This window comes from Streptomyces sp. 8N616, from assembly GCF_052246385.1.
Classification (GTDB): Bacteria; Actinomycetota; Actinomycetes; order Streptomycetales; family Streptomycetaceae; genus Streptomyces.
This window is the reverse complement of record NZ_JBQQBY010000012.1, coordinates 113,974-170,593: the sequence shown is the minus strand read 5'-3', so window position 1 is coordinate 170,593 and position 56,620 is coordinate 113,974. Positions and strand designations below refer to the sequence as shown.

At 71.6% G+C, this 56,620-nt stretch carries 48 protein-coding genes and 1 pseudogene (2 of these 49 running past the window's edge); 23 read left to right on the top strand and 26 right to left on the bottom strand.

Features of this window, described 5'->3' with window-relative positions; all coding sequences use genetic code 11:
• A protein-coding gene (locus ACTWQC_RS13635) for a hypothetical protein (RefSeq protein ID WP_443315907.1) crosses the window boundary here: on the bottom strand, positions 1-1,147 show its 5' portion. The gene continues 395 nt to the left of window position 1, outside the view; only the first 1,147 of its 1,542 coding nucleotides appear in the window; its start codon is at positions 1,145-1,147; the stop codon falls past the left edge of the window.
• Between the two features lie 114 nt (positions 1,148-1,261).
• On the opposite strand from ACTWQC_RS13635, the gene ACTWQC_RS13630 reads away from it, so the two are divergent.
• Positions 1,262-2,407, top strand: a complete 1,146-nt coding sequence (locus tag ACTWQC_RS13630; protein WP_443315906.1) for a glycosyltransferase — start codon at positions 1,262-1,264, stop codon at positions 2,405-2,407.
• 131 nt (positions 2,408-2,538) lie between these two features.
• On the opposite strand, the gene ACTWQC_RS13625 is transcribed toward ACTWQC_RS13630, so the two are convergent.
• Positions 2,539-4,545: a BTAD domain-containing putative transcriptional regulator gene (locus tag ACTWQC_RS13625; RefSeq protein ID WP_443315905.1), complete on the bottom strand. Its 2,007-nt coding sequence runs from the start codon at positions 4,543-4,545 to the stop codon at positions 2,539-2,541.
• 151 nt (positions 4,546-4,696) lie between these two features.
• On the opposite strand from ACTWQC_RS13625, the gene ACTWQC_RS13620 reads away from it, so the two are divergent.
• A complete protein-coding gene (locus ACTWQC_RS13620) occupies positions 4,697-5,575 on the top strand; it encodes an alpha/beta fold hydrolase (RefSeq protein ID WP_443315904.1) in 879 nt (292 codons plus the stop codon).
• 182 nt (positions 5,576-5,757) lie between these two features.
• On the opposite strand, the gene ACTWQC_RS13615 is transcribed toward ACTWQC_RS13620, so the two are convergent.
• The 5 genes from ACTWQC_RS13615 to gmd all read right to left on the bottom strand — a co-directional run bounded on the left by ACTWQC_RS13615 (position 5,758) and on the right by gmd (position 11,288).
• On the bottom strand, positions 5,758-6,351 hold the full coding sequence (locus ACTWQC_RS13615; protein ID WP_443315903.1) for a YceI family protein: 594 nt from the start codon (positions 6,349-6,351) through the stop codon (positions 5,758-5,760).
• Between the two features lie 171 nt (positions 6,352-6,522).
• The gene (locus ACTWQC_RS13610) at positions 6,523-7,368 is read right to left on the bottom strand and encodes a glycosyltransferase family 2 protein (RefSeq protein WP_443315902.1); all 846 of its coding nucleotides are present in this window, start codon (positions 7,366-7,368) and stop codon (positions 6,523-6,525) included.
• A complete protein-coding gene (locus tag ACTWQC_RS13605) occupies positions 7,365-7,874 on the bottom strand; it encodes a hypothetical protein (RefSeq protein WP_443315901.1) in 510 nt (169 codons plus the stop codon). Before ACTWQC_RS13605 ends, ACTWQC_RS13610 begins: the two co-directional genes overlap by 4 nt.
• Positions 7,871-10,105: a LamG-like jellyroll fold domain-containing protein gene (locus tag ACTWQC_RS13600; protein ID WP_443315900.1), complete on the bottom strand. Its 2,235-nt coding sequence runs from the start codon at positions 10,103-10,105 to the stop codon at positions 7,871-7,873. The genes ACTWQC_RS13605 and ACTWQC_RS13600 overlap by 4 nt, the downstream gene beginning before the upstream one ends.
• A gap of 169 nt (positions 10,106-10,274) precedes the next feature.
• Positions 10,275-11,288, bottom strand: coding sequence for a GDP-mannose 4,6-dehydratase (gene gmd, locus ACTWQC_RS13595; RefSeq protein WP_443315899.1), 1,014 nt, complete (start codon positions 11,286-11,288; stop codon positions 10,275-10,277).
• A 74-nt stretch (positions 11,289-11,362) separates the two neighbouring features.
• On the opposite strand from gmd, the gene ACTWQC_RS13590 reads away from it, so the two are divergent.
• The gene (locus ACTWQC_RS13590; protein ID WP_443315898.1) at positions 11,363-12,307 is read left to right on the top strand and encodes a GDP-L-fucose synthase family protein; all 945 of its coding nucleotides are present in this window, start codon (positions 11,363-11,365) and stop codon (positions 12,305-12,307) included.
• A gap of 25 nt (positions 12,308-12,332) precedes the next feature.
• Here ACTWQC_RS13590 and ACTWQC_RS13585 read toward each other — a convergent pair whose 3' ends face one another.
• Positions 12,333-13,823: a sugar transferase gene (locus tag ACTWQC_RS13585; RefSeq protein WP_443315897.1), complete on the bottom strand. Its 1,491-nt coding sequence runs from the start codon at positions 13,821-13,823 to the stop codon at positions 12,333-12,335.
• Positions 13,824-14,279: 456 nt separating this feature from the next.
• On the opposite strand from ACTWQC_RS13585, the gene ACTWQC_RS13580 reads away from it, so the two are divergent.
• The 3 genes from ACTWQC_RS13580 to ACTWQC_RS13570 all read left to right on the top strand — a co-directional run bounded on the left by ACTWQC_RS13580 (position 14,280) and on the right by ACTWQC_RS13570 (position 16,305).
• Complete coding sequence (locus tag ACTWQC_RS13580; RefSeq protein WP_443315896.1) at positions 14,280-14,414, top strand: hypothetical protein; 135 nt, start codon at positions 14,280-14,282, stop codon at positions 14,412-14,414.
• A gap of 120 nt (positions 14,415-14,534) precedes the next feature.
• A complete protein-coding gene (gene erm, locus ACTWQC_RS13575) occupies positions 14,535-15,362 on the top strand; it encodes an ErmE/ErmH/ErmO/ErmR family 23S rRNA (adenine(2058)-N(6))-methyltransferase (RefSeq protein ID WP_443315928.1) in 828 nt (275 codons plus the stop codon).
• Between the two features lie 10 nt (positions 15,363-15,372).
• Positions 15,373-16,305: a hypothetical protein gene (locus ACTWQC_RS13570; protein WP_443315895.1), complete on the top strand. Its 933-nt coding sequence runs from the start codon at positions 15,373-15,375 to the stop codon at positions 16,303-16,305.
• Here ACTWQC_RS13570 and ACTWQC_RS13565 read toward each other — a convergent pair.
• On the bottom strand, positions 16,295-16,954 hold the full coding sequence (locus tag ACTWQC_RS13565) for a biliverdin-producing heme oxygenase (protein ID WP_443315894.1): 660 nt from the start codon (positions 16,952-16,954) through the stop codon (positions 16,295-16,297). The two genes, ACTWQC_RS13570 and ACTWQC_RS13565, sit on opposite strands and share 11 nt — an antisense overlap.
• Positions 16,955-17,083: 129 nt before the next feature.
• A complete protein-coding gene (gene map, locus ACTWQC_RS13560; protein ID WP_443315893.1) occupies positions 17,084-17,941 on the bottom strand; it encodes a type I methionyl aminopeptidase in 858 nt (285 codons plus the stop codon).
• 77 nt (positions 17,942-18,018) lie between these two features.
• Here map and ACTWQC_RS13555 point away from each other — a divergent pair, with 77 nt between their 5' ends.
• Positions 18,019-18,252, top strand: a complete 234-nt coding sequence (locus ACTWQC_RS13555) for a hypothetical protein (RefSeq protein ID WP_443315892.1) — start codon at positions 18,019-18,021, stop codon at positions 18,250-18,252.
• Positions 18,253-18,334: 82 nt separating this feature from the next.
• Here ACTWQC_RS13555 and ACTWQC_RS13550 read toward each other — a convergent pair whose 3' ends face one another.
• Complete coding sequence (locus tag ACTWQC_RS13550; RefSeq protein WP_443315891.1) at positions 18,335-19,171, bottom strand: hypothetical protein; 837 nt, start codon at positions 19,169-19,171, stop codon at positions 18,335-18,337.
• Positions 19,172-19,397: 226 nt separating this feature from the next.
• Here ACTWQC_RS13550 and ACTWQC_RS13545 point away from each other — a divergent pair, with 226 nt between their 5' ends.
• From ACTWQC_RS13545 to ACTWQC_RS13520, 6 genes are all read left to right on the top strand, one after another.
• A complete protein-coding gene (locus ACTWQC_RS13545) occupies positions 19,398-20,501 on the top strand; it encodes a sialidase family protein (RefSeq protein ID WP_443315890.1) in 1,104 nt (367 codons plus the stop codon).
• Positions 20,498-21,826 (top strand): ABC transporter substrate-binding protein, encoded by a 1,329-nt coding sequence (locus ACTWQC_RS13540; RefSeq protein ID WP_443315889.1) that lies wholly within the window; start codon positions 20,498-20,500, stop codon positions 21,824-21,826. Before ACTWQC_RS13545 ends, ACTWQC_RS13540 begins: the two co-directional genes overlap by 4 nt.
• A complete protein-coding gene (locus ACTWQC_RS13535; protein WP_443315888.1) occupies positions 21,823-22,737 on the top strand; it encodes a carbohydrate ABC transporter permease in 915 nt (304 codons plus the stop codon). The genes ACTWQC_RS13540 and ACTWQC_RS13535 overlap by 4 nt, the downstream gene beginning before the upstream one ends.
• The gene (locus ACTWQC_RS13530; RefSeq protein ID WP_443315887.1) at positions 22,734-23,672 is read left to right on the top strand and encodes a carbohydrate ABC transporter permease; all 939 of its coding nucleotides are present in this window, start codon (positions 22,734-22,736) and stop codon (positions 23,670-23,672) included. Before ACTWQC_RS13535 ends, ACTWQC_RS13530 begins: the two co-directional genes overlap by 4 nt.
• A 60-nt stretch (positions 23,673-23,732) precedes the next feature.
• The gene (gene npdG / locus ACTWQC_RS13525) at positions 23,733-24,449 is read left to right on the top strand and encodes an NADPH-dependent F420 reductase (RefSeq protein WP_443315886.1); all 717 of its coding nucleotides are present in this window, start codon (positions 23,733-23,735) and stop codon (positions 24,447-24,449) included.
• Between the two features lie 83 nt (positions 24,450-24,532).
• Positions 24,533-24,727 carry a hypothetical protein gene (locus ACTWQC_RS13520; protein ID WP_443315885.1) on the top strand — a complete coding sequence of 65 codons (195 nt, stop codon included), beginning with the start codon at positions 24,533-24,535 and terminating at the stop codon, positions 24,725-24,727.
• A gap of 71 nt (positions 24,728-24,798) precedes the next feature.
• On the opposite strand, the gene ACTWQC_RS13515 is transcribed toward ACTWQC_RS13520, so the two are convergent.
• Positions 24,799-25,593: a site-2 protease family protein gene (locus tag ACTWQC_RS13515; RefSeq protein WP_443315884.1), complete on the bottom strand. Its 795-nt coding sequence runs from the start codon at positions 25,591-25,593 to the stop codon at positions 24,799-24,801.
• Between the two features lie 184 nt (positions 25,594-25,777).
• Here ACTWQC_RS13515 and ACTWQC_RS13510 point away from each other — a divergent pair, with 184 nt between their 5' ends.
• Positions 25,778-29,164: an AfsR/SARP family transcriptional regulator gene (locus ACTWQC_RS13510; RefSeq protein WP_443315927.1), complete on the top strand. Its 3,387-nt coding sequence runs from the start codon at positions 25,778-25,780 to the stop codon at positions 29,162-29,164.
• A 66-nt stretch (positions 29,165-29,230) separates the two neighbouring features.
• On the opposite strand, the gene ACTWQC_RS13505 is transcribed toward ACTWQC_RS13510, so the two are convergent.
• From ACTWQC_RS13505 to panB, 3 genes are all read right to left on the bottom strand, one after another.
• Positions 29,231-30,064, bottom strand: a complete 834-nt coding sequence (locus ACTWQC_RS13505) for an ABC transporter permease (RefSeq protein WP_443315883.1) — start codon at positions 30,062-30,064, stop codon at positions 29,231-29,233.
• Positions 30,061-31,074 carry an ATP-binding cassette domain-containing protein gene (locus ACTWQC_RS13500; RefSeq protein WP_443315882.1) on the bottom strand — a complete coding sequence of 338 codons (1,014 nt, stop codon included), beginning with the start codon at positions 31,072-31,074 and terminating at the stop codon, positions 30,061-30,063. Before ACTWQC_RS13500 ends, ACTWQC_RS13505 begins: the two co-directional genes overlap by 4 nt.
• 213 nt (positions 31,075-31,287) lie before the next feature.
• Entirely contained in the window at positions 31,288-32,172 is an 885-nt protein-coding gene (gene panB, locus ACTWQC_RS13495) for a 3-methyl-2-oxobutanoate hydroxymethyltransferase (protein ID WP_443315881.1), read from the bottom strand.
• A gap of 180 nt (positions 32,173-32,352) precedes the next feature.
• Here panB and ACTWQC_RS13490 point away from each other — a divergent pair, with 180 nt between their 5' ends.
• The 3 genes from ACTWQC_RS13490 to ACTWQC_RS13480 all read left to right on the top strand — a co-directional run bounded on the left by ACTWQC_RS13490 (position 32,353) and on the right by ACTWQC_RS13480 (position 35,869).
• Positions 32,353-33,978, top strand: coding sequence for an MFS transporter (locus ACTWQC_RS13490; protein WP_443315880.1), 1,626 nt, complete (start codon positions 32,353-32,355; stop codon positions 33,976-33,978).
• Complete coding sequence (locus ACTWQC_RS13485) at positions 33,975-34,574, top strand: TetR/AcrR family transcriptional regulator (protein ID WP_443315879.1); 600 nt, start codon at positions 33,975-33,977, stop codon at positions 34,572-34,574. Before ACTWQC_RS13490 ends, ACTWQC_RS13485 begins: the two co-directional genes overlap by 4 nt.
• 269 nt (positions 34,575-34,843) lie before the next feature.
• The gene (locus ACTWQC_RS13480) at positions 34,844-35,869 is read left to right on the top strand and encodes an endonuclease/exonuclease/phosphatase family protein (RefSeq protein ID WP_443315878.1); all 1,026 of its coding nucleotides are present in this window, start codon (positions 34,844-34,846) and stop codon (positions 35,867-35,869) included.
• A gap of 205 nt (positions 35,870-36,074) precedes the next feature.
• Here ACTWQC_RS13480 and ACTWQC_RS13475 read toward each other — a convergent pair whose 3' ends face one another.
• Positions 36,075-37,832, bottom strand: coding sequence for an NAD+ synthase (locus ACTWQC_RS13475; protein ID WP_443315877.1), 1,758 nt, complete (start codon positions 37,830-37,832; stop codon positions 36,075-36,077).
• 434 nt (positions 37,833-38,266) lie between these two features.
• On the opposite strand from ACTWQC_RS13475, the gene ACTWQC_RS13470 reads away from it, so the two are divergent.
• On the top strand, positions 38,267-39,166 hold the full coding sequence (locus ACTWQC_RS13470; protein ID WP_443315876.1) for an alpha/beta fold hydrolase: 900 nt from the start codon (positions 38,267-38,269) through the stop codon (positions 39,164-39,166).
• A 117-nt stretch (positions 39,167-39,283) separates the two neighbouring features.
• Positions 39,284-40,645: a type I glutamate--ammonia ligase gene (gene glnA, locus ACTWQC_RS13465; protein ID WP_443315875.1), complete on the top strand. Its 1,362-nt coding sequence runs from the start codon at positions 39,284-39,286 to the stop codon at positions 40,643-40,645.
• Between the two features lie 93 nt (positions 40,646-40,738).
• On the opposite strand, the gene ACTWQC_RS13460 is transcribed toward glnA, so the two are convergent.
• Positions 40,739-41,629: an NAD(P)H-binding protein gene (locus ACTWQC_RS13460; RefSeq protein WP_443315874.1), complete on the bottom strand. Its 891-nt coding sequence runs from the start codon at positions 41,627-41,629 to the stop codon at positions 40,739-40,741.
• A gap of 124 nt (positions 41,630-41,753) precedes the next feature.
• Between ACTWQC_RS13460 and ACTWQC_RS13455 the strand changes: the two genes are divergently transcribed.
• A complete protein-coding gene (locus tag ACTWQC_RS13455; RefSeq protein ID WP_443315873.1) occupies positions 41,754-42,599 on the top strand; it encodes a LysR family transcriptional regulator in 846 nt (281 codons plus the stop codon).
• Between the two features lie 4 nt (positions 42,600-42,603).
• Here ACTWQC_RS13455 and ACTWQC_RS13450 read toward each other — a convergent pair whose 3' ends face one another.
• The 3 genes and pseudogenes from ACTWQC_RS13450 to ACTWQC_RS13440 form a co-directional block, all read right to left on the bottom strand.
• A complete protein-coding gene (locus ACTWQC_RS13450) occupies positions 42,604-42,852 on the bottom strand; it encodes an SCO4226 family nickel-binding protein (protein ID WP_443315872.1) in 249 nt (82 codons plus the stop codon).
• A gap of 184 nt (positions 42,853-43,036) precedes the next feature.
• Positions 43,037-43,153 (bottom strand): annotated as a pseudogene (locus tag ACTWQC_RS13445) (IS5/IS1182 family transposase); the annotation flags it as partial.
• Positions 43,154-43,472: 319 nt separating this feature from the next.
• Positions 43,473-44,024, bottom strand: coding sequence for a hypothetical protein (locus ACTWQC_RS13440; RefSeq protein ID WP_443315871.1), 552 nt, complete (start codon positions 44,022-44,024; stop codon positions 43,473-43,475).
• A 453-nt stretch (positions 44,025-44,477) separates the two neighbouring features.
• On the opposite strand from ACTWQC_RS13440, the gene ACTWQC_RS13435 reads away from it, so the two are divergent.
• From ACTWQC_RS13435 to ACTWQC_RS13425, 3 genes are all read left to right on the top strand, one after another.
• A complete protein-coding gene (locus ACTWQC_RS13435) occupies positions 44,478-46,040 on the top strand; it encodes a glycosyl hydrolase (protein ID WP_443315870.1) in 1,563 nt (520 codons plus the stop codon).
• Between the two features lie 203 nt (positions 46,041-46,243).
• On the top strand, positions 46,244-47,512 hold the full coding sequence (locus tag ACTWQC_RS13430; protein ID WP_443315869.1) for a PP2C family protein-serine/threonine phosphatase: 1,269 nt from the start codon (positions 46,244-46,246) through the stop codon (positions 47,510-47,512).
• Positions 47,513-47,643: 131 nt separating this feature from the next.
• A complete protein-coding gene (locus ACTWQC_RS13425) occupies positions 47,644-50,685 on the top strand; it encodes a bifunctional [glutamine synthetase] adenylyltransferase/[glutamine synthetase]-adenylyl-L-tyrosine phosphorylase (RefSeq protein ID WP_443315926.1) in 3,042 nt (1,013 codons plus the stop codon).
• A gap of 23 nt (positions 50,686-50,708) precedes the next feature.
• Here ACTWQC_RS13425 and ACTWQC_RS13420 read toward each other — a convergent pair whose 3' ends face one another.
• The 6 genes from ACTWQC_RS13420 to ACTWQC_RS13395 all read right to left on the bottom strand — a co-directional run.
• Positions 50,709-51,626 (bottom strand): phosphatase PAP2 family protein, encoded by a 918-nt coding sequence (locus tag ACTWQC_RS13420; RefSeq protein ID WP_443315868.1) that lies wholly within the window; start codon positions 51,624-51,626, stop codon positions 50,709-50,711.
• 36 nt (positions 51,627-51,662) lie between these two features.
• Positions 51,663-52,733, bottom strand: coding sequence for a LacI family DNA-binding transcriptional regulator (locus ACTWQC_RS13415; RefSeq protein WP_443315867.1), 1,071 nt, complete (start codon positions 52,731-52,733; stop codon positions 51,663-51,665).
• Between the two features lie 25 nt (positions 52,734-52,758).
• On the bottom strand, positions 52,759-54,387 hold the full coding sequence (locus ACTWQC_RS13410; RefSeq protein WP_443315866.1) for a glycoside hydrolase family 13 protein: 1,629 nt from the start codon (positions 54,385-54,387) through the stop codon (positions 52,759-52,761).
• A 109-nt stretch (positions 54,388-54,496) separates the two neighbouring features.
• Positions 54,497-55,351 carry a sugar ABC transporter permease gene (locus ACTWQC_RS13405; protein WP_443315865.1) on the bottom strand — a complete coding sequence of 285 codons (855 nt, stop codon included), beginning with the start codon at positions 55,349-55,351 and terminating at the stop codon, positions 54,497-54,499.
• Entirely contained in the window at positions 55,348-56,367 is a 1,020-nt protein-coding gene (locus tag ACTWQC_RS13400; RefSeq protein ID WP_443315864.1) for a carbohydrate ABC transporter permease, read from the bottom strand. The genes ACTWQC_RS13405 and ACTWQC_RS13400 overlap by 4 nt, the downstream gene beginning before the upstream one ends.
• A 169-nt stretch (positions 56,368-56,536) precedes the next feature.
• A protein-coding gene (locus tag ACTWQC_RS13395; protein ID WP_443315863.1) for an extracellular solute-binding protein crosses the window boundary here: on the bottom strand, positions 56,537-56,620 show its final stretch. It continues 1,221 nt past the right edge of the window; 84 of the gene's 1,305 nt are visible here — the last part of the coding sequence; its start codon lies beyond the right edge, outside the window; its stop codon occupies positions 56,537-56,539.

Here is a 56,620-nt window from a genome sequence, read left to right as displayed (position 1 = left end):
CGGTGAGCTGTCGGCCGTACGCGTGGCCCGCGCCCGAGCCGACGAAGGTGATGGTGTTGGCGAGCATGCCGATCTGGTCGTAGTCCTTCCGCACCAGCGGGTCGAAGACGGAGGTGGACTCGACGGGCCGGTGCCCGCTCTCGTCGTAGCGGAACCGGTCCATGAAAGGGAAGAGGAGCAGCGCGCCCACCACCCCGAGGGCCAGCGCTGCCCGGTACATCACCGGGCTCCTCGGGAAGGCCGTGAAGAGGATCGAGAACAGCACGGTCAGGAACCAGTAACGCGGGTTCGAGACCGGGTTGTTGACCAGGGCGTTCACCCCGAGCAGGCCCGCCCACGCCAGGAGGACCGAGGGGCGGCGGCGCGCGTGCCGGGACGTCACCAGCCAGCGGGTGAGGAAGAGGAAGGCCAGCAGCGCGGGCACGGTCCCGAAGCCGCGCAGGAACGCCGACCCGACCTGGGACTCACCGCCTCCGCCGCCCCCGCCGACCCCGCTGCTCTGGATTCCCTCGCTGATCTCCTGGCGGCTGCTGAAGAAGACCGCGGGGCCGCCCAGCTTCACGACGAACAGCGCGCTCGCCACGTACGCCAGCGCGACCAGGAGCCAGAGCCGCCTGCGGCTGACCGATGCCGTACGCCGGTGCCTGCGGGTGCGGAGGACGGGGCGGTGACGGGCCAGCAGCACGCCCACGTCGAAGGCCACGCAGCCGCAGAGCGCCAGCGAGACCGCCAGGACCAGGTCGGAGCGGGTGCCGACCACGGGTGTCGGCGTCTGGCCCAGGACGGCCTGCGCGAGCGGGGCCACGCCCATGGCGACGTAGACGAAGAGCCAGAAGGAGCCCTGGATCAGCCTGCGCCGGGCCGTGAGCGTCATCGCCGCGAGCCGGGCACCGGCGTACGCGGTGAGCACGAGCTGCAGCCAGTACGCCTCGTCGCGCACCCCGGGACCCGGCTGTACGGCCACCAGCACCGGCAGGAAGAAGACCAGGCCCAGGACCAGCGGTACGGCGAGGGCGCGGGAGAGCACGGCGCGCGGGGAGACCGGCGGTACGTCCAGCGGGGCGGGACCGGCGGCGGCTTCGGTGGGATCGGCTGCGGCATCGGTGGGACTGCCCGCGGCCCCGGCGGTCCGTACGTCAACTGCCATATTCCCCCGCTTCGTTCCCCGACTTCCCCAAGTTCCCCAATGCCCCCGGGCAGTCTAATGATGCGGCTAATCTGGCCGGGCGATGCTGGGGAGCATCGGGGGGAGGAATTTTCGGTGAAGGTTCTGCATGTCGTCACGCTGCACACGCCCACCAACGACTTCGGCGGGCCGACGCGCGTGGCCCTGAACCTCTCCAAGGGCCTCAGGGCCCGTGGGGTGGACGCGCGCATCGCGACGCTGGGCGACGGATTCGACGGGCCGCTGCCCGACTCCGTGGAAAACGTCCCGGTCTTCATGTTCCAGGCGCGGCACGTACTGCCGCAGTTCGAGGTCAGCGGCATCACCTCGCCCGCGCTGCTCGCCCGCGCCCGGCGCCTGGTGAAGGCGGCCGACGTCGTGCACGTGCACCTCATGCGCGACCTGATCACCCTGCCGTTCGCCCTCGCCGCGCTGCAGTGCGGACGGCCGCTCGTCCTCCAGACGCACGGCATGATCGACCCGACCGAGAAGCGCGTCGCGAAGGTCGTGGACGCGCTCGGGCTGCGCCGCGTGCTGCGCGGGGCCGACGCGATCCTGCACCTCACGGAGATGGAGCGGGAGGGAGTCGAGGCCGTCGTGACCCCGGCGCGGCTCCGCCGCACGGACCGGCTCGTCAACGGCGTCCAGCTCCAGGACCGGCGGCCCGCGAACGACGGCAGCCGCCCGCCCACGGTGCTGTACTGCGCCCGCGTACAGGCCCGTAAGCGGCCCGAGGACTTCATCTCGGCGATCCCGACCGTCCTCGCCAAGTACCCGGACGCCCGCTTCGTCCTCGCGGGCCCCGACACCGGCGCGCTCGCCGGGCCGATGCTGGATCTCGCGCGCGGTCTGGGGGTCGGCCACGCCGTCGAGTACGTGGGCGCGCTCGACCACGCCGCGGTGCTCGAGCAACTGCGCCGCTCGGACGTGTACGTACTGCCGTCCGTCGTCGAGCCGTTCGCCGTGTCCGTGCTGGAGGCCATGTCCGTCGGGCTGCCGGTCGTCGTCACGAAGACCGGCGGCCTGTCCCCGGACGTCGAGGCGGCGGGCGCGGGCCGCGTCGTGGACAGCCGCCCGGACCGCGACAACGGCCCGCTCGTCGGCCAGGCCATCCTCGAACTCCTCGACCCGGCCGCCAACGAGGAGGCCTCGGAGGCCGCTTGGCGGCTGATCCGGGACCAGTTCTCGATCGAGAGGGTCGTGGACCACCTCCAGGGCATCTACGAGGAAATTGCCCGCTGAGCCCGGATCCACGGTCTCGTTGCGGTGACGGGTCGCCACCACCCGCGCTGCCCGTGCCGCACTGCCCGCGGGGCGGGCTCGGCATCATGAGAGCTCTGATGAGCGCCCTGTGGACGGAAGCATGGGGCTGTTCATCGAGGGCGTCGAAGAGCGGTGGCGAGGTCGCTCAGGTGCTTGGAGACCGGACCGAGGGTGAGGAGGCCGCTGCCTGCCCCGGCCAGTTCCGCCGCTGCGGGGGTGAGCTGGATGTAGGCGCGCTCCATGGTCTGCCGGTCCCCGACGGCGATGGCCGCTTGGGCGGTGAGGCACCACAGGGCCTCGAACAGCAGGTCGTGGGGCGGGTCCGGGACCTTGCGCAGCGCCGCTGCGGCTTCACTGCGGCGGTCTTGGGCCAGCAGCGCCAGGGGGCGGGCCCACGGCTCGTAGGGTCCCCAGTCGGTGTGCTCCTCGGCCTGGGCGGGCTGTGCGTGCTGCACGCGCAGGCACAGCAGCGCGAGCGGCAGCAGGCCGTGCTCCAGTCCGGGCATGCCGGCGCCGTCCAGCCGAGCGGCGGCGTTCCTGTACGCCGCCTCCGCCTCGGCCGCTGCTGCCGGGCCGGTCGCGGCGGTCCGCAGCGCGGCGTACCACTGGGTGAACACGCCCACCAGCGGCAGCTCGTGACGCTCGGCCAGGCGGTCTGCGGCGGTGGCGTGATGGTCGGCTCCGGGGAAGTCCGCGAGGGCGCTGCGGGCCTGGAGGCGGATGAGGTGGCCGAGGACCTCGGAGGTGGCCAGGCCGTGCCGGGCGGACAGGGCTACCAGCTCAACGCCGATCTCATCCCGGCGCGGCGCCAGACCGGCGCGGTGGAAGGTCTGCATGAACACGGCGTTGAGGGCGAACGCCAACAGCGCTGCATCGTCCAGGCGGCGGGCGATCTCCTCCGCTTGCCGGGCGGCCTGGGGCCCGCGTGCGCTGGGGGTACGCCCTGCTCGACGGGCTTGGGGGAGGGGGCCGCGCGACTCCAGGGCGATCGTGGCCAGCAGCCGGGCGCGGGCTGCCTCGTGCCCGCCGGGCGGGAGGGCGGTCAGGGTGCGCTCGGCCGCCGCGACCACCTGTGCGGCCTGTTCCGGGTCATCGACACGCGTCCAGATCGCCGGGACGTCGTAGACGCCGATCACGCGGGCGGTCAGTTCCGCATCCCCGAGCTCTTCGGCCGCCGCGACGGCCGCCACGCGGTGCCGGCGGGCTGCCTGAAGGCCGCTGCCCCCGGTCACCGCGAGGTTGCGCAGCAGCCCCACTGTCGACTCCAGTCGTACCCGGGCCCCGGATGGCACGGTGCGGTCGTAGGCGGCTGCCGTCTGCGCCCACACCCGCCCCGCCGCCCCGCCCGGCCCGGGCGCGGGGGCGAGGTGGGCGGCGTGGCCGAGGATGTCCGCCTCCAGGCCGCGCAGTCCCGGGCCTGGATCCACCCCCAGCTGCTCGACCAGGAGCGTGCGCGCCCGGCGCAGCACCGCCAGCGCGTCGCCCTGGCGGCCGGTGCGGTACAGCGCGAGGGCCAGCAGACGCCAGGCGTCCTCGCGCCAGGGGTGCTCTGCCACGTGCGCGTCCAGATCCGGCACCGCCTCGGCGGCCAGTCCCAGGCCCAGGCGGGCCTCGGCCTGCCGCTCGACTGCGTGCAGGCGCAGTTCCGCAAGGCGGGAGCGCTCCGCGCGGACCCAGGGCTGGTCGGCGAACTCGGCGTAGGCGGGCCCGCGCCACCACCCCAGCGCCTCTTCCAGCCGCGCGAACACCTCCTTGGGCGGCAGCGTCGCGGTCGCGGCCACCGCCTGCTCGAAGCGCCAGGCGTCCACCGCACCCGGCTCGGCGCGCAGCGCGTACCCCGGTCCCTCGGTGAGCAGCAGCCGGGCCGGAGCGCGGGGTGGGCGCTCCGGTTCCAGGGCGCGGCGCAGCGCGGCCACGAAGGTGCGTACCGCGCCCACCGCATCAGCGGGTGGATCCGTCCACAGGTCCTCGACCAGGCGGAAGACCGGTACGACGCGCCGGCGGGCGATGATCAGCCGGGCCAGCACCGCGCGGTGCCGAGGCCCTTTCAACGCGATCGCGTCCCCGGCGCCGTCCCAGGCCACCACCGGCCCCAGCACGCCGAATTGGACCTGCACCCTGACCACCCTCTCCGGGCCCTCGCCCCCCGGTCACGGTAGCGCGCTCATCCGATGCTCATCCGGGCCCGGGACGCTGAAGACAGCTGAAGACATCTGATCACCGCTGGTCACTTGATCACCGCTGGTCACTACGGAAAGGGGCGAAACCATGGCGCCCGCCATCGCAGGCTTCGATCATCAGCACGTCCCCGTCGCCGACGGCGTGTCCCTGAACGCGGCCGTCGGCGGTACGGGCACTCCGATCGTGCTGCTGCACGGCTTTCCCCAGACCCACCTGATGTGGCGGCACGTCGCCGCCGACCTCGCAGCCGACCACACCGTGATCTGCCCCGACCTGCGCGGCTACGGCGCCAGCGACAAACCCGCCGAGACCGACCGCACCGTCTACGCCAAGCGCACCATGGCCGCCGACATCGTCGCCCTGGCCCGCGTGCTGGGGCACGAGCGCTTCGCGCTGGCCGGGCACGACCGCGGCGCCCTGGTCGCCTTCCGTGCCGCCCTGGACCACCCCGAGACGATCACCCACCTCGCCTGCCTCGACGTGCTCCCGACCCTGGACATGTGGGCGGTGATGCACGGCGCCACCGCCGCCGTCGGCTTCCACCTCTACCTGATGGCCCAGCCCCCGGACTTGCCCGAGCAGATGATCGCCGCCGGCCCGGACGCCTTCTTCGGCCACTTCCTCGACGTCTGGTCAAGCGACCCGCAGGCCATCCCCGCCGACGTCCGCACCGCCTACCTGGACGCCTGCCGCAACGCGGTGCCCTCGATCGTGGCCGACTACCGCGCCTCCGCAGGGATCGACGTCGACCACGACCAGGCCGACCGGGACGCCGGCAATCAGCTGCGGATGCCGGTCACCGTGCTCCAGCAGGACTGGGGCGCCGCCCTCGGTTTCGACGCCGCCGTGCTGTGGAGCACCTGGGCACCAGACCTGCGGCACACCACCGTCGCTTGCGGCCACTTCATGGCCGAAGAAGCCCCTGGCGACATCACCAAGGCCCTGCGAGACCTCCTCGCCCGCTGAACAACCGAGCAGCCAGGATGGCAGGCGTCCGCCCGCGGAGCGCGGCCCGTTGTTCACCTGCCGGAAGTCCCGCGGCCCGGCACCCCCTTGGCGAGGACCAGGACCCGCGCGTCCCATGCGGCAATCGCGGCCCGGGCTGCGGCGGGGTCGAAGGCGGACACCGGCCCAGGAGTCTCTCGTGCTCAGGGGGCCGTTTCACCGGCATCGAGCACGGCCTCGACGTCGACCATGACATCGACCATGGCGCTGACGACCACTCCGCCCCGGTCGACCACGTCGTTCCAACTCACTCCGAAGTCATGGCGATTGATCCGCGTCGTGGCGGCGAAACCGGCGCGTCGCCGGGTGCCCAGGTCCCGGCCATCCTCCCACCAGGGGGTATCCCACTGTCCCAAGTACGTGACGTCGAACGTCACGGGACGCGTTACTCCACGTACGGTGAGATCTCCGGTGATCTCGAATTCGGTTGCGCTCACCTGATGAATGCGCGAGCCGACGAACGTCCACGTCGGGTGGTGCTCGACGTCGAAGAAATCGGCACTGCGCAGGTGGGCGTCGCGCTCGGGCTGACCGGTGTAGACCTGGGTCGCGTCGATCGTCGCCTCGATGCGGGCCTTCTCCGGCTCGTCGGGATCGACCTCCAGCACGCCGTGCACGTTCTTGAGCTGCCCGCGCACGTAGGCGACCATCATGTGCCGGGCGCGGAACTCGGCGCCCGTATGACCGGGCTCGAAGAACCATTTAGTCGTGACCATGGCAGCTCCCCTGGGCACCATGCCCCTCCGGCCAGGATAGGACGATCGAGGGCCACGGGCCTGCGGTGGCCGACGCGGCTGCGTTCCGAGGCGCGCGCGTACGCGATGTGCGCGGGGCCGCTGAGCAACGACAACGCCGGACCAGCGCCGCCTTCCCCCCGGCGGTGGCCGGGGGAAGGGCGGGATGGGGAATCACCGGTCGGACACCGCCTGGCCGCGGCCGCGTGCCGCCTCGCGCGACTTCAGTCCGATCTGCCAGCGGTAGAAGGACATCGCCAACGCGTAGTCGAACCCGGCCCGCCCGTCCAGGAACCCCCGCTTGAAGACATAGGCGTACGCGAAGGACACCAGCGGCTTGAACGGCGCCTTGTGGAAGAGCTGCCCCTGGCGGGTTTTCGCCTGCCGGATCTCCTCCCTCACCTCCGGGTGCTGCTCCAGCCACGCCTCCCAGTCCGAGTAGCGGTTGTGCCGCTCGAACCAGGTCCGTACGGGATCCAGGTCCTCGTGCTCGATCGGGGACTTCAGCCGCCACACCGACGGGGCCACCGGCTGGTAGTGGCCCTCCTGCTCGCCCATTCCCGGGGCGTCCAGGTCCCCGAGGACCGGGAAGTGGCAGCGCGTACGGTCCAGCAGCGCCCGCTTGACGATGGTGTAGCCGTGCCGCAGCCGCCTGCCCGCGAACCAGTAGCCCAGCGGAATGTCGAACGCGGCGACCTTCACCGGCCGGGAGAAGACATACCGCAGCTCCGCCAGAAGCTCAGAGCTCGGAGTCTCGTCACCGTCGAGGAAGAGCAGCCAGGGCGTCTCGGGCCGGATGTGGTCCAGGCACCACTGCTTCTTCTTCGGGTACCCGCCGTCCCACTCGTACGGGACGACCTCGGCGCCCAGTTCGGCCGCGATCTTGCAGGTGTCGTCCGTGCTGGCCGAGTCGACCACGACGACCGCCTCGAAGTGGTCGATGACCGAGGAGACCGTACGGGCGATGTTCTCGGCCTCGTTCTTGGTCGGTATCGCGACCACGATGGGGAGTTTCCTCACCCCTGACCTCCCTTCTTCGCGGCCTCCAGCAGCGGCTGCTGCTCCGGGCACAGGTGGGTGACGGCGGGCTCGGCGTTCGCGATCTCGCCCGTGCGGATCGCGCTGACCGCTGCTTTGCGGTCGTGCTCGGCGGTGCGGGCGATCCGCTGGCAGGTCTCCTGGCCGATCTGCAGGACGGCCGCCGGGTCCGTCCCCTCGGGCACCCGGCCGGTCAGGTACTCCCTCTCCTTCTTGGTGAAGGAGCCGGTGGCCGGGGTCAGTTCGGACTTCGGAACCTTGGGCCCTCGAGGCGTCTGTCCGGCCGTGGCCCCGGACGGGCCGCCGTCCGCCGCGTCCGCGTCTCCGCCCGCCGCGGGCGTACGCGGGCCGGCCACCCCCGGCTCCCGGTCCTTCGCGCCGGAGTCGCCGGAGCCGCCGGAGCCGCCCGACCCCCCGCACCCCACCAGCAGCGTCGCCGCCGCCGCGAGCGCGGCGGCGACGACGGCAGCCCGGGGACGCCGGCTCACGAGCCCGTCCCGAGGCTGCGGTGCGCGGAGACCTGCGAGCCCGAGAGCACGCTCGGGTAGATCGCCGTCTCGTCGATCTGCCCGGCGAAGTAGTCGCTCGTCGGGGTGCTCGGCCAGGAGGAGTTGATGCTGTCGCCGCCGACGTGCCAGTACCCCTGGTAGTTCTGGTTGCCGGTCACCAGCAGGTTGCTGGCCCTGAGCGACCCGTCCACGTACAGCCGCATCCCGCTGGACCCCTGGGTCGCCACGACGTGGTGCCACCGGCCGTCGTTGAGCCCGGAGCCGCTGCTGATGGTGCGGGCGCCGCTGCTGTAGACACCGAAGATCAGCCGGCCGTCGTTGGTCATGTAGAGGTGCTTGTCGTAGCTGGAGCTGGGCTCCTGGGTGCGGTTGCCGAAGCCGACGATCTTGCCGCCCTGGGTCGTCGTGGTCTTGAACCAGGTCTCGATGGAGTACGAGGCCGGGCGGCTGTGCTTGCGGTCGCTGTAGGTGTACTCGTCGGTGCCGTTGTAGCCCACGGCCGTGCTCGGCCCCGGCACGGCCGCCGGGGTCGCCCGGTAGGACGGCGCGTTGCGGTGCACGCCGCTGTTGTCCGTGCCCGAGGCGTCTGCCGCGAACTGGCCGCTCGCCTCGTCGTACCGCCAGTACAGGCTGGCGCCGTCGGCCTTGATCCGCTCCGGGTACGCCTCGGCCGCCGACGGCACGGTGACCGATTGGGTGGCGGACTTGGCGCTGGTGTTGGTGCCGTCGCTCGCCGTGATCCGGTACGTGTACGTGGAGCCGGGCGTGACGTCGGTGTCCCTGAAGGTGATCTGCGGGCGCACCCAGGGCAGCGAGGCTCCCGAGACGGTGTGGATCGGCGTCGTGGCGCCGTTCTTGTAGACCCGGTACGTCAGGTGGCTGTCGTCGAGGTCCAGGCTGGACTGCCAGCGCACGTTCACCTCGTCCGGCTTGGTGCTGGAGGCGTTCACCAGCGGGACGGACGGGGCGCCCGTGTCGGGGCCGCTCGCGAAGCGGGTCAGGCCCTGCTGCCCCGCGCCGTTGACGGTGGTGAACTCGCCACCCACCCACAGGTAGTCCGTGCCGCCCTTGGCGGAGGTGGCCATCACCCGCGGCCCGATCTGCTCGCCCAGACCGTCATTGGTGTCCGGGAACCAGCCCAGCAGCGCGGGGTTGCCGACCGGCTCGGCGAGCAGGTGCTTGCGGCGCTGGTTCGGGAACGCGCCCATGCTGCTGCAGTCGTGGGCGTGCGAGCCCGAGTAGAGCACACCGCCGTGGACCGTGACCGCTTGGGTGGCGCCGAGGCAGGTGTCCCGCCAGCGCTGGTTGAAGTCGCTGAGGTTCAGGGCGATACGGCCGTCGAAGACCCCGCCGCCCGTGCCCTCGTTGCCGGTGTAGAAGCCGGTCGCGTCGGTGGTGATGTCCTTGACCACCGATGCGGTCGGGATGAAGCCGCTGCCGTACGCCTTGGCCAGGGCGCCGGTGGTGGCGTCGACCACGGCGAGGGCGTGCGAGCCGGTGCCGTTGACGGTGAAGAAGTCGCCGCCCAGCAGGACCTTGCCGCCGTCCGGGGTGACCTCCACGGCGCGGCCCGGCTCGTCGGCGTCGGCCGTCCACGGCAGGAGTTCACCGCCCGTCGTCACCGCACCGAAGTACCGGCGGCTCCGCCCCTCCAGCGAGGTGAAGTCCCCGCCGAGGTAGACCGTCTCGCCGGTCACGGCCAGGGCCCGTACGGTCGCGCTCGCCGCGACCTTGAAAGACGACTTGGGCGTGCAGGTGGCGATGTCGATCGCCGCGACGTTGCTCACCCCGACGCCGTTGACCGCCCCGAACTGGCCGCCCGCGTAAAGGGTCTGGCCGTCAGGGGAGACCGCGAGCGCCCGTACGGTGGCCGTGCCGGAGCCGATCGTGAACGACAGCTCGCAGGACGTCGGCGCGCCGGTCGCCGCGTCGAGCGCCACGAAGTTGAGCGCCTGCTGCTCGCTGTTGCCGGACGATGCGTCCGGCGGTCTGACGGTCGAGAACGTGCCACCGGCGAAGACGACTCCGTTCGCCTCCGCCATGGCCCAGACGATGCCGTTGGTCTGCCAGGTCGGCAGATCGTCGGCCGTGATCCCCACGGGCGGAGTGAGTGCCGACGCCCGCGGCGCCGATGCCACCACCCCCGCCCCGACGAGAGATGCGGCTGCCATCGTCAGGACAGCCGTGTATACCCCCACTGCGCTGCGCATGTGCCCCCCTGGCCCCTGCTGTTGCTGTGTTGCTCGCTCGCGATGTTCCGAGCCCGCTCGCGAGTCCGGCGGCCCAACCGGCCGCCTTGTGCACGGCAGGTTAGGGCGCTGCTCACCTTGCCGTAACCAGATTGGCCAAAATGGTGCCGCTACTTTGCGTGTTGGCGTGTCATCTGTCGATACGGACGGTGGTACCGGCCAACTCCCCCTCAAGTTTGGACACATCCGCATCCACCATGATGCGCGCCAGCTCCGGCCACTTGACCTCCGGCTTCCAGCCGAGCAGCGACTCGGCCTTGGAGGCGTCCCCGATGAGGGCGTCGACCTCGCTGGGGCGCTCGTACTTGGGGTCGAACCGCACGTATTCGGCCCAGTCGAGCCCGGCCGCCGAGAAGGCCACCTCCAGGAACTGCCGTACGGTCCCGGCCTCGCCCGTCGCCACCACGTAGTCGTCCGGCTCGTCGCGCTGCAGCATCCGCCACATCGCCTCGACGTACTCCGGGGCGTAGCCCCAGTCGCGTAGGGCGTCGAGGTTGCCGAGGTAGAGCCGGTCCTGGAGGCCGGCCTTGATACGGGCGACCGCGCGGGTGATCTTGCGGGTCACGAAGGTCTCGCCGCGGCGGGGCGACTCGTGGTTGAAGAGGATGCCGTTGACGGCGAAGAGGCCGTACGCCTCGCGGTAGTTGACCGTCGTCCAGTAGCCGAAGACCTTGGCGCAGCCGTACGGGCTGCGCGGATGGAAGGGCGTCCCCTCGTTCTGCGGGGGCGGGGTGGCGCCGAACATCTCCGAGGACGACGCCTGGTAGATCCGGGTGCCGACGCCGCTCGCCCGGATCGCCTCCAGGAGCCTGAGCGACCCCATGCCGGTCACGTCGCCGGTGTAGAGCGGCGCGTCGAAGGAGACCCGGACATGGGACTGGGCGCCCAGGTTGTAGACCTCGTCGGGTCCGAGGTCGCGCAGCAGATTCACCAGCGCCACGCCGTCGGAGAGGTCGGCGTGGTGCAGGACGAGTCTTCGGTCGGGCTCCTGCGGCCCCTGGTAGATGTGATCGAGCCGCTCGGTGTTGAACGAGGACGACCGGCGCAGCAGGCCGTGCACGGTGTAGCCCTTCGACAGCAGCAGCTCGGCGAGATAGGAGCCGTCCTGGCCGGTGACGCCGGTGATCAGTGCGGTTTTGCCCATGATGTGTCTGTCCCCCCTCGGGATTTGTGCGTATGTGCGCTATGCGGTCATTCGCCCTGGCAGAATCCGGTGCCATGACGCGAGCGAACGAGCTGTTGCCGGGCGGGGCCCGGATATTCGTGGCGGGCCACCGGGGCCTGGTCGGATCCGCGATCACCCGCCGCCTCACCGCGGAAGGGCATGAGGTGATCACCCGCGGCCGGGCGGAGCTCGATCTGCGCGACGCCGCGCGGACCGAGGCCTTTCTGCGGGATGTACGTCCTGACGCCGTCGTGCTGGCCGCCGCCAAAGTGGGCGGCATCATGGCCAACAGCACTTATCCGGTGCAGTTCCTCGAGGACAACCTGCGCATCCAGCTCAGCGTGATCGCCGGAGCGCACGCGGCCGGCACCGGCCGGCTCCTCTTCCTCGGCTCGTCGTGCATCTACCCCAAGCTGGCGCCGCAGCCGATCCGCGAGGACGCGCTGCTGACCGGCCCGCTGGAGCCGACCAACGAGCCGTACGCGCTGGCCAAGATCGCCGGAATCGTGCAGGTCCAGTCCTACCGGCGGCAGTACGGCGCCTCGTACATCTCCGCCATGCCGACCAACCTCTACGGGCCCGGCGACAACTTCGACCTCGAGACCTCGCACGTCCTGCCCGCGCTCATCCGGCGCTTCCACGAGGCGAAGCGGGACGGGCGGGAGGAGGTCGTGCTGTGGGGCACCGGCACCCCGCGCCGCGAGTTCCTGCACGTGGACGACCTGGCGGCGGCCTGCGCGCTGCTGCTGCGGCGCTACGACGGGGACGAGCCGGTCAACGTCGGCTGCGGCGAGGACCTGACGATCCGCGAACTGGCCGAGACGGTGCGGGATGTGACGGGCTTCGAGGGCCGTATCGCCTTCGACCCGACGAAGCCGGACGGCACCCCGCGCAAGCTCTTGGACATCTCGCGGATGGCGTCGCTCGGCTGGAAGCCGAGGGTCCCTTTGCGGGACGGCATTGCATCGGTATACGCGAACTGGCTGGCGCAGGACTGACGGGTCGTGGGCATTCGTTGCCACCTCAGTACGCCCCACGGCCGTCGACGACGGCCCGAAACGTACGGGCGATGACATCCAGGTCCCCGCCGATCGACCAGTTGTCCGCGTACCGCAGGTCCAGCGCCACCGTCTCGTCCCAGGACAGCTCCGAGCGCCCGCTGACCTGCCACAGCCCCGTGAGCCCCGGCTTCACCGTGAGCCGCCGTGCCGCCACCTCGTCGTACTGCGCGACCTCGTCCGGCAGTGGCGGCCGCGGCCCCACCAGCGACATGTCGCCGCGCAACACGTTCACCAACTGCGGCAGTTCGTCCAGCGAGCTGCGCCGCAGCCACCGGCCGATCCGTGTCACGCGCGGATCGCGCCGCATCTTGAAGAGCGGCCCGTCCTGCTCGTTGGCGGATATCAGCTCCACCCGGCGCTGCTCGGCGTCCGCCACCATCGTGCGGAACTTCCACATGGTGAAGGGGGTGCCGTCCTGCCCGATCCGGGTCTGGCGGTGCAGCGCGGGACCGGCGGAGTCGAGCCGTATGGCCAGCGCCAGCAGCCCGTACAGCGGAGCCAGCAGCAGCAGACCCAGCGCCGCCCCCGCCCGGTCGAGTGCCGACTTCGCGACCAGGTGCAGTCCGCGCCGCACCGGCGGTGCGACGTGCAGCAGCGAGAGCCCGGCGACCGTGGCCGCCTGGATCCGGCGCAGCGCCACGTCCGTCAGACCGGGCGAGACGGCCAGCGGCAGCCCGGCGTCGTGCAGCGCCCAGGAGAGCCTGCGCAGCCGCTCCCCGCTGAGCCGGGGGCCGGGGGCCACCAGCACCAGCTCCGCGCCCAGCTGTTCGGTCGCGGCCAGGACCGGGACCCAGTCCTCGTTCGGGGTGGCGGGCGGGGCGGAGCCGAGGCGGGTGAGGGCAGGGAGCCCGGATGTGAGCTGCCCTTCGCCCACCGGGACCGCGCCGACGACCACGTACGCGTGATCCGTCCGGCTCGCCAGGTGCTCGACCACGTCGTCCGCGGCACCCGGTTCGCCTATCACCAGCACGCGGTGCACGGACTGCGCCTCGCGCCGCAGCGCGGTCAGATGCCGGTGGGTCGCCTTCCGGCAGACGACGGTCACCGGCGGCGCGGCCGACAGCGCGAGCAGCGCCAGCGCGGGTTCGGAACTCTCCCCGAGGGCCACCCGGGCGACCGCGAGCAGCCCCAGCATCGTGAACCAGTCGCGGAGTACGGGCAGTACGCCACGCGACTCGCCCAGCGCGTGGGCGGCGTAGCGGCGATGGGACGCCCGTACGCCGAGCCAGACGGCCGTCGCGGTGAGCGCGGCCAGGACCGGATGCGGCTGGCGTGTGACACCGAAGACGATGAGCACGGGCACTGCGATGCCCAGCACATCCGTGGCCAGCGCCACGGGCAGATACCACGGCGCCTTGTCGCTGCGCCTGCCGCCGGGCAGAGTGCTTTGAGCGGATACCGGTCTGAGCCGCCCGGCCCCCGATCCGGAATAGGACATACCGACACGCCGCATGGACCCCCCTGGCACGTCGCGACCAAAGGCGCACCGGATCACTTCCCCAAGTGACGATGGTGCGCAAGTGCTGTGCAAGTGCTGTGACGGTATGGCAATCGACTGGGCGTCCGCCGGGGTTTGCCGTTATTTGCTGCCTGATACCCCGCGGGTTCACCTTTGGCCGACGGCCGAATCCAAGCCCTTTCTGTTCCTCTCCGCGGCTGCTGCGCCCGCCGGGCCAGTACGCGAACGCACGTGAGGCCGCCCGCGCGCCGCGGAAGCGGGCCGAAAAGTGGCGCTGTGTGAACTCCACCACGCCTGCTGCGGCAAGCGCTTCCTGCAATCAGGCATACGCCGAAGCGCTTCCGGTGCGGGGAGCGCAACACCTTGCGCTGCCGGATGCCTACGGACGCGGATCGGTGCCCGTCCTCAAATCGTTTGTCCGCCGCGGGCGGTGCCGCTAGCGTCGGGGCCATGTCCGCAGCCTTCATGGCGATCATCAACGGTGTGCGCGCCGCCGCGTGGCACACCGGCTGGAGTCCGCTCCAGACCCGCCGCCCGCGCGGCCGGCGCCAGGCCCTGGTCCGCCAGGACTCGTACGGCGTCTGATCGCTGCCGCGTCACTCTTTTTCGCGTCTCACGCGTTCCGCCTTCCGCGATCCGTCCTGCGCGCGTGCCCAGGGCCTCCGATGTCCCCGTCGACTCGGACAGGCCCCGACTTCCGCACGCCTGTCCTCCCACCAGAGGACTTCACCCGTGGCACGCCGCCGCATCGCCCTTTCCCAGAACTTCCTGCACAACGCCGCCGCCGTACGCCTCGTCGTGCGCTCCGCCCGCGTCCGCCCCGCCGATCTGGTCGTCGAACCCGGCGCCGGTGAAGGGGTGCTCACCCGCGCCCTGGCCCGTACGGCCCGCCAGGTCGTCGCATACGAGATCGACCCCCGGCTGGCCGCCCGGCTCCCGCACCGCACCCGCGCGCACCCGAACGTCCTTGTCGTGCAAGGGGACTTCGTGCGGGCCCGTCCGCCGCGCGAGCCCTTCGCCGTCGTGGGCAGCATCCCGTACTCGCGGACCTCGGACATCGTCCGGTGGTGCCTGGACGCTCCGGCGCTGACGTCGGCGACCCTGGTCACCCAGCTCGAGTACGCCCGTAAGCGCACCGGGGGCTACGGGCGCTGGACCCGGCTGACCGTCGAGACCTGGCCGGAGTACGACTGGCGCTTCGTCGCCCGCATCGCGCGGGAGAGTTTCACGCCCGTCCCGCGCACCGACTCGGCGGTCCTGCGCATCCAGCGCCGCCCGACCCTGCTGCTGCCCCGGAACCGGCTCGCCGCCTACCGCGACTTCGTCGCCCACGGCTTCACCGGTACTGGCGGCTCCCTCCGGGCCACCCTCGCGCGACGCCACGGGCCCGCACGGACCCGGGCGGCCTTCCGAACACTCGCCGTCGACGCATCCGCGCCGGTCGGATACGTGACTCCGGCCCAGTGGCTCGCCCTCTTCTGTGCACTCGGGCCGCGCGCCCGGAACCCGGGAGCCGCACCGGGAATTCGGTAGCATCGCGCACATGGACGCCAAGGGCGCAGCCGCGACCGAAGCGTACGCCGAGGCGGTCCGCGCAACCTCACGCCAACTCGTCGTACTCGACAACGCGTTCAGCGGATCCTCCGCCGCCGCCACAGCGGCGCGCGCCTTCGTATCCGTCCGTCGCGCCTTGCACGACGGAATTCGGGGCGCGCGGTACGAGCGCGAAATTCACTCTGCGGCAGCGGAATTGGCGGAAGTCGCCGCCTGGATGCTCTTTGACGCGGAGCGGCACGCCTCCGCCCGCCGGTTCAACCGGGAGGCGCTCCGGCTGGCGCGGAGCGCGGGGGACCGGACGATCGAGCTCCTCATCCTGCAGAACGTGGCGCTGCACGCCGGATGGGCCGGCCGTGCTCGCGAGGAGCTCGCCATCGCCCGCTCCGTCCTGGACCGGGAGCGGCTGACCCCGCGTGCGGAGGCGATCTTCCGTATCCGCGAGGCGAACGGGCTCTTCGGCACCGGCCGCGCCCGGGAGGCGGCCAGGTCCTTCGACCGCGCGCGGTCGTTGCTCGCGGAGGGCGAGCGCGGGAACGACCCGTTCTGGGCGTGGTGGGTGTCGATGGACGAGATCGACGGCCACGAGGGCGGCCGGCATCTCGACGCCGCGGACTGGCGCCGCGCCATCCCGTACCTGGAGCGGGCGGCGCTGCACGAGGCGGGCGCGCGGGTGGGCTACGGCAGCATCTTCGACGCCCAGTTGCTCGCGTCCTACCTCGGCGCGGGCGCGTGGAGCGACGCGGAACGCACGGCCGAGACTCTGGCGCGCGCGGTCCACGGCATCGGCTCGGCTCGTACGTTCACGATCCTGAAGTGCACCGCACGGCGAGCCGCGCAGCAGGAGCGCATCCCTCCGGGTGTGCGCGACGCCGTGCACGAGCTGGCGGCCGCGGTCGCGGCCGCGCAGGCTACGCGCTGAGCGGGAACCGCTCGCCCAGCTCCCGGAACACCGCCGTGTTCAGGGCGAATGCGCGCTTGCACTCCTCCACGACCCGCTGCTTCTCCAGGTCGTCCAGCGGCAGCGCGTCCAGCAGCGCGCGGTACTCCCGCTTGAAGGCGGCCGGGTTGCCGATGCCCGCGAAGACGTAGAACCGGACGCCGTCGCCCTTGCGCTCGAAGCCCCAGGACTTCTCGGCGGTGGAGCGGATGATCTGGCCGCCGGAGAGGTCGCCGAGGTAGCGGGTGTAGTGGTGGGCGACATAGCCGGCCGGCCAGTCGCGGGCGACCTCGGTGATACGGGAGGCGTAGGCGGCGGTCGCCGGGAGCGGGCGCAGGCCCGCGGACCAGTCGGCGCGGCCGCCGTGCAGATGGCCGAGGTCCCGCTCCAGCGATTCGACGCGCAGCAACTCCGGCAGGAGGAAGGGCCCGGCGACCGGATCGCCCGCGAGGTGCTCCGCGGAGTCCTCGAGCGCCCGGTAGACGAACCACAGCTGCTCGGTGTAGCGCGCGTACGCCTCCACGCCGAGCCGCCCGCCGAGCAGGTCGCTCATGAACGTCGAGTTCTCCGCCTCCGTGTGCGCTTCGTGCGAGGCGGTACGGATTTGCGTGGAGAACGGCGTCGGTTCCAAGGCGGCCTCCGGGTCCGTGGGACGAGGCAAGGATGAGCACTCACGCTTACTTAGGCATACCTAACTACTTAGGCTTGCCTAAGTCAATGCTTCCCGACGTCCCGTCGGTAAAACCCTGCGGCTGCCAGGCTACGGCAGGGTCAGGATCTCCGCACCCGCCTCGGTCACCACCAGCGTGTGCTCGAACTGCGCCGTCCGCTTCCGGTCCTTCGTGACGACCGTCCAGCCGTCGGCCCACATGTCGTACTCGTGCGTCCCCAGCGTCAGCATCGGTTCGATGGTGAAGGTCATCCCCGGCCGCATGACGGTGGTGGCGTTCGGGCTGTCGTAGTGCGGGATGATCAGGCCGGAGTGGAAGGACGAGTTGATCCCGTGGCCGGTGAAGTCGCGGACCACGCCGTAGCCGAACCGCTTCGCGTACGACTCGATGACCCGGCCGATCACGTTGATCTGCCGGCCCGGCCTGACCGCCTTGATCGCCCGGTTCAGCGACTCCCGCGTCCGCTCCACCAGCAGCCGCGACTCCTCGTCGACGTCCCCGCACAGATACGTGGCGTTGTTGTCGCCGTGCACGCCGTGGATGTACGCGGTGACGTCGAGGTTCACGATGTCGCCGTCGCGCAGCACCGTCGAGTCCGGGATGCCGTGGCAGATGACCTCGTTGAGCGAGGAGCACAGCGACTTCGGGAAGCCCCGGTAGCCCAGCGTCGAGGGGTAGGCCCCGTGGTCGCACATGAACTCGTGCGCGACCCGGTCCAGCTCGTCCGTGGTCACGCCGGGCGAGATGAGCTTGGCGGCCTCGGCCATGGCCTGCGCGGCGATCCGCCCGGCGATGCGCATGCGCTCGATCGTTTCCGCATCCTGCACCTCGGACCCGGTGTACGGGGTCGGGGCGTCCTTCCCCACGTACTCGGGACGCGGGATGGAGGCGGGCACGGCACGGGTGGGGGACACGGTCCCAGGGGCGAGAAGTGACTGGCTGGACATGCCAGCGAGTGTATCGAGGTCCCATCGGGCAGCATGGCGGCAGAGGCGGCAGAGGCGGCGGAGAGAGGAGATCGGCGATGGCGCTGTTCAAGAGGAGAACGGTGGGGAAGCCGGGCGAGTGGTACTACTGCCTCGAGCACCGGAAGGTCGAGGAAGGGCCCGAGTGCCCTGCCAAGGACCGCTTCGGTCCCTACGGCACGCGCGGCGAGGCCGAGCACGCCCTGCAGATCGCCGCCGAGCGGAACCTCCAGTGGGAGAACGACCCGCGCTGGCACGACGGCCCTGCCGGGAAGGGCCCGGACGAGAGCTGACGCCGGTCGCGCTGCAGCGGGGCGGTGACGCGGCGGCGGCCCGCGCGCTCGCGTGCGCGCCGCCGAGTCGTACGGGCCCCGGCTACCACCGCGCGGGCGGCGGCAGCGTCAGCTGCTCGGCGATCCGGGCCAGCCGGTCGCGGAAGCCGCGGCGGCTGCGCGGCGAGGGCAGCCGGTTCTCCCCGGCGGCGGCACTGACCAGGTGCTGAACGGTCTCGAACCCGAACTCGGAACCGCGCCCGGCTTCGGCCGCGCCAGCCGGCACGGCCGGGCCGCCCGGACCAGCCGTCGCGGCTGGGCCGCCCAGACCGGCCGGCACGTCCCGGCCGCCCGCCGCACCCGTGCCCGGAGGGACCGCGCCCGTTCCCGGAGCCCCGCGGCCGCCCGGAGTCCCCCGGCCGCCCGGCGAACCCGGAGCCGCCATGCCCGTACCAGGAGCCGCCGCGCCCGTACCCCGAGGCACCAAGCCGCCCGGTGCCGCCAGCGCCTCGTGCGCCAGCGCGTGCAGATCGCGGTCGCCGCCGTCGAGCGCGAGGACCGTCGCCCCGGACCTGCGCGCGTCGTGCACCCGCTCCAGCAGGCCCTCGTCCGGCCGCTCCGGCGTCACCACGAGCAGCGTCTCGCCGCGCCCGGCCGCCTCGATCCTGCCGAGCCCGACCGCCAGGTGGGCGGGTTCGCCCGGCCGCACCCGGTGCCGTACGAGCGTGGGGGACAGCTCGGGCAGGCCGGCCCAGGCGGCCTCGTCGTCCAGGTGCGCCGCCAGATGCCACGGCTCGTACGCCTCGCTGCCGACCAGCAGCAGCCCGCCGCCGTGCGGCCCGACGGACGCCCGCAGCGTCCCTGCGAACCGCCGGGTGGCCTCCAACCACTCCGTCCCTGCGAGCACTTCGCGCAGCAGCGCGACCCGTACGGCGTCCATGGCGGGGCATCCTGCCCTATGGCCGGGCACGCGCGGGCCGCTTCCGGGGAGGGTCCCCCACACGGGTGTCACAGGACTGCCACCACGTGTGCCGCGCCGCGACCGCGGTCCACCGGATGTTCATGTGGCGTGCCTTGACGGTCCGTTGGGTCCTGCCTATGGTTCGCGGCAGGACAAGGGACGTCCTACGTCCGCTCGTATGCGATGGGGCATCGGGAGGGGCTGAATGGCAGTCGGCGTGGCCGCTTACGAGGACTCCGTACCCTTCAGGGCGGGCGCCGAGGGGTATGCCAGCTTCCGCATTCCGGCCGTGGTCCGGGCCGCTGACGGAGCGCTGCTCGCCTTCTGCGAGGGCCGCGTCGGGTCCGAGGAGGACTTCGGCGACATCGACATCGTGCTTAAGCGGTCCACCGACGGCGGCCGCACCTGGGGTGAGCTGCAGATCGCGGCGGAGAACGGCGACGACACCGCGGGCAACCCGGCCCCGGTCGTCCTCGATACCGGCCGGGTCGTCCTCGTCCACGTGCGCAACGCGGCCTACGCGACCGAGCAGGAGATCCGCCTCGGGCGGGTCCCCGCCGTGGACGGACGCCGGGTGTGGCTGCAGCACAGCGACGACCACGGCAGGACGTGGAGCGCCGCCCGCGAGATCACCGAGTCCGTGAAGAATCCCGACTGGCGCTGGTACGCGACCACGCCCGGGCACGCCATCCAGCTGCGGCACGGCCCGCACGCCGGCCGGATCGTCGTCCCCGCCAACCACTCCGCCCCGCCGTCCGGCGACGACACCGGCGCCGAGGGCAAGTACGACGGCGGCCACTCCCTGCTGAGCGACGACGGCGGCGAGACCTGGCGGATCGGCTACACCGACAGCAGGTCCAACGGCTACATCAACGCCAACGAGACGACCGCCGCCGAACTCCCCGACGGCCGCGTCTACTTCAACTGCCGCAACGACTCTCCCGCCCCGGGCACCCGCGCCGACGCCCACTCCGGTGACGGCGGCGAGACCCTGGAGCGGCCCTTCCGCCCGCAGGCCGGGCTGACGGGCCCGGTCGTCGAGGGCAGCGTGCTCCCTCTCGGGGACCCGGACGTGCTGCTCTTCTCCGGGCCGGCCGACCCCGGCTTCCGTGCCCTGATGACCGTACGGGCCAGCCGCGACCACGGCGTGACCTGGCAGCCCGTGCACACCGTCGACGGCCTCCCCGCCGCCTACTCCGACCTCGTACGCATCGACGACGGCACCGTCGGACTGCTGTACGAGACCGGTGACTTCAGCGCGTACACCACCATCACCTTTCGCCGGATTCCCGTGGAGGAGCTGTCATGAGCGCACATGGACCGGACCGCCGTACCGTTCTCGGTGGCGCCGCCGCCGTGGCCGCGGGGCTGGCCCTCGCCGGCTGCGGCGACAGCGACGACAGTGGCGGCGAACCCGCGGGCCGCAAGAAAGGCGAGAAGGTCACGCTCACCTTCTGGTCCTGGGTGCCCGGCATCGACAAGCCCGTCCAGCTGTGGAACAGCAAGAACCCTTCAGTCCAGATCAAGCTGGAGAAGGTCTCGGCGGTCAACGGCGCGCAGTACGCGAAGATGCACGCCGCCATCAAGGCGGGCAACCCGCCGGACCTCGGCCAGATCGAATACCCGGTCGTCCCCAGCTTCCTCCTCGACAACGGGCTGCTCGACCTGACGAAGTACGGAGCCGCCGACGTCAAGGGCAAGTTCGAGGGCTGGCAGTGGCAGCAGAGCGTCTTCGGGAAGGCCGTCTTCGCGATCCCGCAGGCGTCCGGCCCGATGGGGCTCTTCGTCCGCCAGGACCTCTTCGACAAGTGGGGCGTCGAGACCCCGCAGACCTGGGACGAGTACGAGGCGGCGGCCAAGGCGATCCGTAAGAAGGGCGCCTGGATCGAGACCTTCTCGGCCACCAACGGCAACCGCTTCGCGGGCTTCGCCTGGCAGACCGGGGCGCGCTGGTTCGGCGTCGACGGCGAGACCTGGACGGTCACCATCGACGACGAGCCGACCCAGCGGGTCGCCGACTACTGGGAGTCGCTGGTCAAGCAGAAGCTGATCAAGACCATCCCGGACCGGCAGAACGCCTGGTACAAGGACGTCCAGACCGGCGACATCGCCGCCTGGGTCGGTGCCAGCTGGGGCGACGCACTGCTGGTGGGCAACGCGCCGAAGACGGCGGGGAAGTGGCGGGTGGCGCCGCTGCCGCAGTGGAAGAAGGGCGACAACGCCGCGGCCAACTGGGGCGGTTCGACCACGTCCGTGTTCCGCGGCACCAAGTACCCCAAGGACGCGATGGCCTTCGCCGTCTGGCTCAACACCGACCCCGAGTCGATAAAGCTCCTCATCGACGGCGGCTACGGCTGGCCCAGCGCCAGGTCGGGCTGGACCAACGCCGACATGGAGGGCCAGCGGGACTTCTTCGGCGGGCAGAAGTACAGCGAGGTCTTCGAGGCGGCGGGCAAGGCCGTGGACACCAGCTGGCAGTGGGGCCCGGCCATGGACACCCTCTACCAGCGGCTCGGCGACGCCTTCACCGAAGCCCTCAGCAGCGGCGGCTCCTTCCGCTCCGTGCTCACCAAGGTGCAGAAGCAGACCGTCGACGACCTCAGGGCCAAGGGCCTGAAGGTGGAGACCGGGTGAGGCGGCTCACCCGTACCGAGGCACGCAACGCCCGCGCCGCCACGGGCTTCCTGCTGCCCTTTCTCGCCCTGTTCCTGCTCTGCTTCATCGCGCCCATCGGCTACGCCATCTACCAGAGCCTGCTGAAGACCGAGCGGTCCGGGCCGCTCGGTCTCGGCGGCGCCGCGCAGGAGGTCTTCGCGGGCCTGGACAACTACGCGCACGCGCTGCAGGACTCCACCTTCACCTCCGGCTTCGGGCGCGTGCTGCTCTTCGGCGCCGTCCAGATCCCGGTGATGCTCGCGCTCGCCACCACGCTGGCGCTGCTGCTCGAGGCGGCGTCCGCGCGCTGGGTCGGCCTCTTCCGCACCGCCTTCTTCCTGCCGTACGGGGTGCCCGGGGTCATCGCCTCGATCCTCTGGGGATTCCTCTACGTGCCGGGGATCAGCCCGTTCGTCGAAATGGGCAAGTCCGTGGGCTGGGACCTGGACTTCCTCTCCAGCGGCACCGTCCTGTGGTCCATCGCCAACATCGTCACCTGGCAGTACGCGGGCTACAACATGCTCGTCCTCGTCGCCCAGCTCAAGGCCGTGCCCGGCGAGCTGTACGAGGCCGCGCGGATCGACGGGGCGAGCGCCTGGCAGGTCGCCCGGCACATCAAGCTGCCGCTCATCCGGCCCGCGCTCGTCCTCACCACCGTCTTCAGCATCATCGGCACGCTCCAGCTCTTCGCCGAGCCGCTGGTGCTGCAGCCGCTGTCCAACGCCATCAACTCCGGCTACACCCCCAACCTGGCCGCCTACAACGAGGCGTTCAAGGGCAACAACCAGAACATCGCGGCGGCCGAGGCGGTGCTGCTGGCGCTCGTCGCGTGCGCGCTGTCCTTCGGTTTCCTGCGGATGGTCGGACGGCGAGGGAGGGACGGCGAATGACGATCGTGTCGGAGGACTCCAAGGACAGAGCCCCTGAGCCGACCGGCAAGGCGGGGAAGGCATCCGGCGCCGCGCAGGGCGGCGCCCGGGGCCCCGGGGGACCGCCGCTGCGCTACCGCATCATCACGCGCTCGCTGCTCGCCGTCGCCGCCGTCTACTTCCTCGTGCCCGTCTACTGGCTGGTCGTCTCGGCGACCAAGAGCAGCGAGGACCTCTTCGGCAGCTTCGGCTTCTGGTTCGCCGACCCGCACCCGCTGCGCTACCTCGGCGACCTGCTGGCGTACGACGACGGGATCTACGTCCGCTGGTTCGGCAACAGCCTGCTCTACGCGGGCGTGGGCGCGGTCGCCGCCACCCTGCTGTCCGCAGCCGCGGGTTACGCGCTGGCGAAGTTCCCCTTCCCCGGCCGCGAGGGGATCTTCAACCTCGTCCTGGCCGGGGTGCTCATCCCCGGCACCGCCCTCGCCCTGCCGCTCTATCTGCTGTTCAGCGAGATGGGCCTGGCCAACACGTACTGGGCGGTGCTGATCCCCAGCGTCGTCAGCCCCTTCGGCGTCTACCTCTGCCGGATCTACGCGGCCGCGGCCGTGCCGGAGTCGCTGCTGGAGGCCGCCAGGATCGACGGGGCGGGCGAAGGGCGGATCTTCGCCACGCTGGCGCTGCGGCTGATGACGCCCGCGCTCGTGACCGTCTTCCTGTTCCAGTTCGTGCACATCTGGAACAACTTCTTCCTGCCGCTGGTGATGCTCTCGGACTCCGACCTCTATCCGATCCAGCTCGGCCTGACCGGCTGGCAGGGCTACGCGGACCGGCAGCCCGTGCTGTACCAGTACACGGTGGGCGGCGCCTTCCTGTCCGTCCTGCCGCTGATGATCCTGATGGGCGTGCTCCAGCGGTACTGGCGTACGGGCCTGACGGAGGGCAGCGTGAAGTGAGCGGGCCGACGTGACATACGCCATGTGAACTGATCGGTAGCGGCCTGGCAGGATCGCTGTATGACGACTACTGACGCTGCAAGCGGTGCACCCCAGAAGACCCCGGCCAAGGACCCGTGGGACCTCCCCGACGTATCCGGCCTGGTGGTCGGCGTGCTCGGCGGCACCGGTGACCAGGGGCGGGGCCTGGTGTACCGGCTGGCCAGGGCGGGCCAGAAGGTGATCATCGGCTCGCGCGCCGTCGAGCGGGCGGAGACCGCCGCCCGTGAGCTGGGTCTGGGCATCGAGGGCGCCGAGAACGCCGACTGCGCGCGGCGCAGCGATGTGGTGATCGTCGCGGTTCCGTGGGAGGGGCACGCCAAGACCCTCGAGACGCTGCGCGAGGTGCTCGCGGGCAAGCTGGTCATCGACTGCGTCAACCCGCTGGGCTTTGACAAGAAGGGCGCCTACGCGCTGAAGCCGGAGGAGGGCAGCGCCGCCGAGCAGGCCGCGGCGCTGCTGCCGGAGGCGCGGGTCACCGCGGCCTTCCACCACTTGTCGGCGGTGCTGCTCCAGGACGAGTCGGTCGAGGAGATCGACACGGATGTGATGGTGCTGGGCGAGTCGCGGGCCGACACGGACCTCGTGCAGGCGCTGGCCGCCCGTATCCCCGGCATGCGCGGGATCTTCGCGGGCCGGCTGCGCAATGCCCACCAGGTGGAGTCGCTGGTGGCCAACCTGATCTCGGTGAACCGCCGCTACAAGGCGCACGCGGGGCTGCGCGTCACCGACGTGTGAGCGCGTAGGTCACCGGCGTCTCGTCGCGTACGGGGCATGGGGGACAATGTCCGGGACGTCACCCCCGGACAGGAGCCGACCCCATGCCCCGCCTCGCCGTCTTCGCCCTCGCCGCCTGCGTGCTCGCCATCGCCGCGGCGGTCGTGTCCTTCGCGCGGGGCAGCTGGCTCGGCATCCTCTGGATCATGATGGCGGGCGTCTCGTCGAACATGACCTGGTTCTCCGTGCGCAGGGCGAAGGCCGAGCGCGCGGCGGGGGAGCGTACGGTCACGGGCTGAGCCCGGTCACCCGCTGGGACAAGGCAACGGCCTGAGCCAAGCAACGGCCTGAGCCGCGTGACCGGACCGGCTCACGAGCCGGTCGGCAGCTCCGGCTCTCCCTGCCAGAAGCGGAAGAACTCGTAGCCCAGGTAGGTGTCCCAGTCCGACACCCCGAGGCCGCGCAGGATCGAATCCACGGCGTCGAAGAACACGTGGTTGATCTCGGGCACCCACAGCAGGCCGAAGACCGCGAACAGCCCGAACGGCGCGAACGGTGCCACCTGGCGCCGGATCTTGTACGACAGCCAGGGCTCGATCACGCCGTACCCGTCCAGGCCCGGCACCGGCAGGGAGTTCAGGATCGCGGCCGTCACCTGCAGCAGTGCGAGGAACGCCAGCGCGTAGCGGAAGGGGTCCGGCACGCCGTCCATCGCCCCCAGCCAGAAGGGCGCCGTCAGCGCGACGGCGAACAGCACGTTCGTCAGCGGCCCCGCGGCCGAGATCAGGCTGTGCTTCCAGCGCCCCTGGATGCGCCCGCGCTCGACGAACACGGCACCGCCCGGCAGCCCGATCCCGCCCATGATCACGAAGAGGACGGGCAGCACGATGCTCAGCAGCGCGTGGGTGTACTTGAGCGGGTTCAGGGTGAGATAGCCCTTCGCCCCGATCGAGATGTCCCCGCCGTGCAGCGCGGTGCGCGCGTGCGCGTACTCGTGCAGGCACAGGGACACGATCCAGCCGGACACGACGAACAGGAACACGGCGAATCCGGTGCTCGCCGAGTAGTCCGTCCACACGGCCCATGCGGACACCGCCATGATCGCGACGAGGCCGAGGAAGACGGGGCTGACCCGGCGGTCGCTGCGGGCGATGGTCGTGGCCATGGGCATGAGCTCCTGAGCGTGCTGCGTGCGTGCGGGATGGGGGCCGGGGTGTCCCGACCGTACAGGCGGTAGCAGGACAACGTCGCGGGCGCGGGTGTGAGTTCCGGCTCGTTTGCGGTCTTTCCGGCCCGCCGCCCCCGGTAATCATTGGGTCGTGCACCTGCTCGTCCAGCAGAATGGGCCGGTGCGCTACGGCATCCTCGGCACGACGCAGGCCCACCGGGACGACGGGACTCCCGTCGCGCTCGGCGGCGTACGGTTGCGTGCCCTGCTCGCCGCGCTGGCGCTGGACCCCGGCCGGGTGCGTACGGCGGAGTCGCTGATCGGCGAGGTCTGGGACGGCGATCCGCCCGCCGACGCCGCCGGGGCGCTCCAGGCCCTCGTCGGGCGGCTGCGGCGGACCCTCGGCCACGGCGCCGTCGGCTCCGCGGTCGGCGGCTACCGGCTGTGTGCCGAGCCCGACGACGTCGACCTGCACCGCTTCGAGCGGCTGGCGGGCGAGGGCGCACGGGCCCTCGCGGACGGCGATCCGGCGAAGGCCGCGGCCGTCCTCGACGACGCCCTCGCGCTGTGGCGCGGTCCGGCGCTGGCCGACCTCGCCGACCGTACGGGCGTGGCGGCGGGCGCGGAGGCCCGGCGCCTGGAAGCCCGCCGTTCCCGGCTCGCCGCCGACCTCGGCCTCGGGCGCGCCGAGCGCGCTCTCCCGGAGCTCGCCGCCCTCTGCGGCGACCACCCGCTCGACGAGCCCCTCCAGGCCCTTCGCATCAGGGCGCTGCGCGACACGGGCCGCGCGGCGGAGGCGCTCGCCGCGTACGAGCACGTCCGCCGTACCATCGCCGCCCGCCTCGGCGCCGACCCGTGCAACGAACTGCGGGCGCTGCACGCGGAGTTGCTGAGCGGAGGGCTGATCGCAGGGCCGGTCGGCGGGTCCGTCGCGGGCGCGCTTCCGGCCGACGGTCCGCGGCGGCCGCAGGGCCCGGCCGCGGGGCCGGGAGCCCGGCAGGGCAACATGCGGGCCCGGCTCACCAGCTTCGTCGGGCGCGAGGCCGACCTCGCGACCCTGCGCGGCGACCTGTCCGCCGCGCGGCTCGTCACGCTCATCGGGCCCGGCGGGGCCGGGAAGACGCGGCTGTCGCAGGAGGCCGCGGACGCCGTGGCGGGCGCCTGGCCCGACGGCGTATGGCTGGCCGAGCTGGCGCCCGTCGACGACCCGGGCACGGTCCCCGAGGCGGTCCTCACGGCGCTCGGCGGGCGCGAGACCGTGATCCGCGGCAGCACGGCGGAAGGGCTGCGCGCTGCGGCCGACCCGGGGGCGTACGACCCGCTGCCGCGGCTCGCCGAGCACTGCGCGCAGCGCCGGATGCTGCTCGTGCTCGACAACTGCGAGCATGTCATCGGCGCCGCCGCGGAGCTGGCCGAGTTCCTGCTCGGCCACTGCCCGGACGTCACGGTGCTCGCCACCAGCCGGGAGCCGCTCGGCGTGCCGGGCGAACTCATACGGCCCGTCGAACCGCTGCCGGACCCCGTAGCCCTGCGGCTGCTCGCCGACCGCGGCGGGGCCGCGAGACCCGGCTTCCGCACGGACGACGACCCCGAGGCGTGCGCCGAGATCTGCCGTCGCCTGGACGGGTTGCCGCTGGCCATCGAACTCGCCGCCGCCCGGGTCCGGTTGCTCACCCCACGCCAGATAGCGGACCGCCTCGACGACCGCTTCCGCCTCCTGACCAGCGGCAGCCGTACGGTCCTGCCGCGCCAGCAGACCCTGCGCGCGGTCGTCGACTGGTCCTGGGACCTCCTCACCGCCCCCGAACGCGCGGTCCTCCGCCGCCTCTCGGTCTTCGCAGGCGGCTGCGGCCTTCCAGCGGCAGAGGCCGTCTGCAGCGACACCCCGCCGGGCGCGGACGCCGACACCCGCGGGGCGATCGACCCCCGCGACGTAGCCGCCCTCCTCGGTTCCCTTGTCGATAAGTCGCTCGTTGTCGCCGAGCCCGAGCCCGAGCCCGAGCCCGGCCCCGCGGGCGGGATGCGGTACCGGCTGCTCGAGACCGTTGCGGAGTACGCGGCCGAGCGGCTCGGCGAGACGCGGGAGCGCGGGGCCGTCGAGCGGCGGCACCTGGTGTACTTCCGGGAGCTCGCCCGTACCGCCGACCCCCTCCTCCGCGGCCCCGCCCAACGCACCTGGCTCGAGCGTCTCGAGCGCGAGCACGACAACCTCAGGGCCGCGCTCCGGCGCGCCGTCGCCGCCCGCGACGAGCACGAGGCGCTGTGCCTCGTGATCTCCCTCGGCTGGTTCTGGCAGCTGCGCGAGCACCGCACCGACGCCCGTACCTGGGCCAACGCCGCTGCCGCGCTCGGCCCCGACCCGTTCGTCCAGCCCGTCGCGCCCGCGCCCTCGCTGCTCGCGAACCCCACGGACACGCCGCCGCCCATGCCGCCGGACCTCCTCGACGAGGCCCGGCGCGGCGTGCGGCTCATCGCCCTCGCCAACGTCGAGAACAACTTCCACGAGCTGCAGACCCCCGCCATGCAGGACCGGCTGCGCGGCATCGCCGCCGCGTACCGGCCCGGCCAGCCGCAGACCTGCCGCATCCCCGGGGTCATGTGGTGGTACGCGATCCTTCTCACCGGCGACGTCGAGCAGTTGGTGTCGACGATCGACGCCGCCGTCGACGGCTGCCGCGAACTGGGTTACGCGTGGGAGCTCGCGTACATGCTGCAGTTCCGCGCCAAGTTGCTCACCGAGCGGCCCGGCAAGACGGAGGTGGCCCGCCGGGACGCCGACGAGAGCCTCGAGATCTTCCTTCGGCTCGGCGATGTGTGGGGCGTGGCCGAGGCGCTGTCGAGCCGCGGCGAGGCGCGCGAGCGGCGCGGCGAGTACGAGGCCGCCGCCGACGACTACCGGGAGGCGATCCGGTACGCACGGCAGCTCGGCGCCATGGGCCAGGTGCCCCTGCTGCGGGGCCGCCTCGCCGGGGTGCTCATCGAGTCGGGGGACACCGAGTCCGGCGAGCCCATGCTGTGGGACGCGCTGGAGCAGGGGCAGCGCTCGGGCGGCGACTCCACGGCCTTCGTCCGCCTCCACCTGGCGATACTGCTGGGCCGCAGCGGCCGGACCGCCGAGGCCCGGGAGCAGCTCGACCGCATGATGCGGGACGACTTCGCCAGCCACGCGCCCCGGTTGTTCGAGGGCCTCGTCAAAGGGCTGGCCGGCTGGCTGGATCTCCTCGACGGCCGGCCCGCCGAGGCGCTCGAGCAGTTCCGCGACGCCCTGGAGGCCGTACAGGACCCGCTCACCGACATGGTCGCCCCCGTCCTGCCCGTGATCCAGCTGATGAGCGGGGCCCAGGCGCACGCCGCCCTCGGCGGAACGGCCCACGCCGAGACGGCCGCACGCCTGCTCGGCGCCTACGACGCGCTGCTGCCCGAGAGCCACTTCTCGCCCGCCATGGAGCGGGAGGGGCGCGCCGCGGCCGAGGCCGACGCGCGAGCCGCCCTGGGCGACGCGGCGTACGAGCGGGCGCACGCCGAGGGCGGCGGCCTCTCCTTCGATGAGGCCGCCGCCCTCGTCTGATCCGCTGAGCGGTCCCCGGCCCCACTCAGGTCTTCCCTGCCCCGCTCAGAGTCTTCCCTGCCCCGCTCAGGTCTTCTTGCGGAACTTCGACACCGCGAGCGGCGCCGTCACCGCCGTGATGCCGACCGCCCAGATCAGGGTGATCATCACCGGGTGCCCGACCGCGCCCTGGCCGTTGAGCAGAGCCCGTGCCGCGTCGGCCAGCTGGGACAGCGGGTTGTACTTCGTGAACCACTCCAGCCAGCCCGGCATCGTCCCCGGCGGCGCGAAGATCGACGAGCCGAACTGCAGCGGCATGATCGCCAGGAAGCCCACGCCCTGTACGGCCTGAGGGGTCCTCAGCGAAAGCCCCAGCAGCATGAAGACCCAGGTCAGCGAGGCGCCGAAGGCCAGCGCCAGGGCTATCGCGCCGAGCAGCTCGAGCGGCCCGGTCTTCAGGTCGAAGCCGATGAGGAAGGCCACGGTCAGCAGGATGAGGGTCGAGACCAGCATCCGGCCGGCCTCCACGATGAGCTTGGCGATCAGCACCGAGGAGCGGGCGATGGGCATCGTGCGGAAACGGTCCATCACCCCCTTGTTGAAGTCGTCGTTGACGCCTGTGCCGACCGACATCGCGATGTTCAGGCCGCCCATCGCCATCAGGCCCGGGATGACGTAGTTGACGTAGACGTCCCGGTCGCCGCCGAGGCTGCCGCCCACCGCGCCACCGAAGACGTACACGAACAGCAGAGTGAAGACGATCGGCATCAGCACGGCGTCGAACATCGACTCCGGGTCCTGCTTGATCTGCAGGGCGTTACGGCGCACGAGCGCGCCGATGTGCCGCAGGTTCCCGCGCAGGCCGATGCGTCCCTCGCCGGGAAGAGCCTCGGCCGATGCCGTGATCGTGGCAGCAGTCATACGGCGACCTCCTCAAGTTCCTTCGCATCCCGCGGAGTCGACGTCTTCTGGCCGGTGACGGCCAGGAACACCTCGTCCAGACTGGGCAGATGGGTGTCGATTCCGGCGATCGCGAAGCCGCGCTCGCCGAGCAGCCCTATCACCGCGGTCAGCTGCTCGTCGCTGATGATCGGGACGTTGACCAGGCCCTCGGCCGCGTCGGCCGTGGCGCCCGCGATGCCGTCGAGACCGGCCTGCGCGATGGCGCCCACCATGCGGCTCAGCTCGCCGGGGTCGGCCGGGCGGATCTGCAGCGTGCGTCCCCCGACCTTCGCCTTGAGCTCGTTGACCTCGCCCTCGGCGATGACCTTGCCGCGGTCGATGACCGTCAGCTGGCTCGCGAGCTGCTCGGCCTCCTCCATGTACTGCGTGGTGAGCAGCACGGTCGCGCCCTCCGCGACCATCCGCTTCACCTCGTCCCACACCTCGTTGCGGGTGCGCGGGTCGAGGCCGGTCGTCGGCTCGTCGAGGTAGAGCACCGCGGGCTGCCCGATCATGGACGCGGCCAGGTCGAGGCGGCGGCGCATACCGCCGGAGTACTGCGAGGCGGGCCGCTTGGCGGCCTCGGTCAGCGAGAACCGCTCGAGCATCTCGTCCGCGCGCCTGCGGGCGTCCCTGCGGGGCAGGTCGAGCAGCCGCCCGATCATGTAGAGGTTCTCCCAGCCGGAGAGCTTCTCGTCGACCGAGGCGTACTGCCCGGTCAGGCCGATGGTGCGGCGCAGCTGCCGGGGCTGCTTCACCACGTCGTACCCGGCTACGGTCGCGGTGCCGGCGTCCGGCACCAGAAGAGTGGAGAGGCACCGGACGAGTGTCGTCTTGCCGGCTCCGTTGGGGCCGAGGACACCGAGGACGGTGCCCTCCTTCACATCGAGGTCCACGCCGTCTACGGCCCTGGTCTCGCCGAAGTGCTTGACCAGCCCCCGTACTTCGACGGCGTTTCCGCCACCGGAGTTCTTGTCGTATCGCGTCATGCGGCGAGCCTCTCAGGCCCCACCGACAATGCACCGACATCGGACCGACACCGCACCGACAAGACGCCGACAGCCCGCCGCGGAGGAGGTGAACGGCGGGCTGTCGGCCGGGAGATCGGTCTTGGTGGCTGTGTCTATCCGGGGGACGCTGCACACCACAGCGGCTCCGCCGCGGGCCGGACCCTCGGCAGGAACAACCTCATGCAGCCGGCCTCAGTGAAAACTGTGCTGCTCGGTCGGGTACGCCCCGCCGACGACGTCCTCGGCGAAGGCCTTCGCCGCGCCGCCCAGCACCTCGCGCAGCTGCGCGTACTGCTTGACGAACCGGGGCACGCGGCCGCCCGTCATGCCCGCCATGTCCGTCCACACCAGCACCTGCGCGTCGCAGTCCGGACCCGCGCCGATGCCGACCGTCGGGATGTGCAGCGAGCGCGTGACCTCGGCGGCCAGCTCGGACGGTACGAGTTCCAGCACGACCGCGAAGGCGCCCGCGTCCTGCACCGCCTTGGCGTCACGGAGCAGCTGCTGGGCGGCCTCCTCGCCGCGCCCCTGGACCGGGTAGCCGCCGTAGGCGTTGACGGACTGCGGGGTGAGGCCGACGTGCGCCATGACCGGGATGCCGGACTCGACGAGCAGCTCGATCTGGTGCGCGGACCGCTCGCCGCCCTCCAGCTTCACTGCGCCCACGCCCGCGTCCTTGACCAGCCGGGTGGCGCTGCGCAGCGCCTGCACCGGGCCCTCCTGGTACGAGCCGAAGGGCAGGTCGCCGACGATCAGGGCGCGCTTGGTGCCGCGGACGACCGCGGCCGAGAGCAGGGTCATCTCGTCCATCGTGACGGGGACGGTGGACTCGTAGCCGAGGTGGCAGTTGCCCATCGAGTCGCCGACGAGCATGACGGGGATGCCGGCCTCGTCGAAGACGGAGGCGGTCATCGCGTCGTACGCGGTGAGCATGGGCCACTTCTCGCCGCGCTGCTTGGCGGCGGCGATGTCGCGGACGGTGATGCGCCGGGTGCCGGTGCCGCCGTACAGCGCCTTGCTGCTGTCAGCGCTGCTGCTGTCGGCAGGGGATTTCCGGGCAGGCGAAACGTGCGTCATTGCAACGGCTCCTTCGTCATCTCGAGGCGCCCTGACGGCGTCCCCGGACCAGCTCCATGGTGGCACCTGCCGCCGATACCGCAAAGGGGAGCGGCGAACGGGCGGCGCAGCGTGACGCAACTCATCGGAACTCTTCAGATACGGAACGGGTTCGTATCGTAAAGATGTAGCCTGGGCTGCATGTCGACTCCCGCCGGCGCCCCTGCAGCCCGTACCGTCTCCGAGGCCGTCCACCGGCGCCGCTGGCTGATCCTCTCCGTGCTCATGTTCAGCCTGCTCATCGTGGTGCTGGACAACTCGATCCTGAACGTGGCGATGAAGACGATCGCCACCCCGCCGCCGACCGGACTCGGCGCCACCCAGAGCGAGCTGGAGTGGGCGATCAACGCCTACACGCTCGTCTTCGCGGGCATCCTCTTCACCGCAGGGCTGCTGGGCGACCGACTCGGACGCAAAAAGGTCCTGCTCTTCGGCATGGCCCTCTTCGGCATCGGCTCGGTGCTCGCCGCGATGTCCGATTCACCCGTCCAGCTGATTGCGTTCCGCGCCCTTATGGGCTTCGGCGGCGCCTTCGTCATGCCCGCCACGCTGGCCATCCTCATGAACGTCTTCGAGCGTGACGAGCAGCCCAAGGCCATAGGGATCTGGGTCGGCGGCGTCGGCGTCGCCATCGCGATAGGGCCGATCACCGGCGGGCTGCTGCTCGAGCACTTCTGGTGGGGCTCGGTCTTCCTGGTCAACGTCCCCATCGTGGCCGCCGGGCTGCTCGGCATGCTGCTGCTCGTCCCCGACTCCAGGGACCCGAGGCCGGGCCGCCTCGATCCGTCCGGCGTGCTGCTGTCCGTCGTCGGGCTCGTGCTGCTGGTCTACGGGATCATCAAGGGCGGGCAGCTCGCCGACTTCGGCGACCGTGAGGTGCTCGGCTCGATCGGCGCGGGCCTCCTCGTACTCCTGGGTTTCGTGCTGCACGAGAAGCGCAGCGACCACCCGGCGATCGACATCGGCTACTTCCGCATGCCCGCCTTCTCCGCGGCCATCGCCGCCATCGCGCTCGTCTTCTTCGCGCTCATGGGCGTGACGTTCTTCACCGTCTTCTACACGCAGAGCGTGCGCGGCTACACCCCGCTCGAGACGGGCGTGCTGATACTGCCGCTCGCGCTCGCGCAGATGTTCTTCGCGCCGCGCGCCCGCCTCGTTGTGGAACGGTTCGGCTCCCGCGCGGTGTGTACGGGCGGGATGCTGCTGGTCGCGGTCACCCTGGCGGGCTTCGTGCTGCTCGACCAGGACACCCCGATCTGGGTGCTGGAGGTGCTGTTCTTCCTTCAGGGCGCGGGCATGGCCCACATCATGCCGCCCGTCACCACCTCGATCATGCAGTCGCTGCCGAGGGAGAAGGCGGGCTCCGGATCCGCGCTCAACAACACCTTCCGGCAGGTGGGCGGGGCGCTGGGCGTCGCCGTCCTCGGGTCCCTGCTGTCCACTGGCTACCGTGACGGCATCCGGGACGAGCTGGCGGTGCTGCCGCCGGGCGCCCGGCACGACGCCGGCGAATCGATCGAGGCGACCCTCGCGGCCGCCGAGCGCATCGGCCCTGCCGGGAAGGCGCTGGTGCAGCCCGCCAACGAGGCCTTCATCCACGCCATGCACGTGACCGTCCTGTTCGGGGCCGGCGTCGCCGTGATCGGGGCGCTCGTCGTCGCGGTCTTCATGCCCGGCCGCCGCCCCGCCGAGAACCCGGACGAGGAGCAGCAGGCCGTCGGAGCGGGGGTCCCGCAGGCCGGGGGCCGGGGGAGCGGGGGCCCGTGACCACCGCCGAGCGCCGCGGCCGCCCGCGCAGCGCCGCCGTCGACACGGCGGTCATCGAGGCCGTGCTCCGGCTCCTCGAGGAGGGCACCCCGGTGGGCAGGCTGTCGATCGAACGGATCGCCCGCGAGGCCGGAGTCGGCAAGGCCACCGTCTACCGCCGCTGGCCCGGCAAGGAGGCCCTGCTCCTCGACGTCATGCGCTCGCTCGACGTGCACACCCCCGAGGCCGCCGGGGTCTCGGTCCGCGACGACCTCGTCCTCATGCTGGAGTTCCTGCGCCGCCGCGGCCTGGCCAAGCGCTCCTCCGCCGTGATGCGCGCCGTCATCACCGAGGTCACGTCGCATCCGAACCTGTGGAAGGAGTACCAGGACACGGTCATACGGGGGCGGCGTGACGCCGTGTACGAGGTGCTGCGGCGCGGCATGGCCACCGGTGAGATCCGCGCCGACGTGGACCTCGAGCTGCTGGCCGATCTGTTCACCGGGCCGATGCTCGCCCGCGTCGTCCTGCACGAATGGCAGGAGCTGCCGGAGGGCCTGGCCGAGCGCATCGTCGACACGGTGCTCGAAGGAGTGCGCCCGCCCGCGGCCATCTGACGCGGCCGGCCGAAAGTCATCTGGCGGCCACCTGGCGGCGCATGCGCGCGCACTGCCCGACGTGAGGGTCGTATGCCCGCCTTCCTCCCCGTACTCCCGGTATTTGTTCAGGTTTTGTCACAGGGGTCCGCACGCCGGTACCGGCCGGAACCCCTTGCGCCGCCGCGTTCGTCCTCGTAGGAGATCAGCCGCCGGGGGCGGCACGGAAAGCCCCCGCCCATCGCCTATGGTGCGTAGACGGGGCAGTGCGAAGCAGCGAGGAACGGCATATGACGCAGGCGTACACGAGGCATACGGGACGCGGCAGCTCGAACCCCGAGCGGTCCGGATCCCGCGCCCGGCGCCTGCTGAGCGGAGGGCGTGACAGAGGAGTGTGGCGCCGCGGGATCGTCCTCGCCGTCTTCGCCCTGGCGCTCGCCGGGCTGATGGGCCTTCACTCCCACATCCCCAACGCCGTGGGCAACTTCGGCAGCCTGCTTGAGACCTTCCTGCCCTGGCTCGGCTTCGGCATCCCGGTCCTGCTGCTGCTCGCGCTGGTGCGCAGGTCGGGGACCGCGCTGCTCGCGCTGCTGCTCCCGACGGTGGTGTGGCTGAACCTGTTCGGCGGCCTCGTCGCCACCAAGTCCTCGGGCACCGACGGCGATCTCACGGTGGCCACCCACAACGTCAACGCCGACAATGCCGACCCGGAGGGGACCGCGCGCGACGTGGCCGCCGCGGGCGCCGACGTCGTGGCGCTGGAGGAGCTGACGGACGACGCCGTGCCGACGTACGAGAAGGCGCTGGCGGGCGCGTACAAGTACCACTCCGTGCAGGGCACGGTGGGGGTCTGGAGCAAGTACCCGCTGAGCGACACCCGGCCCGTCGACATCAAGCTCGGCTGGACGCGCGCGCTGCGCAGCACGGTCAGGACCCCGGAGGGCGAGGTCGCGGTGTACGTCGCCCATCTGCCGTCGGTGCGTGTGAAGTTCAACGCGGGCTTCACGGCGGGGCAGCGGGACGGCAGTGCGGAGGCACTGGGGCGCGCCATCGCGCAGGAGCCGATCAAGGAGGTCGTACTGCTCGGCGACCTCAACGGGACGATGAACGACCGCGCCCTGGCGCCCGTCACCTCGCAGCGGATGCGGTCCACGCAGGGCGCGGCGGGCGACGGATTCGGCTTCAGCTGGCCCGCGTCGCTCCCGATGGCGCGGATCGACCAGATCATGGTGCGGGACCTGGAGCCGGTCTCGTCGTGGACGCTGCCGGCGACCGGGAGCGACCATCTGCCGATCGCGGCCTCGGTCCGGCTCTGAGCAGTCGCAGGCCCGGCGCGCGGACGAGCAGGCGCCTTCGCGCCGAGCATGAGCCTGCCCGCAAAGAGGGGTTCCTCGCCTCGGGGGGTGTGCCACGCGCCTCGCGGGTTCTCTCCTCGCCCGTCAGGGCGGAGCCGGCCGCGCCCGCAGGGGCGGCCGGTGCGCCGTGGAGCGGCGGGTTCGGTACGTGGTCCCGCCCGGAGGGCTACTCGTGTTCGCGCCAGCGGTTGGTGATCGGGAGGCGACGGTCCTTGCCGAATCCCTTGGCGGAGATCTTGGTGCCCGGCGGGTACTGGCGCCGCTTGTACTCCGCCCGGTCCACCAGGAGCAGCGTCCTGGTCACCACCTCGGGGTCGTAGCCCGCCGCGACGATCGCATCGAGCCCCTGGTCCCGGTCCACGTACAGCTCCAGGATCGCGTCGAGGACGTCGTAGTCCGGCAGCGAGTCCGTGTCGACCTGCCCGGGGCGCAGTTCGGCGCTCGGCGGCTTGGTGATGGAGTTCTCCGGGATGGGCGGCGTCTGGCCGCGGTCCAGGGCCGCCCGGTTGCGCCACCTGGCGAGCCGGAAGACCAGGTTCTTGTAGACGTCCTTGATCGGCCCGTACGCGCCGACCGAGTCCCCGTAAAGCGTGGAGTATCCGACCGCGAGCTCGGACTTGTTGCCCGGGGCCAGCACGATGTGGCCCTCCTGGTTGGAGACGGCCATGAGCAGCGTGCCGCGCAGCCGGGACTGGAGATTCTCCTCGGCGAGCCCGGTCAGGCCCAGGGACTCCATGTACGCGTCGAACATCGGCCCGATCGGGACCGTGCGGAAGTTGAGGCCGGTGCGGCGGGCGAGTTCGGCGGCGTCGTCCTTGGAGTGCTCGGACGAGTAGCGGGACGGCATGGAGATGCCGTAGACGTTCTGCGCGCCGAGTGCGTCGCAGGCGATGGCGGCGACCAGGGAGGAGTCGATGCCGCCCGACAGGCCGAGGAGAACGGTGCGGAAACCGTTCTTCGCGACGTACGCGCGCAGGCCGACGACCAGTGCCGAGTAGACCTCCTCGTCGTCGTCGAGCCGGTCCGCGTACCCGCCCGTGAGCTCGGGCTCGTACGCGGGCAGCGGGTCGGCGGACAGGGTGACATGGTCGATGACCAGGCCGTCGTCCACCGTGCCGCCCGGGACCGCGGCCGCCGGGAGGTCGAGGTCGATCAGCACGCAGCCCTCGGCGAACTGCGGGGCGCGGGCGATCACTTCGCCGTCGGCGGCGACGACGATCGAGTCGCCGTCGAAGACCAGCTCGTCCTGGCCGCCGATCATCGCCAGATAGGCGGTCGTGCAGCCCGCTTCCTGGGCGCGCTTGCGGACGAGGTCGAGGCGGGTGTCGTCCTTCTCGCGCTCGTACGGGGAGGCGTTGACCGAGAGCAGCAGCCCGGCGCCCGCGGACCGGGCGGCGGGCACGCGCCCGCCGTCCTGCCAGAGGTCCTCGCAGATGGCGAGCGCCACGTCGATGCCGTGCACGCGGATCATGGGGAGGGTGTCGCCGGGCACGAAGTAGCGGTACTCGTCGAAGACGCCGTAGTTCGGCAGGTGGTGCTTGGCGAAGGTGAGCGCCACCCGGCCGCGGTGCAGGACGGCCGCGGCGTTCTGCGGGGCCCCGGCGGGCTGGCCGTACCGCGGCTCGTTCGCGAGCGCCTTCTCGGACCGGTCCAGGTAGCCGACGACGACCGGCAGCTCGCCGAACCCCTCGCCGTCGAGGCGCACCGCGAGCGCGCGCAGGGCTTCGCGGGAGGCGTCGACGAAGGTGGAGCGCAGGGCGAGGTCCTCGACGGGGTAGCCGGTCAGCGCCATCTCGGGGAAGGCGACGAGGTGCGCGCCCTGCTCGGCGGAGTGCCGGGTCCAGTGGACGATCGCCTCGGCGTTTCCGACGAGGTCGCCGACGGTCGAGTCGATCTGATTCAGTGCGAGGCGGAGTTGAGGCACGCAGCCAGTGTAATCGTCTCTCTGACGCGATGCCCCGCCGCGGGCGTGTGGCCCGCCACACCCCTCACTCCCCGGCTACTCCCCGGCGTAGGCCTTCCTGAGCAGCCGGGGCGGCTCGCAGCGGAGGATCTCACCGCCCGCATTGCCCTCGAGCCGGTACGGTCCGCCAAGGGCGGCTCCGACGGCGTAGAGCCGCCGCGTGCCCGCGGCCCGTACGGTCGCGAATCCGGCTACGTCGCAGCACGCGCAGGTGCTGCGACGTATAAGTCAAGCCTTTAAGGAATGCCGTCAGCCGCGAGGCGGCGCTTCCGGGCATACGCGCGCAGCATGAGTCTTATGAGGCGCAGGCCCGGTCCGGTCTCCGGGCGCGGTCGCCGGTCTTCTCCCGTCGCCGGCTGCCGCGCGGGCCGCGACTGTCAGGCGGGCGGCGTCCGGTGAACGGCGTCCCCGGGCGGATCCTCAGCGTCGCGGGCGTGCCCACCCACGTCGTGGTCGAGGGCGCGGGCCCCGCCTGCGTGCTGAGCGGCGGGCTCGGGAGCAGCTGGTTCGACTGGGACCCCGTGATCCCGCTGCTGTCCCCGTACCGCACCGTCGTACGGTTCGACCGCCCCGGCCTCGGACTCAGCGCGCCCGCCCCGCCCCCGCTGACCCCCACCGCCGCGGGCGAGGCCGCCCGCATCCTCGGCGTGCTCGACGCGCTCGGGCTGACCGGCCCCTGCACGGTCGTCGGCCACTCTCTCGCCGGGTTCCACGCGGAGGCGTTCGCCCGCCTCAACCCCGCCCGTACCGCAGGGCTCGTCCTCGTCGACAGCAGTGTGGAGGAGGACCCCCGCGGCCCCGCCGTCCCCGCCGCGCCGCGGGCCGCCGCGGCGCGGCTGCTCGCGGCCGGGCTCGGCGCAGCCGGGCTGCCCCTCGCGCTCGGTCGCACCGCCCGCCGCCTGACCGTCCGCGTCGGGACCGTACGCCACCGCGACCCGGCCTCCGACGACCTCGTACGCCGCTGTTACCGCACCACCCGCGTGCTCCGCGCCGGCCTGCTGGAGAATGCGTCCTACGCGGGACTCGCCGCCGAAGTCGCCGCCCTCCGCGCCCGCCACCCGCTGCCCGACGTCCCCGTCACCGTCCTCGCCGCGTACGGCGCGACCGACTCGCCGCGCGAGCTGCGCCGGCTGGACCGGCAGCGGCGGCTCGCCGCGGAACTCGGCGGTGCGCACTTCCGGATCGCAGCCCCCGCGGGCCATCTGCTGATGATGGACGACCCCGCCGCCATCGCCCGCGCTGTGCTCAGCAGCGTCCCCCGCTCGGGACATCCTGGCCCGGAGGACCTAGCCTGACCCCGGGGGCGCGAAACGAGAGCGAAACCCCGTCACGTGATACTGAGCTGGCCCACAGTGCCGTGACGGACCTCAGAAGCACCAGAGCAAGCCGTCTGACCTGCGAGGATAGGAATCATGGATAAGCAGCAGGAGTTCGTGCTTCGGACGCTCGAAGAGCGCGACATCCGCTTCGTGCGCCTGTGGTTCACCGATGTGCTCGGCTTCCTCAAGTCGGTCGCGGTGGCCCCCGCCGAGCTCGAGCAGGCATTCGACGAGGGAATGGGCTTCGACGGCTCGGCGATCGAGGGCTTCGCCCGTGTCTACGAGTCCGACATGATCGCCAAGCCGGACCCGAGCACGTTCCAGATCATCCCGTGGCGCGCCGAGGCGCCCGGCACGGCCCGGATGTTCTGCGACATCCTGATGCCGGACGGCTCGCCCTCGTACGCCGACCCGCGCTACGTCCTCAAGCGCATCCTCGCCAGGACCTCCGACCTCGGCTTCACCTTCTACACCCACCCCGAGATCGAGTTCTTCCTGCTCAAGGACAAGCCGGTCGACGGCTCGCGGCCCACCCCGGCCGACAGCTCCGGCTACTTCGACCACACCCCGCAGAACGTGGGCATGGACTTCCGCCGCCAGGCGATCACGATGCTCGAGTCCATGGGCATCTCGGTGGAGTTCTCGCACCACGAGGGCGCCCCGGGGCAGCAGGAGATCGACCTGCGGTACGCGGACGCGCTGTCGACCGCCGACAACGTCATGACCTTCCGGCTGATCATGAAGCAGGTCGCGCTCGAGCAGGGCGTGCAGGCGACCTTCATGCCGAAGCCGTTCTCCGAGCACCCCGGCTCAGGAATGCACACGCACCTCTCCCTCTTCGAGGGGGACCGCAACGCCTTCCATGAGTCGGGCGCCGAGTACCAGCTCTCCAAGATCGGCAAGTTCTTCATCGCGGGCCTGCTCCGGCACGCGGCGGAGATCTCGGCCGTGACGAACCAGTGGGTGAACTCCTACAAGCGGATCTGGGGCGGCGCGAACCGCACCGCGGGCGCGGGCGGCGAGGCCCCCTCGTACATCTGCTGGGGCCACAACAACCGGTCCGCGCTCGTGCGGGTGCCGCTGTACAAGCCGGGCAAGACCGGGTCGACGCGCGTCGAGGTCCGCTCCCTCGACTCGGGCGCCAACCCCTACCTCGCGTACGCGGTCCTGCTCGCGGCCGGCCTCAAGGGCATCGAGCAGGGCTACGAGCTCCCGCCGGGCGCGGACGACGACGTGTGGGCGCTGAGCGATGCGGAGCGGCGGGCGATGGGGATCGAGCCGCTGCCGCAGAACCTGGGTGAGGCGATCTCCCTCATGGAGCGGAGCGAGTTGGTCGCGGAGACGCTGGGTGAACACGTCTTCGACTTTTTCCTGCGCAACAAGAAGCAGGAGTGGGAGGAGTACCGCTCCGAGGTCACTGCCTTTGAGCTGCGGAAGAACCTGCCAGTGCTGTAAGCACAGGTCAGGGCTGGTTTCTAGTGAACGGCACACACACCGGGACCGGCACCGGTCAGGCGCCGGTCCCGGAGCCGGCCTGCTCCGAAGGCCCTAGGCCAGGACGGCCGGCCTGAGCACGTCTTCGCACCACTGGCGGAAGCCGGTGGGCGCGGACTCAGGCGTGCTCGGCTCGACGGCCCCGTAGAAGCCCTGGTCGTTCAGGGCCTCCGCCATGTCCGCAAGTCCCTGGGCCCAGGCCTCGCTCGCCCCGAAGCGCAGCGCCGTCGCCTTGTAGTCCGCGCTGCTGGTCCGCTGGACACGCACCGGACGGTCCAGCACTTCGGAGACGACCCCTGCCATGCCCTCGGGGGACAGGTCGTCGGGTCCGACCAGCGGGACGTCGTCCTGCCCGGTCCAGGAGCCGTCGAGCAGCAGCCGGGCCGCCGTGGCGGCGATGTCGCGGGTGGCGCAGGTGCGCAGAGCGCGGTCCTCTGCCAGCGCCAGGAAGAACACGCCCGCGTTGCGGATCGACTCGGCCTGGCCCAGCAGGTTCTCCATCAGGAACGGCGGGCACAGCGCCCGGTAATGCACACCCGTGGCCGCGATCGCCTCGTCCATGGCGAGCGACGCCGATATCTGCCCGGCGTTCTTCGCCACTCCGCGGCCCAGGGTCGAGACGCCGACGACCCGCTCGACGCCCTGGCGCCCGATCACCTCGCGCAGTGGCTCGGTGAAGTCGCGGAAGTGGCCCTCGACGCTGGCGGCCGTGGGTGTCGGGGGCACCAGCCAGAACAGGCGGTCGGCGCCCGCGCACGCCTCCTTCAGAACGGCGGGATCGGCGTGCGATCCCCGTACGACCTCTACGTGTTCGTGCACCCGCGCGGATAGGCGAGCGGGGTCACGGGCGATCACCCGGATCCCCGCCGTGCCGTCCGGGGCGTCGAGGAGGCGGTCGAGGACCTGTCGGCCGATCTGGCCGGTCGGGGCGGTGATGACGATCATGAACAACTCCAAGAGGGATGCGTCACTGGCTGTCGTCGAGCCTGCTGCGTGGCGCGCCCGAACTGAAGTATCAATCCGCTCCCGCTTGTTACCCTCAGGGCAATACCGAACGGAGGGGGGAAGCGTGGAATCCCGCCCGCTGCGCTACTTCGTCGCCGTCGCCGAGGAACTCAACTTCGCACGCGCCGCCGAGCGGTTGGGCATCTCCCCGCCGCCCCTGTCCCGCGCGATCCGCCAGTTGGAGACGGAGATGGGCGTCACGCTCTTGGAGCGGAGCACCCGCAGCGTGGCGCTGACCCCGGCCGGAACGGTGCTCCTCGCGGAGGCGAGGATCGCCCTGGACGCCCTGCAGGCCGCCGGGCGGCGGGCCCAGCGCGCGGCCGCCCCGGAGCCGAAGCTGGTCCTGGCCGTCAAGGCCGACGGGGACGCGGGACTGCTGGAGCCGATCCTGGCGCGCTTCGCGTCCCAGCCGGTGGCCGTACCGGTCGCGGTCCGGCTGTGCGGCTGGCACGAACAGCCGCGACTCCTGCGCCGGGGGGAAGCCGATGCGGCCCTGGTCCACGAGCCCTTCGACCGCACCGGCCTGGACACCGAGACGCTGGTCGCCGAACCGCGCGTCGCGGCCCTCGCGGCCACCCACCCGCTCGCCGCCCGGGACCGCCTGGCCCTCGCCGACCTCGGCCTGCGCCCCGGCGATCTGCACCGGTTCCTCGACGAGATCCGCAGCGAGGGCCGCGACCTCGCCCAGCTGCTCACGCTCGTCGGCCTGAGCGGCCTCACCCCCCTGCTGCCCGCCTCCGTCGCCGCCCGCTATCCGCGCCCGGGCGTCGTCTACCGGCCGGTCCCCGACGCACCGCCCGCGATCCTCGTCATCGCCTGGCCGCAGCAGTCCCGTTCGACGGCCACGGCGGCGCTCGTCCGCGCCGCCGCGTCCGTGGCCGACACCGTGCGGGACCGGCAAGCGGGCTAGCCGGCTAGACGGAAAGCGGCACAGGATGGATCTCGGTGGCCGGGTGACCAGTGCGCTCGTGTATGCGCTTCACAGCTTCTGCGGAGGGGGCCTCGGACAGGCAGTACACGACTCCCGCCTCGGGGTCGGCCCACGCCCGCTCGAAGTGCACCCCTTCCTCCGCCTCGATCTCCAGGTCCGCCCGGTGTGCCGCCGAGAGCTGCTCGGCCGTGATGCCCTTCATGTCGTGGTGGACATCCATGAATGTCGTCATCGTCCGCCACCTTCCTTCGTCTCATCGGCTCATGGGCTGCGGCACGGACGCGGTGAGGCGTCGTCCACCCTGGCCGCGGTCCTCCTCTCACCATCGTGCGCCCGCCATCTCGCCGAGGCGAACCGGGGCTCCTGCCTCAACCCGTGAGGACTTGGGCGGCCTGTCTTCGCCATGATCAAAGGGCGGCCGCATGCTGATGTGCCGCATGACCCGCGGCGTCGGCCGCGGCATGGACCTGCTGCAGCAGCCGCTCCCCTGTCCCGTCGGCGGACCACAGCCGGTGACGTTCGTAGACCGGCCGTTACAACGGCCTCCGCGGCACCGCCCTGAGCCCGGTCGTCCGCGGTGGCCGATTCAGGCCCGGCCGCCGTCGGCTCAGTGGCCGTGGCTTCGCCGGGCATCATGGGTGCCTGCTCCGCTGCCATCGATTCGACCTCAGTCGTTTCCTGAGGGCGGGCGATGTCCTCGGTGGACAGGCTTTCGTCGCGCCCCGGTATGTCTTCGCGCTGCATCTCTTCATCTCCGTCCCGGCTGCGCGCCCGGTGGTGGACGGGACGTGTCACGTCTCTGCTGCCGGTGCGCAGCGGAGACCGGCTCCCCAGCTGGGTTGCCATCGGTTCTCATGCGGCCGGCTGGCCGCCCCTGTCTTCCAGCAGTTCGTCGAAGAGTGCGCGGTAGTGCACCATCGCACCCCGCAGCTCCTCGGTAGTCGCTTCCCGGCGGCCGCTTCTGAGAGTGACCTCGTGTGCCGCTCGATAGTGCTCAAGCGTCCGCCCGTGCTCGACCGAGAGGTCTTTCACCTGCTGCTCGAACCCCTCGGTCGGATATCCGCGGTCGCTCATGAGCGCGGTCACCAGTCGGTCCGCTTCCTCCACGGCGTCGCTCGGCCTGTCGACGAACATCTCCTGCACTCTGCTCCAGTCCTGGGCGTATCGGTCATGGACGCTGCTGGGCAGTGGCTTGATCTCGAGAGCGTCGTGGCGTTCCTCGCGTTCCCGCAGCTCGCGCTCGGCCGCCAGGCGGCTGCCCCCGGCGTCGACCGTCCGCTCGTACTCCGGTCCGAAGCGCTCCTCCAGATGGCGGCGGCGGATGAAGATCCGCAGGGCCACGGCGAGGAGGGCGAGCAGAACCACAGCGGGAATGATGATGGCGATGAGGGTCCCTGCTGACATTGGGTCCTCCCTACCCGGTGTGCTCGCCGATTTCCCGAGAGGGACGATTCGAAACACCTCCGTCCGAAGTGGGGCACACGTCGCACCGGCTGGTCGGTCGGCGCCCACCGGGTCGGCTGATATGCCTTCGGGGAGCCCGGCCATCGTCGCGCGCGGCCACGTCGTGGCTTGCGAGCACGCCACACGTCGCGCAGTGCATGCCTGCGGGAGTTATGGGCCTCAGAGGCCGGGCCGTCTGTGGGCCGTCGAAGGCCGGCCCGGAACCGTCGGCCCTGTCGGATCTTCCTGCTCCTCCTGGCGTCCTCGGCAGGACCCGGTGAACCTTCCGCTGCGCGCATACGTCGGGCATACGCAGGCGATACCTCATCGTCGTCTGACGCAAGCCCGGTTCGAGAGGCATATTCCATGCGAATACGGTCACTTCTGGTGGTGTTATTGCTGGTCGCTGTCGGTGTGTCAGCCGCAGGCTCAGCGCTTCACGCCCCTTCCGGCGGTCCTGACGAGCGCATCGCCGGGGCGCCGGCCGCTGCCTCGGAGAAGCAGGCGCTTTCCGCCGGGGCCGCCGAGCACACCGTCACCCTGCAGAACAAGACGGGCAGCCGTATCTGGGTCGGCAGCACGGTCAACGCCGACGGCTCGACCCCCTTGACGCGGCTGCCGGCGCTGGACCCGGGCCAATCCGCCACCGTCACCATCCCCGAGCACTCGGGTTCCGGGCACTGGCGCGGCACGTTCTTCGCCCGCCAGGGCTGCACCGGTGAGGACGGCAGCACCTTCCACTGCGCTGTCGGCGACTGCGGGCCGTTCGTCGACCGCTGCTCCACCGGCGAGCAGCCCGTCAGTCTCGCCGAGTTCAACTTCGACCGGGGTGACGCCATGGCGCCCTGGTACGACGTCAGCTACGTCAATGCCGTCTCCGTGCCCGTCACCATCACCCCCGACGGCGTGAAGCCGTCCGCTGACGGCGGCGACTGCGCCGAGCTGGGCTGCTCCGCCGACCTGCTGGCCGCCTGCCCGCCCGAGAACCTGACCAAGGAGAAGGGCACGGGCAAGCCGCTGGTGTGCGTCAACCCGAACCGGGACGCGAAGACCGCCTACAGCGACGCGATCACCCAGCACTGCCCCAAGGCGTACGCATGGTCCAAGCACGACGCCGAGCCGGGCAACCAGGTCATGCGCCAGTGCAGCAAGTGCAAGGGCCTGACCGTCACCTTCCACGGAGCCGGCAGCGACGCCCCGCACAAGCCCCACAAGAGCCCCGGTCCCCATTCCGGCGGGGACGCCGCGCCCTCGCCCCGCAAGGGCGTCAGCCTCAACCCCGTCGACGGCGCCGCCCAGGCGCTGGCCGGCTCCGGCGCGTCCTGGTACCACAACTGGACCTCCTCCACCGGCGAGGTCGCCAAGCCGCGGGGCACCGAGTTCGTCCCGATGATCTGGGGTGCCGGCTCGGTCACCGACGCCGAGCTCGGCCGGGCCGCCAAGGAAGGCACGCACCTCCTCGGCTTCAACGAACCCGACTCAGTCAGGCAGGCCAACCTCACCCCCGAGCAAGCCCTGGACCTCTGGCCCCGGCTGGAGAAGACCGGCCTTCGCCTGGGCGCCCCGGCGGTCGCCTCCGGTGGCGACACCCCCGGCGGCTGGCTGGACCGCTTCATGCAGGGAGCCGCCGACCGCGGTCTGCGCGTCGACTTCATCCCGCTGCACTGGTACGGCGCCGACTTCGGCCCCGCCGCCACCGAACAGCTGCGGGGCTACCTTCAGGCCGTCCACGACCGCTACCACAAGCCGATCTGGCTGACCGAGTACGCCCTCATCGACTTCTCCGGAGACGCGCCCCGCTACCCCGGCAAGCAGGAGCAGACCGCCTTCATCACATCGTCGACGCAGATGCTGGAGAGCCTGGACTTCGTGAAGCGCTACGCGTGGTTCGCCCTGTCCACCCGGACCAGCCCGACCGGCCTGTACAACGGGGCAACCGCGAACGCCAGCGGCCATGCCTACCACGACGCGGGCTGACACACGTCGGCCCCTCGTGACCGGCCCCCGCCCCGAGCCGCGACCGGTCCCGCCCCGAGCCGGAACCGGCCCCTGACCCGAGCCGCGACCGGCAGGACACCGGACAAGGGCCGCCCGCCCGGCCGAACACCGGGGTACGCGGCGGGTGGGCGGGATTCCGGGTCCCCCGTAGATTGGTGAGTGAGCCGGTGAGGGGGACTGGCATGGAGCGTGTGACGACATCGGAGATCGATTACGCGGCGCTGTTCGCGGCCACGCCGAGCCCGTATGTGGTGCTGGGCCCGGACCTGGTGATCGTGGACGTCAACCGGGCGTATCTGGAGGCAACCGGGCGGACCCGGGGAGATCTGGTCGGGCAGTACGTCTTCGACGCCTTCCCGGAGAACCCGGCGGACCCCGACGCCGATGGGGTGCCGAATCTGAAAGCCTCGCTGCACCGAGTCCTGGCCCACCGGGAGCCGGACACCATGGCTCTGCAGAAATACGACATCCCGGTCGCGGGCCGCCCCGGCGCGTTCGAGGAGCGGTGGTGGTCGCCCATCAATACCCCCGTGCTCGGACCGGACGGCGGAGTGGCGTGGATCATCGTCCGGGTGGAGGACGTGACCGACTTCGTCCGCTCCCGCCGCTTCCGCCAGAGCCCGGAGGCAGGGGACCGGGAAGTGGAAGCCGAGCTGTACGCACGGGCGCAGGAACTGCAGCGGCTCAATGAAGAACTGCGGCAGGCCAACGCCCGGGAAAGGCAGGTCGCCCTCACTCTGCAGGAAGCCATGCTCTACTCGCCGGACCTCCCCCGGGAGGGCATCGCGGTGCGCTACCTGCCCGCCACCGGGACGCTCAACGTCTGCGGTGACTGGTACGACGTCACTGACATATCCGCGGGAGAGATACCGACGGGAGACGCACCCACGAGCCGGTTCGCAGCGGCGGTGGGTGACGTGGTCGGCCACGGCCTGGGGGCTGCCGCCGTCATGGGGATGATGCGCAGTGCCCTGACCGCTGCCATGCGTGCAACGGACAGCCCGAGCAGGGCGCTGCAAATCCTGGGGCTCTATGCGAACTCCGTTGAAGGAGCGCTGGCCACCACCGCCGTCAAGGTGATGATCGACACCACCGCTCACCTGATCACTTACAGCAGCGCAGGCCATCTGCCCCCCATCCTCGTGCACGCCGACGGAAGCAGCGAAGTGCTGGACCAGGCCACTGACCCGCCACTGGCCACCCGCTCCGAACACGTGCCACGCCGGGAGGCCAAACTGCCCTACACCCCCGGAGACGCCCTTGTGCTCTACACCGACGGGCTCATCGAACGCCGCGGCGAGGACATCGACGCCGGCATCGCGCGCCTGACCGACGCCCTGTCCCGCTACGCCCGGCTCGACCCCGAGCGCCTGGCCGACGCCCTGCTGGCCCGCCTCGGCGTCAGCAGCGGTGCCCGCGACGACATCGCCCTGGTCGTCATCCGCCTCTGACCCGCGTCCGGAACACCTTCCCCCGGCGTCCCCCGCCACTGCGGCGGCAGCGGGACGTGGTGGGGCCTACCGCGCCGGAGGCGGTTAGGCTCGGCGGCGGGGTCTGATCGACGGGAGGCGGGCGTATGCCGATGTCCGTGCCGCAGGGGCGCCGGAGCAGCACCTTCACTCAGCTGCTCCGGCACGGTTTCACCGATCCCTCCGCCGCGGCCCGGCTGCTGGACACACCCGAGCTCTCGCCCGTCCGCTCCGACCCCGTCCTGCTCGACGCGCTCGGCGCCACCGCCGACCCCGACCTGGCGCTCAACGCCCTCGTGCGCCTCGTCGAGTCGCTGCGCAGGCACGGGAGCGAGCCGCAGGTCCTGCTCGACACGCTCGTCACCGCCAAGCCGCTGCGCGACCGGCTGCTCGGGGTGCTCGGCGCGTCCGAGGCGCTGGGCGACCACCTCGCCCGGCATCCGCTCGACTGGCACGCCCTGGTGACGTACGAGTCGGCCGATCTGCACCCCGGCGTCGAGGAGTTCGAGCGCTGCCTCGACGGCGTGGCGGACCCCGACGCGCTGCGGGCCGCTTACCGCCGCTGTCTGCTCACCATCGCCGCGCGCGACGTCTGCGGGACCACGGACGTCGCCGACGCCGCCGCCGAGCTGGCCGACCTGGCGACCGCCACACTGCGCGCCGCCCTCGACCTCGCCGAGTCCGGGGCGCCCGCCGACGCCGCCGCCTGCCGGCTCGCGGTGATCGCCATGGGCAAGTGCGGCGGCCACGAGCTCAACTACGTCTCGGACGTGGACGTCATCTTCGTTGCCGAGCCCGCCGACGGGGCCGACGAGGCCAAGGCCGTCCAGGCCGCGACCCGCCTCGCCTCCCACATGATGCGGATCTGTTCCGACACGACGGCCGAGGGGACGATCTGGCCCGTCGACGCGAACCTGCGGCCCGAGGGCCGCAACGGCCCGCTCGTGCGGACGCTCTCCAGCCACCTCGCGTACTACCAGCGGTGGGCCAAGACCTGGGAGTTCCAGGCGCTGCTCAAGGCCCGGCCGGTGGCGGGCGACGCCGCGCTCGGCCGGGAGTACGTGGCCGCGGTCTCGCCGATGGTCTGGCAGGCGGCCGAGCGCGAGAACTTCGTGAGCGACGTGCAGGAGATGCGGCGCCGCGTCGTCGACAACATCCCCGCCCACCACATCGAGCGCGAGCTCAAGCTCGGCCCCGGCGGGCTGCGGGACGTGGAGTTCGCCGTCCAGCTGCTCCAGCTCGTGCACGGCCGCTCGGACGCCTCGCTGCGCAGCGTCTCCACGCTCGATGCCCTGGACTCCCTCGCCACGGGCGGATACGTGGGGCGGGCGGACGCCGCCTCGCTCGACGCCGCGTACCGCTTCCTGCGCACCATGGAGCACCGCATCCAGCTGTACAAGCTGCGCCGCACCCACCTGGTCCCCGAGGACGAGGCCGACCTGCGCCGCCTCGGCCGCAGCCTCGCCCGCAGCTACGACTGGCCCGCCAGGCACGAGCCCGTCGCCATGCTGAACGCCGAGTGGCGGCGGCACGCGCGCGAGGTGCGGCGGCTGCACGAGAAGCTCTTCTACCGGCCGCTGCTGTCCGCCGTCGCCGAGCTCGAGCCCGCCGAGGCCCGGCTCAGCCCCAGCGCCGCGCGCCAGCGCCTCGAGGCGCTCGGCTACGCCGACCCGGCCGCCGCGCTGCGCCACCTGGAGGCCCTCGCCTCCGGCGTGACCCGCAAGGCCGCCATCCAGCGCACGCTGCTGCCGGTGCTGCTCGGCTGGTTCGCCGACTCCGCCGACCCCGACGCCGGGCTGCTGGGCTTCCGCAAGGTGTCGGACGCGCTGGGCAAGACCCCCTGGTATCTGCGGCTGCTGCGGGACGAGGGCGCCGCGGCCGAGAACCTGGCGCGCGTGCTGTCCGCCGGGCGGCTCGCCCCCGACCTGCTGCTCCGCGCCCCCGAGGCGGTCGCGCTGCTCGGTGACCCGGAGGAGCTGAAGCCCCGCGGCCGGGCCCACCTGGAGCAGGAGATCCTCGCCGCGGTGGGCCGCGCCGACGACGCCGAGCAGGCGGTCACAGCGGCCCGCGGGGTGCGCCGCCGCGAGCTGTTCCGCACCGCCGCGGCCGACATCGTCGGCGCGTACGGCACCGAGCTGACGCCCGCGGAGACCGACCACGGGTGGGCCGCCGACCTGGTCGGCAGCGCGGTCTCCGATCTGAACGCGGCGACGATCGCGGGCGCCCTGCGGGCCGCCGTCGGGGACACGTGGGGCGACGAACTGCCCACCCGGTTCGCCGTGATCGGCATGGGCCGCTTCGGCGGCCACGAGCTCGGCTACGGCTCCGACTGCGACGTGATGTTCGTGCACGAGCCGCGCGAAGGCGTGGGCGAGCAGCAGGCGTCGCGGGCCGCCTTCGCCGTCGCCAACGAGATGCGGCGGCTGCTCCAGCTGCCCAGCGCCGACCCCCCGCTGCTGATCGACGCCGACCTGCGCCCCGAAGGCAAGGCGGGACCGCTCGTGCGGACCCTCGACTCGTACGCCGCCTACTACCGGCGCTGGTCGCTGGTCTGGGAGAGCCAGGCCCTGCTGCGCGCCGAGCCGGTCGCGGGCGATCCGGGACTGGGGGAGCGGTTCATCGAGCTGATCGATCCGCTGCGCTACCCGGCCGAGGGCCTCGGCGAGGACGCCGTACGGGAGATCCGCCGGCTCAAGGCCCGTATGGAGTCCGAGCGCCTGCCGCGCGGCGCCGACCGTACGACGCATACGAAGCTGGGCCGCGGCGGCCTGTCCGACGTCGAGTGGACCGTGCAGCTGCTGCAGATGCAGCACGCCTGGGCCGAGCCGGGGCTGCGCACCACGCGGACGCGGGAGGCGCTGCACGCCGCGCACGCCGCGGAGCTGATCTCCACCGAGTACGCGCAGATCCTGGACGAGGCGTGGGTGCTCGCCACCCGGGTGCGCAACGCGGTGATGCTGGTCCGCGGCCGTCCTGGGGACACCTTCCCGACCGACGCGCGGGAGCTTGCGGCCGTGGGCCGCTACCTCGGCTACGGGCCGGGACCCGCGCGTGGGCAGCCGCACATCGGAAGCAGTGGGGAGATGCTCGACGACTACCGGCGCGTCACGCGTCGCGCGCGAGCGGTGGTCGAGGAGCTTTTCTACGGGGCGTAGCCCCACGAAGGGCCGTACATCGTTCAGGCCCTCAGACCGGTTGCGGTCGCCTCGGCACCGGCGGGCTCCGCCGCGGTGATTGCTCGCCGTCGCGGCGGGGAGATTCTTGTCGCCACCCGGCGCGGCAGCGCGTACGACAGCCCGCCGTACCACGCGTACGACAGCGCGTAGCCGAAGGACAGGCACATCAGCCCGCCGACTGCGTCGAGCCAGAAGTGGTTGGCCGTCGCGACGATCACGAGCAGTGTGAAGCTCGGGTACAGCCAGCCGAGCGTCTTCGCCCACAACGGCCGCGCCAGCATCACGATGGTGATGCCGCACCACACCGACCAGCCGATGTGCATGGAGGGCATGGCGGCGTACTGGTTGGACATGTTGGCCAAGTTGCCCGACGCCATGGACCCCCATGTCTCGTGGACCAGCACCGTGTCGATGAAGCCCTCTCCGGACATCAGGCGCGGCGGCGCAAGCGGGTAGACGTAGTAGCCGAGGAGGGCGACGCCCGTGGTGGCGAAGAGCACGAGCCGTGTCGCCGCGTAACGCCCCGGGTGCCCGCGGTAAAGCCACACGAGCACACCGATGGTGACGATGAAGTGCAGCGTCGCGTAGTAGTAGTTCATGCCGACGATCAGCCATTCCACCGAGTTCACGGCGTGGTTGACCGTCCGCTCCACGGCGATCCCGAGGACTTCCTCCGCCCGCCAGATCCAGTCGGCGTTCTGCAGCGCTTCCCGCTTCTGCTCCGGGACGGCGTTGCGGATCAGCGAGTAGGTCCAGTAGCTGACGGCGATGAGGAGGATCTCGAACCACAACCGGGGCCTGCGGGGGGTGCGCAACCGGTCCATCCAGGCGCGCCGCGCCTGTGCCGGGCGGTCCACACGCTCCTCGATGGGTGACAGGGCCGTCCGGCCTTCCAGAGTCTCCACAGTCGCTTCACCCATAGCGCGACAGTCTGCCAGATGCTCGCCTTCTGCAGATCACTCGCCGGTCGGGTCTACGTCACCCACGTTACGCCTTGGGGAGGACGGCTGTCCTTTGGTGCCGGCGGCGGTTGAACCGCGGACGACCAGCTCGGGGAGGAAGACGAACTCGCTGTGCGGTGCCGGGGTCCCGCCGATCTCCTCGAGCAGCGCCCGGACCGCCGCCTGCCCCATCGCGGGCACCGGCTGCCGGATGGTGGTCAGCGGCGGATCGGTGAAGGCGATCAGCGGTGAGTCGTCGAAGCCGATCACCGATATGTCGTGCGGCACCTCGAGGCCGTGCTGCCGGGCGGCCCTGATCGCGCCGAGCGCCATCATGTCGCTCGCGCACACCACCGCCGTGCAGCCCCGGCCGATCAGCGCGGAGGCCGCCGCCTGGCCGCCTTCCAGCGTGAACAGCGAGTGCTCGACCAGCGACTCGGCATCGCCGGCCGGCATCCCCAGCACGTCGTCCATGCTGCGCAGGAAGCCCTCTATCTTGCGCTGCACCGGTACGAACCGCTTCGGTCCCAGCGCGAGGCCGATCCGCTCGTGGCCGAGCGCGGCGAGGTGGGTGACCGCGAGCCGGACCGCCGCCCGGTCGTCGGGCGACACGAACGGCGCCTGCACCTTCGAGGAGAAGCCGTTGATGAGGACGAACGGCACGCCCTGGGCGCGGAGCTGCTCGTATCGCTCCATGTCGGCCGAGGTGTCGGCGTGCAGCCCGGAGACGAAGATGATCCCGGTGACGCCCCGGTCCACCAGCATCTCGGTGAGCTGGTCCTCGGTGAAGCCGCCCGGAGTCTGGGTGGCCAGCACGGGCGTGTAGCCCTGCTGGGTCAGCGCCTGGCCGATGACCTGCGCGAAGGCCGGGAATATCGGATTCTCCAGCTCCGGCGTGATCAGCCCGACCAGGCCCGCGCTGCGCTGCCGCAGCCGCACCGGGCGCTCGTAGCCGAGCACGTCCAGCGCGGCCAGCACGGACTGGCGGGTGGTCGCGGCGACGCCCGGCTTCCCGTTGAGCACACGGCTGACCGTCGCCTCGCTGACCCCCGCCTGTGCTGCGATGTCAGCGAGCCGTGCGGTCACGGGGTTGGACTGTACCGGTCGCATCTCAGACTGCCCACCAGACGCAGGTGTCGGCCGGAATGTGGACACTCCCGCCGGTGAAGTGCAGGGCCGCGGTGGCGAGCACCGGCCGCCCCGGCACGGGCAGTTCGACCTCCCGGGCCAGCGTGTTGAGCGTGCACACGAAGCCGGGCCGGGACACCGCCAGCACCCCCTCCGGGGCGTCCAGCCAGGCCATCGGGCCGTCGCCGAGCCCGGACAGCTGCCGCCGCAGCGCCAGCGCCGAGCGGTACAGCTCCAGGGTCGAGCGCGGGTCGCCGGACTGCGCCTCCACCGACAACTCCCGCCAGGCGGCGGGCTGCGGCAGCCAGCTGCCGCCGGGCCCGAAGCCGTACGGCGCCGCCTCGCCCGACCACGGGATCGGCACCCGGCAGCCGTCGCGCCTGCCGTCCTGGCTGCCGGTGCGGAAGAACGCCGGGTCCTGGCGCACCTCGTCGGGCAGGTCCTCGACCTCCGGCAGGCCGAGCTCCTCGCCCTGGTAGATGTACGTGGACCCGGGCAGCGCCAGCATCAGCAGCGCGGCGGCGCGGGCCCTGCGCAGGCCCGGCTCGCCGCCGCCGTAGCGGGTGGTGTGGCGTACGACGTCGTGGTTGGACAGCACCCAGGTGGTGGGGGCGCCGACCGAGGTGGTCGCGGCCAGAGACTCGTCGATCACCCTGCGCATCGCATCCGCGTCCCACGCGCAGTTCAGGAAGTGGAAGTTGAACGCCTGGTGCAGCTCGTCCGGGCGCACGTACAGCGCGAGCCGGTCCGCGCTCGGCGCCCACGCCTCGGCGACGCCGATCCGGTCCCCGCCGTAGGAGTCCAGCAGCTTCCGCCAGGAGCGGTGGATCTCGTGCACCCCGTCCTGGTCGAAGAACGGCAGCACCTGCGCGCCGATCAGCTTCGCCTGCTCCTTGCGGCCGATGTCGGGCATGCCTTCGGCCTTGACCATGCCGTGCGCCACGTCGATGCGGAAGCCGTCGACGCCCAGGTCCAGCCAGAAGCGCAGGATCGAGTCGAACTCCTCCCGCACCTCGGCGTTGTTCCAGTTGAGATCGGGCTGCTCGGGCGCGAAGAGGTGGAGGTACCACTCGCCCGGGACGCCGTCCGGCTCGGTCACCCGGGTCCAGGCCGAGCCGCCGAAGACCGACTCCCAGTCGTTCGGCGGAAGTTCGCCGCCTCCGCCCCTGCCGGGCTGGAAGTGGTAGCGGTCCCGGGAGGCCGCGCCCGCCCCCTGCGCGAGCGCGGCCCGGAACCACTCGTGCTGGTCGGAGGTGTGGTTCGGGACGATGTCCACGATCACCTTCAGTCCCAGCTCGTGGGCTCTGCGCACCAGGTCGTCGGCGTCCTGCAGATCCCCGAACAGCGGGTCCACGGCGCGGTAGTCGGCGACGTCGTAGCCGCCGTCGGCCTGCGGCGACGCGTAGAAGGGGGTGAGCCATACGGCGTCCACGCCCAGGTCGGCCAGGTGCGGCAGTCGCTCGCGGATGCCCCGCAGATCGCCGATGCCGTCGCCGTCGCTGTCCGCGAACGAGCGCACGTAGACCTGGTAGATGACGGCGCTGCGCCACCAGCCGGCGGTGTGCTGCCCGTCTGTCTGCTCGCGGACGGACGGGGCGAGGTCCTGGGTCATGTTGCGTTCCCTATCGGGTAGGCCCAACAACGGGGCGTCAGGTGCGGCTTCAGGTGCGAAGTTCTGGACGAAAAGGGTCAACGCCCAAGGCGCGGACCGGTGACGTGATTCAGCCCTTGGTGCCGCCCGCGGTGAGTCCGGCGACCAGATGCCTCTGGGCGACGAAGAACAGCAGCCCGGCCGGGACCATGATCAGCACGGACGAGGCGGTCATCAGACCCCACTCCGCCCGGTGCGGTCCGACGAAGGTCTGCAGGCCGACCGCGAGCGTGTAGTTCTCCTCGCTGCTCATGAACTGGGTGGCGAAGGCGACCTCGCTCCACGCGGTCAGGAAGGTGTAGAAGGCGGTCACGGCCAGGCCCGGCCGGGCCAGCGGCACGATCAGCCGCCAGAAGGTGCCGAACGGGGTGAGGCCGTCGACCCGCCCCGACTCGTCGATCTCGGCCGGGATGGTGTCGAAGTAGCCCTTCAGCATCCAGGCGCAGAACGGCACGGCCACCGAGCAGTAGGTGAGGATCAGGCCGCCGTAGCTGTCCAGCAGGCCCAGCTTTCCGAGGGTGTTGTAGAGCGGCACGATCAGCACCGCGACCGGGAACATCTGGAAGAGCAGGAAGGACCACATCAGCGAGCCGTGGCCGGGGAAGCGCATCCGGGAGAGGGCGTAGCCCGCGCTGGCCGCAATGAGGACGCCGACCAGCATGGTCCCCCCAGCCACCACGACCGAGTTGGCGAACCAGCTCAGGAACGCGGTGTCGCCCAGCACATGGCCGTAGTTGGCGAGCGTGAACCCCGTCAGCTCGGTGGGGTGGGTCCAGCCGTTCTCGCCGCGCAGCGAGACCAGCACGATGAAGACGACGGGGAACAGCGCGATCAGCGAGGCCAGCACGAGCGTCGTGTGCAGGGCGACCGAGGCCCCCTTGGAGCGCTCGCCGCGCCCGCGGACGCGTACGGCGGGTGCACTCATCGGACCGCCTCCTGACGGCTGAGCATCTTGCGGTAGAAGACGGAGAAGACCAGCAGCAGGGAGAGGATCACGATGCCGTACGAGGCGGAGGCCGCGTAGTCCCGTACGCCCTGGAAGGCCAGCCGGTAGGCGTACGTCACGAGAATCTCGCTCTCGGTGCCGCCCGCCTGCCCGATCACCAGATAGATGATCGGGAACATGTTGAAGGTCCAGATGGTGCCCAGCAGGATGATGGTGCTGCTGACCGGACGCAGGCCCGGCAGCGTCACGTTCCGGAACCGCTGCCAGGGCGAGGCGCCGTCCATCTCGGCCGCCTCGTGCAGCTCCCTCGGGATCGCCTGCAGCCCGCCGAGGATCGCGACCATCATGAACGGCACGCCCAGCCAGGTGTTGACGGCGATGACCGAGATCTTCTGGATCACCGGGTCGCCGAGCCAGTCGACCGCGCCGATGCCTACCTTGGCGAGCAGCGCGTTGAGCACGCCGTTGTCGGTGTTGTACATCAGCTTCCAGGCGAAGGCGGCGACGAACGCCGGGACGGCCCAGGGCAGGATCAGCAGCACCCGGTACAGCGACCGCCCCCTGACCGGCCGGTTGAGCAGCATCGCAAGAGCCAGGCCGATCGTGTAGTGCAGGAACACGCAGCTCGCGGTCCAGATCACGGTCCACGTCAGCCGCGGGTAGAACGAACCCTCCTGCCCGGAGAGGATCTTCCAGTAGTTGTCGAGCCCGACGAACGTGTACGTCGCCGGGACCTCGAAGTTGCCGATCACCCGGCCGATGTTGGCCTCGTTGGCGTCGGTGAAGGACAGGAAGATGCCGCGGCCGAGCGGGTAGCCGACGAGCACGGCCAGCACCACGACGACGGGCAGCACCATCGCCCAGGCGTACCAGTGGGTCTTGTACGAGCGCCGGGCCCGGGTGAGCAGCCCCGGGCGCTGCGGCCGCTTCGGGCCGGAGCCCGCGGGCGCTTCCGTCTGCTCGGTGCCACCGGGCAAGGTGTCGGCTGTGGTCATGGCTCCACGGCTTTCTGCGGTTCTGCGACGGGGACGGGCGAGAGTCGGGTCGGACGGGGTCGGGACCGGCTCGGCCGGCCGGGCGCGTGGGGCCTTCCCGCGGGCGGCGGAAAGGACCCCCGGCCGGCCGAGCCGGGGTCTCCCCCGGCACCGGCCGGGGGAGAGTCGGTTACCGGCCGGCGATCTCGTAGTCCTTGATCAGCTTGGACTTCCACTCCTCGGCGAGGGCGTCGAGCCCGGCCTTCGGGGTGGC

Excerpts from the sequence above, each read along its gene's own strand:
- ACTWQC_RS13620 (WP_443315904.1), top strand. The coding sequence starts at position 4,697 with ATGGCGCCCGCCATCGCAGGCTTCGATCATCAGCACGTCCCCGTCGCC.
- ACTWQC_RS13615 (WP_443315903.1), bottom strand. The coding sequence starts at position 6,351 with ATGGTGCCCAGGGGAGCTGCCATGGTCACGACTAAATGGTTCTTCGAG.
- ACTWQC_RS13600 (WP_443315900.1), bottom strand. The coding sequence starts at position 10,105 with ATGCGCAGCGCAGTGGGGGTATACACGGCTGTCCTGACGATGGCAGCC.
- gmd (WP_443315899.1), bottom strand. The coding sequence starts at position 11,288 with ATGGGCAAAACCGCACTGATCACCGGCGTCACCGGCCAGGACGGCTCC.
- ACTWQC_RS13590 (WP_443315898.1), top strand. The coding sequence starts at position 11,363 with ATGACGCGAGCGAACGAGCTGTTGCCGGGCGGGGCCCGGATATTCGTG.
- ACTWQC_RS13585 (WP_443315897.1), bottom strand. The coding sequence starts at position 13,823 with ATGCGGCGTGTCGGTATGTCCTATTCCGGATCGGGGGCCGGGCGGCTC.
- ACTWQC_RS13580 (WP_443315896.1), top strand. The coding sequence starts at position 14,280 with ATGTCCGCAGCCTTCATGGCGATCATCAACGGTGTGCGCGCCGCCGCG.
- ACTWQC_RS13570 (WP_443315895.1), top strand. The coding sequence starts at position 15,373 with ATGGACGCCAAGGGCGCAGCCGCGACCGAAGCGTACGCCGAGGCGGTC.
- map (WP_443315893.1), bottom strand. The coding sequence starts at position 17,941 with ATGTCCAGCCAGTCACTTCTCGCCCCTGGGACCGTGTCCCCCACCCGT.
- ACTWQC_RS13555 (WP_443315892.1), top strand. The coding sequence starts at position 18,019 with ATGGCGCTGTTCAAGAGGAGAACGGTGGGGAAGCCGGGCGAGTGGTAC.
- ACTWQC_RS13550 (WP_443315891.1), bottom strand. The coding sequence starts at position 19,171 with ATGGACGCCGTACGGGTCGCGCTGCTGCGCGAAGTGCTCGCAGGGACG.
- ACTWQC_RS13545 (WP_443315890.1), top strand. The coding sequence starts at position 19,398 with ATGGCAGTCGGCGTGGCCGCTTACGAGGACTCCGTACCCTTCAGGGCG.
- ACTWQC_RS13540 (WP_443315889.1), top strand. The coding sequence starts at position 20,498 with ATGAGCGCACATGGACCGGACCGCCGTACCGTTCTCGGTGGCGCCGCC.
- ACTWQC_RS13530 (WP_443315887.1), top strand. The coding sequence starts at position 22,734 with ATGACGATCGTGTCGGAGGACTCCAAGGACAGAGCCCCTGAGCCGACC.
- npdG (WP_443315886.1), top strand. The coding sequence starts at position 23,733 with ATGACGACTACTGACGCTGCAAGCGGTGCACCCCAGAAGACCCCGGCC.
- ACTWQC_RS13520 (WP_443315885.1), top strand. The coding sequence starts at position 24,533 with ATGCCCCGCCTCGCCGTCTTCGCCCTCGCCGCCTGCGTGCTCGCCATC.
- ACTWQC_RS13515 (WP_443315884.1), bottom strand. The coding sequence starts at position 25,593 with ATGGCCACGACCATCGCCCGCAGCGACCGCCGGGTCAGCCCCGTCTTC.
- ACTWQC_RS13505 (WP_443315883.1), bottom strand. The coding sequence starts at position 30,064 with ATGACTGCTGCCACGATCACGGCATCGGCCGAGGCTCTTCCCGGCGAG.
- ACTWQC_RS13500 (WP_443315882.1), bottom strand. The coding sequence starts at position 31,074 with ATGACGCGATACGACAAGAACTCCGGTGGCGGAAACGCCGTCGAAGTA.
- panB (WP_443315881.1), bottom strand. The coding sequence starts at position 32,172 with ATGACGCACGTTTCGCCTGCCCGGAAATCCCCTGCCGACAGCAGCAGC.
- ACTWQC_RS13490 (WP_443315880.1), top strand. The coding sequence starts at position 32,353 with ATGTCGACTCCCGCCGGCGCCCCTGCAGCCCGTACCGTCTCCGAGGCC.
- ACTWQC_RS13480 (WP_443315878.1), top strand. The coding sequence starts at position 34,844 with ATGACGCAGGCGTACACGAGGCATACGGGACGCGGCAGCTCGAACCCC.
- glnA (WP_443315875.1), top strand. The coding sequence starts at position 39,284 with ATGGATAAGCAGCAGGAGTTCGTGCTTCGGACGCTCGAAGAGCGCGAC.
- ACTWQC_RS13460 (WP_443315874.1), bottom strand. The coding sequence starts at position 41,629 with ATGATCGTCATCACCGCCCCGACCGGCCAGATCGGCCGACAGGTCCTC.
- ACTWQC_RS13450 (WP_443315872.1), bottom strand. The coding sequence starts at position 42,852 with ATGACGACATTCATGGATGTCCACCACGACATGAAGGGCATCACGGCC.
- ACTWQC_RS13440 (WP_443315871.1), bottom strand. The coding sequence starts at position 44,024 with ATGTCAGCAGGGACCCTCATCGCCATCATCATTCCCGCTGTGGTTCTG.
- ACTWQC_RS13430 (WP_443315869.1), top strand. The coding sequence starts at position 46,244 with ATGGAGCGTGTGACGACATCGGAGATCGATTACGCGGCGCTGTTCGCG.
- ACTWQC_RS13425 (WP_443315926.1), top strand. The coding sequence starts at position 47,644 with ATGTCCGTGCCGCAGGGGCGCCGGAGCAGCACCTTCACTCAGCTGCTC.
- ACTWQC_RS13420 (WP_443315868.1), bottom strand. The coding sequence starts at position 51,626 with ATGGGTGAAGCGACTGTGGAGACTCTGGAAGGCCGGACGGCCCTGTCA.
- ACTWQC_RS13410 (WP_443315866.1), bottom strand. The coding sequence starts at position 54,387 with ATGACCCAGGACCTCGCCCCGTCCGTCCGCGAGCAGACAGACGGGCAG.
- ACTWQC_RS13405 (WP_443315865.1), bottom strand. The coding sequence starts at position 55,351 with ATGAGTGCACCCGCCGTACGCGTCCGCGGGCGCGGCGAGCGCTCCAAG.
- ACTWQC_RS13400 (WP_443315864.1), bottom strand. The coding sequence starts at position 56,367 with ATGACCACAGCCGACACCTTGCCCGGTGGCACCGAGCAGACGGAAGCG.